At 65.8% G+C, this 57,550-nt stretch carries 49 protein-coding genes and 1 pseudogene (1 of these 50 only partly in view); 17 read left to right on the top strand and 33 right to left on the bottom strand.

Features of this window, described 5'->3' with window-relative positions; genetic code table 11:
- Positions 1-392: the 5' portion of a FadR/GntR family transcriptional regulator gene (locus GUI70_RS01995; RefSeq protein ID WP_161880625.1), read on the bottom strand. The gene continues 388 nt to the left of window position 1, outside the view; 392 of the gene's 780 nt are visible here — the first part of the coding sequence; the start codon lies at positions 390-392; the stop codon falls past the left edge of the window.
- Between the two features lie 85 nt (positions 393-477).
- On the opposite strand from GUI70_RS01995, the gene GUI70_RS02000 reads away from it, so the two are divergent.
- From GUI70_RS02000 to GUI70_RS02010, 3 genes are read left to right on the top strand one after another with little or no spacing between them, the layout of a single operon-like run.
- The gene (locus GUI70_RS02000; RefSeq protein ID WP_161880626.1) at positions 478-1,749 is read left to right on the top strand and encodes an acyl-CoA dehydrogenase family protein; all 1,272 of its coding nucleotides are present in this window, start codon (positions 478-480) and stop codon (positions 1,747-1,749) included.
- Positions 1,739-2,536, top strand: a complete 798-nt coding sequence (locus GUI70_RS02005; RefSeq protein ID WP_161880627.1) for an SDR family NAD(P)-dependent oxidoreductase — start codon at positions 1,739-1,741, stop codon at positions 2,534-2,536. Before GUI70_RS02000 ends, GUI70_RS02005 begins: the two co-directional genes overlap by 11 nt.
- On the top strand, positions 2,533-3,594 hold the full coding sequence (locus GUI70_RS02010; RefSeq protein WP_161880628.1) for a phosphotransferase family protein: 1,062 nt from the start codon (positions 2,533-2,535) through the stop codon (positions 3,592-3,594). Before GUI70_RS02005 ends, GUI70_RS02010 begins: the two co-directional genes overlap by 4 nt.
- Positions 3,595-3,721: 127 nt before the next feature.
- On the opposite strand, the gene galK is transcribed toward GUI70_RS02010, so the two are convergent.
- The 7 genes from galK to GUI70_RS02045 form a co-directional block, all read right to left on the bottom strand.
- The gene (gene galK, locus GUI70_RS02015; protein ID WP_237724645.1) at positions 3,722-4,771 is read right to left on the bottom strand and encodes a galactokinase; all 1,050 of its coding nucleotides are present in this window, start codon (positions 4,769-4,771) and stop codon (positions 3,722-3,724) included.
- The gene (galT, locus tag GUI70_RS02020; RefSeq protein WP_161880629.1) at positions 4,768-5,901 is read right to left on the bottom strand and encodes a galactose-1-phosphate uridylyltransferase; all 1,134 of its coding nucleotides are present in this window, start codon (positions 5,899-5,901) and stop codon (positions 4,768-4,770) included. The genes galK and galT overlap by 4 nt, the downstream gene beginning before the upstream one ends.
- 28 nt (positions 5,902-5,929) lie before the next feature.
- Positions 5,930-7,909, bottom strand: a complete 1,980-nt coding sequence (locus GUI70_RS02025) for a beta-galactosidase (protein ID WP_161880630.1) — start codon at positions 7,907-7,909, stop codon at positions 5,930-5,932.
- Between the two features lie 123 nt (positions 7,910-8,032).
- Positions 8,033-8,941: a carbohydrate ABC transporter permease gene (locus GUI70_RS02030; RefSeq protein ID WP_161880631.1), complete on the bottom strand. Its 909-nt coding sequence runs from the start codon at positions 8,939-8,941 to the stop codon at positions 8,033-8,035.
- Positions 8,938-9,795, bottom strand: a complete 858-nt coding sequence (locus GUI70_RS02035; RefSeq protein WP_161880632.1) for a carbohydrate ABC transporter permease — start codon at positions 9,793-9,795, stop codon at positions 8,938-8,940. The genes GUI70_RS02030 and GUI70_RS02035 overlap by 4 nt, the downstream gene beginning before the upstream one ends.
- 186 nt (positions 9,796-9,981) lie before the next feature.
- The gene (locus tag GUI70_RS02040) at positions 9,982-11,307 is read right to left on the bottom strand and encodes an extracellular solute-binding protein (RefSeq protein ID WP_161880633.1); all 1,326 of its coding nucleotides are present in this window, start codon (positions 11,305-11,307) and stop codon (positions 9,982-9,984) included.
- A gap of 340 nt (positions 11,308-11,647) precedes the next feature.
- On the bottom strand, positions 11,648-12,661 hold the full coding sequence (locus GUI70_RS02045) for a LacI family DNA-binding transcriptional regulator (RefSeq protein WP_161880634.1): 1,014 nt from the start codon (positions 12,659-12,661) through the stop codon (positions 11,648-11,650).
- Positions 12,662-12,874: 213 nt separating this feature from the next.
- Here GUI70_RS02045 and galE point away from each other — a divergent pair, with 213 nt between their 5' ends.
- Positions 12,875-13,867, top strand: coding sequence for a UDP-glucose 4-epimerase GalE (galE, locus tag GUI70_RS02050; RefSeq protein WP_161880635.1), 993 nt, complete (start codon positions 12,875-12,877; stop codon positions 13,865-13,867).
- Between the two features lie 365 nt (positions 13,868-14,232).
- Here the strand turns inward: galE and GUI70_RS02055 are convergent, their stop codons facing one another.
- On the bottom strand, positions 14,233-15,195 hold the full coding sequence (locus tag GUI70_RS02055) for an ArsR/SmtB family transcription factor (RefSeq protein ID WP_161880636.1): 963 nt from the start codon (positions 15,193-15,195) through the stop codon (positions 14,233-14,235).
- Positions 15,196-15,571: 376 nt separating this feature from the next.
- Here GUI70_RS02055 and GUI70_RS02060 point away from each other — a divergent pair, with 376 nt between their 5' ends.
- From GUI70_RS02060 to GUI70_RS02085, 6 genes are all read left to right on the top strand, one after another.
- Positions 15,572-16,540, top strand: a complete 969-nt coding sequence (locus GUI70_RS02060) for an ABC transporter substrate-binding protein (RefSeq protein ID WP_161880637.1) — start codon at positions 15,572-15,574, stop codon at positions 16,538-16,540.
- A 245-nt stretch (positions 16,541-16,785) separates the two neighbouring features.
- A complete protein-coding gene (locus tag GUI70_RS02065; protein ID WP_161880846.1) occupies positions 16,786-18,318 on the top strand; it encodes a sugar ABC transporter ATP-binding protein in 1,533 nt (510 codons plus the stop codon).
- The gene (locus GUI70_RS02070; RefSeq protein ID WP_161880638.1) at positions 18,315-19,325 is read left to right on the top strand and encodes an ABC transporter permease; all 1,011 of its coding nucleotides are present in this window, start codon (positions 18,315-18,317) and stop codon (positions 19,323-19,325) included. The genes GUI70_RS02065 and GUI70_RS02070 overlap by 4 nt, the downstream gene beginning before the upstream one ends.
- A gap of 1 nt (position 19,326) precedes the next feature.
- Entirely contained in the window at positions 19,327-20,328 is a 1,002-nt protein-coding gene (locus GUI70_RS02075) for an ABC transporter permease (protein WP_161880639.1), read from the top strand.
- A 78-nt stretch (positions 20,329-20,406) separates the two neighbouring features.
- Positions 20,407-21,264 carry a phytanoyl-CoA dioxygenase family protein gene (locus tag GUI70_RS02080; RefSeq protein ID WP_161880640.1) on the top strand — a complete coding sequence of 286 codons (858 nt, stop codon included), beginning with the start codon at positions 20,407-20,409 and terminating at the stop codon, positions 21,262-21,264.
- Complete coding sequence (locus GUI70_RS02085) at positions 21,257-21,535, top strand: hypothetical protein (protein ID WP_161880641.1); 279 nt, start codon at positions 21,257-21,259, stop codon at positions 21,533-21,535. The genes GUI70_RS02080 and GUI70_RS02085 overlap by 8 nt, the downstream gene beginning before the upstream one ends.
- A gap of 54 nt (positions 21,536-21,589) precedes the next feature.
- Here GUI70_RS02085 and GUI70_RS02090 read toward each other — a convergent pair whose 3' ends face one another.
- The 6 genes from GUI70_RS02090 to GUI70_RS02115 form a co-directional block, all read right to left on the bottom strand.
- Positions 21,590-23,140, bottom strand: a complete 1,551-nt coding sequence (locus GUI70_RS02090) for a S8 family peptidase (protein ID WP_161880642.1) — start codon at positions 23,138-23,140, stop codon at positions 21,590-21,592.
- A 127-nt stretch (positions 23,141-23,267) separates the two neighbouring features.
- Positions 23,268-24,161 carry a DUF4384 domain-containing protein gene (locus GUI70_RS23925; RefSeq protein ID WP_202630372.1) on the bottom strand — a complete coding sequence of 298 codons (894 nt, stop codon included), beginning with the start codon at positions 24,159-24,161 and terminating at the stop codon, positions 23,268-23,270.
- A 149-nt stretch (positions 24,162-24,310) separates the two neighbouring features.
- The gene (locus tag GUI70_RS02100) at positions 24,311-25,189 is read right to left on the bottom strand and encodes a carbohydrate ABC transporter permease (protein ID WP_161880643.1); all 879 of its coding nucleotides are present in this window, start codon (positions 25,187-25,189) and stop codon (positions 24,311-24,313) included.
- Positions 25,189-26,112 (bottom strand): carbohydrate ABC transporter permease, encoded by a 924-nt coding sequence (locus GUI70_RS02105; RefSeq protein ID WP_161880644.1) that lies wholly within the window; start codon positions 26,110-26,112, stop codon positions 25,189-25,191. The genes GUI70_RS02100 and GUI70_RS02105 overlap by 1 nt, the downstream gene beginning before the upstream one ends.
- A 207-nt stretch (positions 26,113-26,319) precedes the next feature.
- Positions 26,320-27,570: an extracellular solute-binding protein gene (locus tag GUI70_RS02110; protein ID WP_161880645.1), complete on the bottom strand. Its 1,251-nt coding sequence runs from the start codon at positions 27,568-27,570 to the stop codon at positions 26,320-26,322.
- Between the two features lie 100 nt (positions 27,571-27,670).
- Positions 27,671-29,113: an argininosuccinate lyase gene (locus tag GUI70_RS02115; RefSeq protein WP_161880646.1), complete on the bottom strand. Its 1,443-nt coding sequence runs from the start codon at positions 29,111-29,113 to the stop codon at positions 27,671-27,673.
- A 97-nt stretch (positions 29,114-29,210) separates the two neighbouring features.
- Here GUI70_RS02115 and GUI70_RS02120 point away from each other — a divergent pair, with 97 nt between their 5' ends.
- Entirely contained in the window at positions 29,211-30,284 is a 1,074-nt protein-coding gene (locus GUI70_RS02120; protein ID WP_161880647.1) for an NAD(P)-dependent alcohol dehydrogenase, read from the top strand.
- A 39-nt stretch (positions 30,285-30,323) separates the two neighbouring features.
- Here the strand turns inward: GUI70_RS02120 and GUI70_RS02125 are convergent, their stop codons facing one another.
- The 11 genes and pseudogenes from GUI70_RS02125 to GUI70_RS02175 form a co-directional block, all read right to left on the bottom strand.
- Positions 30,324-30,548, bottom strand: a complete 225-nt coding sequence (locus GUI70_RS02125; RefSeq protein WP_161880648.1) for a hypothetical protein — start codon at positions 30,546-30,548, stop codon at positions 30,324-30,326.
- Positions 30,549-31,730, bottom strand: a complete 1,182-nt coding sequence (locus GUI70_RS02130; RefSeq protein WP_161880649.1) for an acyl-CoA dehydrogenase family protein — start codon at positions 31,728-31,730, stop codon at positions 30,549-30,551. It abuts the gene before it with no gap.
- Positions 31,727-32,908 carry a thiolase family protein gene (locus GUI70_RS02135; protein WP_161880650.1) on the bottom strand — a complete coding sequence of 394 codons (1,182 nt, stop codon included), beginning with the start codon at positions 32,906-32,908 and terminating at the stop codon, positions 31,727-31,729. The genes GUI70_RS02130 and GUI70_RS02135 overlap by 4 nt, the downstream gene beginning before the upstream one ends.
- A 169-nt stretch (positions 32,909-33,077) precedes the next feature.
- Positions 33,078-33,698, bottom strand: coding sequence for an NADPH-dependent F420 reductase (locus GUI70_RS02140; protein ID WP_161880651.1), 621 nt, complete (start codon positions 33,696-33,698; stop codon positions 33,078-33,080).
- Positions 33,699-33,769: 71 nt separating this feature from the next.
- Complete coding sequence (locus GUI70_RS02145; protein WP_161880652.1) at positions 33,770-34,531, bottom strand: 3-hydroxyacyl-CoA dehydrogenase; 762 nt, start codon at positions 34,529-34,531, stop codon at positions 33,770-33,772.
- Positions 34,532-34,624: 93 nt separating this feature from the next.
- Entirely contained in the window at positions 34,625-35,647 is a 1,023-nt protein-coding gene (locus tag GUI70_RS02150) for a serine hydrolase domain-containing protein (RefSeq protein ID WP_161880653.1), read from the bottom strand.
- Positions 35,644-38,283, bottom strand: coding sequence for a sensor histidine kinase (locus GUI70_RS02155; protein ID WP_161880654.1), 2,640 nt, complete (start codon positions 38,281-38,283; stop codon positions 35,644-35,646). Before GUI70_RS02155 ends, GUI70_RS02150 begins: the two co-directional genes overlap by 4 nt.
- Before the next feature lie 19 nt (positions 38,284-38,302).
- Positions 38,303-39,514: a sugar efflux transporter gene (locus tag GUI70_RS02160; protein ID WP_237724646.1), complete on the bottom strand. Its 1,212-nt coding sequence runs from the start codon at positions 39,512-39,514 to the stop codon at positions 38,303-38,305.
- Positions 39,515-39,589: 75 nt separating this feature from the next.
- Positions 39,590-40,588, bottom strand: coding sequence for an aldo/keto reductase (locus tag GUI70_RS02165; protein ID WP_161880656.1), 999 nt, complete (start codon positions 40,586-40,588; stop codon positions 39,590-39,592).
- Positions 40,589-40,678: 90 nt separating this feature from the next.
- Positions 40,679-42,220, bottom strand: a pseudogene (locus tag GUI70_RS02170) (FAD-dependent monooxygenase); the annotation flags it as partial.
- Positions 42,181-42,828, bottom strand: coding sequence for a TetR/AcrR family transcriptional regulator (locus tag GUI70_RS02175; protein WP_161880658.1), 648 nt, complete (start codon positions 42,826-42,828; stop codon positions 42,181-42,183). The pseudogene GUI70_RS02170 and the gene GUI70_RS02175, both read right to left, overlap by 40 nt.
- A 114-nt stretch (positions 42,829-42,942) precedes the next feature.
- Here GUI70_RS02175 and GUI70_RS02180 point away from each other — a divergent pair, with 114 nt between their 5' ends.
- Positions 42,943-43,428, top strand: coding sequence for a universal stress protein (locus GUI70_RS02180; RefSeq protein WP_161880659.1), 486 nt, complete (start codon positions 42,943-42,945; stop codon positions 43,426-43,428).
- Positions 43,429-43,443: 15 nt separating this feature from the next.
- Here the strand turns inward: GUI70_RS02180 and GUI70_RS02185 are convergent, their stop codons facing one another.
- A complete protein-coding gene (locus GUI70_RS02185) occupies positions 43,444-44,154 on the bottom strand; it encodes an IclR family transcriptional regulator (protein ID WP_161880660.1) in 711 nt (236 codons plus the stop codon).
- Between the two features lie 73 nt (positions 44,155-44,227).
- Here GUI70_RS02185 and hutU point away from each other — a divergent pair, with 73 nt between their 5' ends.
- Genes hutU through hutH form a run of 5 tightly spaced genes read left to right on the top strand, consistent with a single transcriptional unit; the run spans position 44,228 to position 50,099 of the window.
- Positions 44,228-45,895, top strand: coding sequence for a urocanate hydratase (gene hutU / locus GUI70_RS02190; protein ID WP_161880661.1), 1,668 nt, complete (start codon positions 44,228-44,230; stop codon positions 45,893-45,895).
- On the top strand, positions 45,892-46,515 hold the full coding sequence (locus GUI70_RS02195) for a hypothetical protein (protein WP_161880662.1): 624 nt from the start codon (positions 45,892-45,894) through the stop codon (positions 46,513-46,515). The genes hutU and GUI70_RS02195 overlap by 4 nt, the downstream gene beginning before the upstream one ends.
- Positions 46,512-47,414: an arginase family protein gene (locus GUI70_RS02200; RefSeq protein ID WP_161880663.1), complete on the top strand. Its 903-nt coding sequence runs from the start codon at positions 46,512-46,514 to the stop codon at positions 47,412-47,414. Before GUI70_RS02195 ends, GUI70_RS02200 begins: the two co-directional genes overlap by 4 nt.
- A complete protein-coding gene (gene hutI, locus GUI70_RS02205; RefSeq protein WP_161880664.1) occupies positions 47,407-48,618 on the top strand; it encodes an imidazolonepropionase in 1,212 nt (403 codons plus the stop codon). Before GUI70_RS02200 ends, hutI begins: the two co-directional genes overlap by 8 nt.
- Positions 48,615-50,099: a histidine ammonia-lyase gene (gene hutH / locus GUI70_RS02210; RefSeq protein WP_161880665.1), complete on the top strand. Its 1,485-nt coding sequence runs from the start codon at positions 48,615-48,617 to the stop codon at positions 50,097-50,099. The genes hutI and hutH overlap by 4 nt, the downstream gene beginning before the upstream one ends.
- A gap of 25 nt (positions 50,100-50,124) precedes the next feature.
- Here the strand turns inward: hutH and GUI70_RS02215 are convergent, their stop codons facing one another.
- The 6 genes from GUI70_RS02215 to GUI70_RS02240 all read right to left on the bottom strand — a co-directional run bounded on the left by GUI70_RS02215 (position 50,125) and on the right by GUI70_RS02240 (position 57,541).
- Positions 50,125-50,772 carry a methyltransferase domain-containing protein gene (locus GUI70_RS02215; RefSeq protein WP_161880666.1) on the bottom strand — a complete coding sequence of 216 codons (648 nt, stop codon included), beginning with the start codon at positions 50,770-50,772 and terminating at the stop codon, positions 50,125-50,127.
- Positions 50,773-50,921: 149 nt separating this feature from the next.
- A complete protein-coding gene (locus tag GUI70_RS02220) occupies positions 50,922-52,733 on the bottom strand; it encodes an efflux RND transporter periplasmic adaptor subunit (RefSeq protein ID WP_161880667.1) in 1,812 nt (603 codons plus the stop codon).
- A 63-nt stretch (positions 52,734-52,796) separates the two neighbouring features.
- Positions 52,797-54,383 carry a DHA2 family efflux MFS transporter permease subunit gene (locus tag GUI70_RS02225; protein WP_161880668.1) on the bottom strand — a complete coding sequence of 529 codons (1,587 nt, stop codon included), beginning with the start codon at positions 54,381-54,383 and terminating at the stop codon, positions 52,797-52,799.
- A gap of 61 nt (positions 54,384-54,444) precedes the next feature.
- Entirely contained in the window at positions 54,445-55,482 is a 1,038-nt protein-coding gene (locus GUI70_RS02230) for a TolC family protein (protein ID WP_161880669.1), read from the bottom strand.
- 34 nt (positions 55,483-55,516) lie between these two features.
- Positions 55,517-56,947, bottom strand: coding sequence for a TolC family protein (locus GUI70_RS02235; protein ID WP_161880670.1), 1,431 nt, complete (start codon positions 56,945-56,947; stop codon positions 55,517-55,519).
- Positions 56,948-57,004: 57 nt separating this feature from the next.
- Positions 57,005-57,541, bottom strand: a complete 537-nt coding sequence (locus tag GUI70_RS02240; protein WP_161880671.1) for a MarR family winged helix-turn-helix transcriptional regulator — start codon at positions 57,539-57,541, stop codon at positions 57,005-57,007.
- Between the last annotated feature and the right edge of the window lie 9 nt (positions 57,542-57,550).

Here is a 57,550-nt window from a genome sequence, read left to right on the forward strand (position 1 = left end):
AGCGCCGAGCGCAGTTCCATGATTTGCAGCGCCGTTACCTGCCCGGTGTACATGGCGTGGCGCATCAAGGCACTCACCGGCAGCGAGTCGATGCGGCTGACTTTGGGGGTCTTGCCGTTGGAAATGTCGATGACCCCGGTGGCCGCCAGCGTCCGGTAGGCCTCGCGCACCACGCTGCGGCTGACGTTCAGCTCGCGGCTCAGGCTCATCTCGCTGGGCACCGGGTCGCCGGGCTTGAGGCGCTCGTGCCGGATGAACTCCATCAGGTGTCGGCTGACCTGAAAGGCGCGGGTGTCGGTGGCAGTGGATTCGGTCTGGGGGGGCATCGGGTCCTCTGGTGGTGTGGCGCTGGAGGGAGCAGGGCAATCGGCGCTCACTCCCTCTTCGCTCACTTGCACCAGCCTATCAGACAGGTTAGGGTTGGGAGCGAACCCCCGTACCCGCTCACCTCGTCTTGCGCCGCCCAGGAGGGCCAACATGACCGGCACACTCGATCAGACCGCTGTGTTCAGCACCACGCCACGCATGCTTGACTTGCAGACCCGCCTGCGCGCCTTCATGGACGAGTACATTTACCCCAACGAAACCGAGTTCGCCCGGCAGGTCAACGCGGGCAACCGCTGGGAGCATGTGCAGCTCATCGAAGACCTCAAGCCGAGAGCGCGTGAGGCCGGACTCTGGAACCTTTTCTTGCCGCGCGAAAGCGATCCCGACGGCCAGTTCGGCGCGGGCCTGAGCAACCTCGAGTACGCGCCGCTGTGCGAGATCATGGGCCGGGTCTGGTGGGCCCCCGAGATCTTCAATTGCAATGCGCCCGACACCGGCAACATGGAAGTGCTGACCCGGTACGGCACACCTGAACAGCAGCAGATGTGGCTCAGGCCGCTGCTGGAAGGCGAGATTCGCTCCTGCTTCGCCATGACCGAGCCGGATGTGGCGAGTTCTGATGCCACCAACATCGAGTCGAGCATCACCCGTGACGGCGACGAGTACGTGCTGAACGGGCGCAAGTGGTGGACCTCGGGCGCGGGCGATCCGCGCTGCAAGGTTGCCATCTTCATGGGCAAGACCGACCCGCACGCCGAGCGCCACCTTCAGCAGTCGATGATTCTGGTGCCATTAGATGCCCAGGGCGTGACCATCAAGCGGATGCTGACGGTTTTCGGCTACGACGACGCGCCGCACGGCCACGCCGAGGTCATCTTCGAGAACGTGCGGGTGCCGGTCACCAGCATGCTGCTCGGCGAGGGGCGCGGCTTCGAGATCGCCCAGGGAAGATTGGGGCCGGGCCGAATTCACCACTGCATGCGCCTGATCGGGCAGGCCGAGCGGGCGCTGGAACTGATGGTGGCGCGCGCGGCGGCGCGGGTGGCCTTCGGGAAGGCGCTGGCCGCCCACCAGCACGTCCACGAGCTGATCGCCGAGAGCCGCATCGAGATCGATCAGGCCCGGCTGCTGACCTTGCAAGCCGCCCACATGATGGATACGGTGGGCAACAAGGCCGCCCGCTCGCAGATTGCCGCCATCAAGGTGGTCGCGCCGAATGTGGCGCTCAGGGTCATCGATAGGGCCATGCAGGTGTTCGGCGGCGCGGGTGTCAGTGGCGATACTCCCCTGGCGCAGATGTACGCTCAGGCCCGCACTCTGCGGCTGGCCGATGGTCCCGATATCGTGCACCTGGAAACGGTGGCGAAGATGGAACTCAAGCGCCAGGGTGTGGACACCCGGAGGAAAGCGAATGGAGCTTAAAGGAAAAACCGTCGTTGTGACCGGCAGCGCTTCCGGCATCGGCAAGGCCCTGACCGAGCGCTTTGTCAAGGAAGGCGCGCGGGTCGTCGCCTCAGACCGCAACGCTGAGGCGGGCCAGCGCGAGGCTGATGCTGCCGGCGCCAGATTCGTGACCGCCGATGTCAGCCACGAGAGCGGCGTGCAGAAGTTGATCGAGGACGTCTGGGCCAACGAGGGCGAGATCGATCTGTTCTGCTCGAATGCGGGCATCGCCATCGGCGCGGGGCCGGAATCGCCCGACAGCCAGTGGCGGCTTATCGAGAACGTCAACGTGATGAGCCACGTCTGGGCCGCCCGCCACCTGCTGCCGAGAATGCTCGAACGCGGCGAGGGCTATCTGCTCAACACCGCCTCGGCGGCGGGCCTGCTGACCGAACTGCACTCCGCGCCCTACGCCGTGACCAAGCACGCGGCGCTGGCGTTTGCCGAGTGGCTGGCCATCACTTACGGCGACCGGGGTATCAAGGTGTCGTGCCTGTGTCCGGAGGGTGTCTGGACCCCGATGATTCAGAACGCTCCGCTCCTTCAGCAGACTGCGGTGACCACCGACGTGCTGGTGGAGGCCGTATTGGAAGCGTTGCAACAGGAAAAATTCCTGATTACGACCCACCCCACCACCCTCCAGAGCTTCCAGAACAAGGCACAGGACTACGACAACTGGATCGGCAAGATGCGGCGGCTGCGCGGCAAGGCCATGAACTTGCTGCAAGGAGCCAATCTCAGCGGCGCGGGAGAGAAGCGGGCGTGAGCGGCCCTGCTCCGGAGACGGCCCGCATCCGGCCCGGCGAGGAGCTGAATCTGGCGGCGCTGGGCGAGGTGCTGCGCCCGCTGCTGGGCGACGTCGAGCTGGCCGTCGAGCAGTTTCCCGGCGGCCACAGCAACCTGACGTATCTGGTAAAGGCCGCAGAACGCCAGTACGTGCTGCGCCGCGCCCCGCTGGGGCCGGTCGCGCCCAAAGCGCATGACATGGTGCGCGAGTTTCACCTGCTCGAAAAAATCCATCCGGTTTTCGGTGAAGCGCCGCGCCCGGTCTTTTTGTGCGAGGACGCCGCCGTGCTGGGCGCTCCCTTTTTCCTGATGGAGCGTCGGCGCGGGGTGATTATCCGCACCAGCCTGCCGCCGGAGTTCGCTGCCCTACCGGACGCGCCCCGGCGGGCCTCGGAAGCGTTGGTGGACACGCTGGCCCGGCTGCATACCGTGGACATCCAGCACAGCGGCTTGAGCGCGCTGGGCAAACCCGAGGGCTTTAACCGCCGTCAGGTGGAAGGCTGGGCTGGAAGGTGGCAGCGTGCCGAGACGCACCCCAATCCCACGTCCGAGCGCGTTACCGGCTGGCTGCTGGCGAATGTGCCGCCGGAAAGTGCCCACACCGTCGTCCATAACGATTTCAAGCTCGACAACCTGATGCTGGCCGAGCATGACCCCGGTCAGGTGGTGGCGCTGCTCGACTGGGAAATGACCGCTATCGGCGATCCGCTGGTGGATCTGGGCCTGACGCTGGCCTACTGGACGCAGCGCGGCTTCCCGCAGCATCAGCGCACGCCGATCGGCGAACCCGCCGCCGACCAGGGCTTTTTGACCCGCGCCGAATTTCTGGAACGCTACGCCGCCCAGACCGGGCGTGACCTCTCGGGGCTGGTCTGGTACGAGGTGCTGGGGGTGTTCAAGCTGGCCGTCATCCTGCAGCAGATCTACGCCCGCTACCACGCCGGGCAGACCCGCGACGAGCGCTTTGCCCGGCTGGGCGAGCAGGCGCAGGCGCTGATTGAGGAGGCGGCCCGGCAGATCGGGGCCGCAGGCGGCTAGCGTACGGCCAGGACACTCGAAAACGAGCCCAGCCATGCCGAAGGGCCGAAGCGCAAAGGGAACTGGAGTTTCCCTGGACGCTTCGGCCTTTCTGTCTTGCCCTTTCACGCAGTGTGGCAGGCTGCCTTCAGGGCACCACCTGGACGCCGCGCTCGCCGGTCTGCTCGCGGTAATCGAACAGCACGTCGCTCGTCAGGGCCGCCGCGCCCTCCTTGATCAGCGCGACCACCGCGCCGCCAAAGCCCGCCCCGGTCATCCGTGCACCGTAGACCTGCGGCTGGGCTTGCAGCAGCGCCACCAGCACGTCCACCTGCGGATGAGACACCTCGTAATCGTCGCGCAGACTGGCGTGCGAGGCGTTCATCAGCTGGCCGAACTCGGCGGCGTCCGCGCCGAGGGCCTGCAAGACGCGGGCGTTCTCGCTGACCACGTGCCGGGCGCGGCGCTGAAGCACCTCCGGCAACCCGCTCAGCTCGGCCACGCTCACCACGTCGCGCAGCTGTGCCACGCCCAGCAGGCGGCTGGCTTCCTCGACCTGGGCGCGGCGCTCGTTGTAGCCGGATTCAGCCAATCTGCGCGGCACGCCCGAGTCCAGCACCAGCACTTCCGAGTTGGGCGGCAGTGGCACGGCCCGGCGCTCCAGGCTTCGGGTGTCGATCAGCAGCAGGGTCTTGGTGTCGGCCAGGCTGGAGGCCATCTGGTCCATCACGCCGCACATCACGCCGACGAATTCGTGCTCGACCTGCACGCCCCTCAGCGCCAGCGCCACGTCGTCCAGCGCCAGACCGTACAGCTCGCGCAGCGCCCGCAGGGTCGCCACCTCTAAGGCCGCGCTGCTGCTCAGGCCGCCGCTGGGCACCGTGCTGGAAACGAAGGCGTTGAGGCCCTCCTTGACGCCGCTCAGCTCGAAGCAGCCGGTCAGGTACGGCGCGAAGCTCTCGCCGGTTTCACCTACCGCCACCTGGAGGCTGTGGTCGAGGTTGGCGCTCCGGAGCTGGTGCTGATCGGTGCCGTTGCGCCCCAGGCTGACGGTGGCCCGCTGCGGGATGGCGATCGGCAGCACGAAGCCGCCCTGGTAATCGGTATGCTCACCCAGCAGATTGACCCGCCCCGGCGCAGAGGCCACCACTTCCGGCTCGCTGCCGAACACCGAGGCGTAAGTTTCGGGCGCTCTCACGGCTGCTCCACCGCCATGCTGACGGCCCGCAGGCCCTCGGCGGCCTTCTCGGGGAAATTGTCGTTGGCAAACTCGCCGCCGCCCTGCTCGGTTCCGGCCAGGTACTTGAGCTTGCCGGGTGCCCTGAGATACGGGTAGAGCTCGATGTGCAGCGGAAATTCGGGGTAGTCGCCGTCCAGCGGGGCCTGGTGCAGCGTCAGCAGGTACGGCATCCGCACCCCAAACAGGGCGTCAAGCCGCATCAAGGCGTCCTTGAGGACGCGGGCGAAGGCGCTCGTCTCGTCGGCACTCAAATCGGAGAGTTTGCCGGCAGCCCGCGTGGGCAGCACCCAGGTCTCGTAGGTGTAGCGGGCAAACGGCGGCACCACGCTGAGGGCCGCGCCCCCGTCCAGAATGACCCGCAGCCCAGCTTCCCGCTCAGCGGCCACGAAGTCCGGCAGCCAGGGGCGGTCCATATCATTCAGGTACGCCTGGGCGCTCTCCAGCATCCGCGCCTGCACCGGCGGAATGTGGTCGTAGGCGTAGAGTTGGCCGTGCGGGTGATGCAGGGTGACGCCGACTTCCACCCCCCGGTTCTCGAAGGCCAGCACGCTTTTGATGACGCCGCCCGCTTCCAGCCGGGTGGTGCGGTCGGCCCAGACGTTCAGCAGCAGCTCGATTTGCTCGGCGGGCAGCCCGCCCAGCGTGCCGGAAGCGTCCTGGCTGAACACCACCACCTCGCACTTGCCGGTGCCGGGGCGGGTGTCGGTGCCGGGCACGGCCTGCGGTTGCGGAGCCGACAAACTCAGGCTAGGAAAGCGGTTGTCGAACACCGCCATGTCGTAGTGGCCGCGCGGCAACTCGGTGGGGTGGGCCGGGTCAGAGGTGGGAGCCAGCGGGTTGTACTCCGGCGGCGGCAAGAAGGTGCGGTTCAGGCGGTGCGCGGCGTACATCACCCACTCGGCGCGCAAAGGGTGCCAGCGCATTTCTGGGCGGGCATCCACCGGCTCGTCGCTGGGGCTGGGCACGTCGGAACTCAGCTCAATCGGAGCGAGGCCATACAAGGTCAGGGCGCGGCCATCGGGCTTGGTGAAGTCCTGGGCAAAATAGGGGAGGGTGCCGGGAGAATCGCTCGTGGAGGAATTGGTCATGGGTACCTTTTGAGTGTACACGCCTGAATCACTGGTTCAGCACCTGAAAGCTGACCGGCGCGAGCGTTTGCCCCTGCCATTTGACGGCCTGCGGATTCCAGTTTTGCAGCAGGGTGCGCCCGGCGCGGCGGCTGAGGCGCACGCCTTCCGGCAGCGAGTCCACCTGAATCCCGGCATTCATCAGCAGTTCGCTCAGCACCGTGCCGATCAGTTCCTGCTGGTGAGCGCCGATGACCGTCACGTTGCCTCTGCGGATTACCGCCGCCTGGCCGTCCTGCGGGCCGCCCACATAGGAGGCGACGGCCTTCGCGCCTTCCAGCCGGTAACTCTCGGCCCAGCCGGTGGCCGCGAAGGTGCTCTCACCGTACCTGACGTTCTGGATCAGGCCGGGGCGCAGCGAGTCGTATTGCAGCAGCTTCGCGCCGATCAACTCGCTCAGGGGGCCGAACTGCCCCTCGGCCCAGGTCTCGCCGCCAGGCGTGCGAAAGGCGGTCCGCGGGCCGAAGACCAGCTTGGTACCGCCCTCCGAGAGCGCCGCGAACTTCTGCGCCCAGGCCTTCGTCACCAGCGTCAACGCGGGGGCGACCACCACCGCGTAGCCGCTCAGGTCGGCGTCGGGGTGCAGGATGTCCACGTCCAGCCCCAGTGAGCGCAGGGCCATGTAGTACGTCACCGTCTGCGTCCAGTAGCTCATCGAGGAGCTGTGCTTCTGGGCGTCGTAGATCCACAAGCTCTCGTAATCGTGTAGCAGGGCGACGCTGGCCCTGACCTCCCCGAGCGGAAACAGCGCCAGATTGAGCGCCTCCACCTCGGCGTGACCCCGGTCCGGCGTCTCGTCGTGGCGCAGCAGGCCCGAGTGCATGACCTCCTGGGCCATGGTCGCCGCCCGCCAGCGGAAATAGCTCACCACGTCGATGCCGTGCGCCCAGGCCTGCGCAGTCCAGAGTTGCACCGCGCCGCGTGCTGGCAGCGGATTGAAGGGTGCCCAGTTGACCTGCCCGCACTGCTGCTCCATGACCCAGGGGCCGCTGGGCGTGCCTTCACCCTGCCGCCCCAGACTGCCCTGACCCCTCAGCAGCCCCCGGTAGAGGTCGTGGTTGAAGCCGATCAGGTCCGGGTGGCCGGTGCGGGCGAAGTGGGTTTTCACGTCGTCTCCCTGACCGCTGGGCGCGAAGAATTCCAGCATGCCGGTGGGGTAGTTGTCCCATGAGACGAAGTCCAGGCCTTTGGCCACCTCGTAATGGTCGAAACTGCTCTCGAAGATCATGAAATTGTGGGTGATGAAGCGCCCCGGCGACAGCTCGCGCAGAATGGCGACCTGTTCGGCCTGAAACGAGGCGATCAGCGACGAGCAGAAACGGTAGTAGTCCAGCACGTGCGACGGATTCGGCTCGATGACCGTCAGGATGGGCGGCTTGACCTGCGCCCAGTCGGTGTACTCCATGCTCCAGAAGACGTTGCCCCAGGCCAGATTGAGCGCGTCCAGCGTGCCGTATCGGCTCTCCAGCCAGCCGGGAAAGGCCGCTGCACTGGCCCCGCCATAACTGCGCCCCGTATCGCCCTGGGCCCACTCGTTGTCGGTCTGCCAGCCGACCACCGCCGCGTGCTGGCCGTAGCGCTCGGCCATCGCCCGCGTGATGCGCTGGGAATGCTCGCGGTAAATCGGCGAGGCGAAATCGTAATGCCGCCGCGATCCGAACTCGCGCACCCGGCCCTGATCGTCGTAGGGCAGGATTTCGGGATGGGCGCGAATCAGCCAGGCGGGCGGCGTGGGGGTGGGCGTACACAGCACCACCTTCATGCCGCCCGCCGCGTAGGCGTCAACCGCTTCGTCCAGCCACGCCCACTCGAATTCGCCGGGGCGCGGCTCCATCCGGCTCCAGGCGAACTCGGCCAGCCGCACATAGGTCAGGCCCAGTTCGCGCTGCTGCTTGGCATATACGGCGGGGCGGTCTGACGGAACGTGCTCGGGGTAATCGCAGGTGGCCAGCTGAAGATAATCGGTCATGAAGTCCTTGTGGGGTGGAGGCTGGAGGATGCAGAGGCATGAGAGAAGCGCCAGTGGTTGCCCCTCCTCCCTTCCCGAAGAGGGGAGTGAAGAGGAAGGGCCGGGAAGGAGCGCGAAACGGTTTTAGCCCTTGACTGCTCCGCTGGCCAGCCCACCCTGCCAGTAGCGGCCCAGGCTCAGGAAGGCGATGATCAGCGGCAGGATGCTGATGAGTGCGCCCAGCACGATCACCGTGTAGATCGGGTCCTGGCCGCTGCTGACACTGGTCTGGTTCCAGACCGACAGACCCAGCGTCAGCGGAAAGAGGGTGTCTTTGTTGACCACGACCAGCGGCAAGAAAAAGTTGTTCCAAGCGCCGACAAACGAGAACAGTGCCACCGTGACCAGGCCACCGCTGACCAGCGGCAACCCGAGTTGCCAGAAAATTTTGCTCTCCGACGCGCCGTCCACGCGGGCGGCGTCCATCAGCTCCGTCGGGAAACCGGCGTCCCAGAACAGGCGCATCAAGTACAGGCCGAACGGGTTGACCAGTCCTGGTAGGATGACGGCCCAATAGGTGTTGATCAGGCCGATGTTTTGCATCAGCAGGAAAATGGGCAGCGCCAGCGCCGTGCTCGGCACCATGATGGTGGCCAGGATCGCGTTGAACAGGGAATCGCGGCCCCGAAAGTTGAACTTGGAAAAAGCGTAACCACCCATCGCCGCAAAGAGCATACTGCCCACCGCAGAGGCTCCGGCGTAGATGATGGAATTGATCAGCCAGCGGACAAAAATACCGTCGTCGCGGGTAAACAGCGTCCGGAGATTGTCGACGAAATGGCTGGGCGAGGAAAACCACAGCCCGAAAGTGGAATACAGCTGGCTGTTGTCTTTGGTCATGGTGGTGATGACCCACCACAGCGGCAGCAGGCTGTAGACGCAAAACAGCAGCAGCAAAGCGAATTGCAGCAGCGAAAAGCCCTCACGGCGGGGCTTTTGCCGGGTCGGCGCGGTGCTGATTTTGGCTTCCTGAAATCCTTGCGTAGCGGTCATGCTTCTCCCCGGACGTTTCTCAGGAAAAAGCCGCTGAGAATAAAGGTAAACAGCGCCATCACGATGGCTAGCGCCGCACCGTAGCCAAAGTTGCCGTCACGGGCCACCGCCAGATAAAGGTAGGTATTGGGCGTGATGTTGTCGGGCACGTACCCGAGAGGCCGCAACACGAACGGCTCGGAGAAGATCTGCATGGTGCCGATCACCGAGAAGATGCCCGTGAGGGTCAGCGCCGGGCGCAGCAGCGGCAACTTCACATAGCGGGTCACGTTCCAGTTGCTCGCGCCGTCGATGCGGGCGGCCTCGTAGATGTCCGGCGGCACGTTTTGCAGCGCGGCGTAGAGGGTGATCATGTTGTAGCCGGTCCAGGTCCAGGTGACGATATTGCCGATACTGAAAAGCAAAATCCCACTGCTGAGAAAATCGGTTTTGAGGCCGGTGATCTGATTTAAGGGCGAGAGGTTCTTGGAATAGAGGTAGCCCCACAACAGGCCTGCAATCACGCCCGGCACGGTGTAGGGCAGGTAAAAGGCGGTGCGGAAAAAGCGCTGCGCGAAGCCGTTTTTCACGCTGTCGAGAATCAGCGCCAGGGTGGTGGCGACCAGGAGCATCAGCGGGACCTGAATCACCAGAAACAGCAGGATGTTGAGCAGCGAGTGCAGAAAATCGGAGTCCTGAAAGGCCCGCACATAGTTGGTCAGCCCGCCGAAGACGTTCTTGGCCGGGCCGAACCCGCTGCGCTTCTTGATAAAGAGGCTCAGGTACAGGGCGTAACCCACCGGGGTGATGAAAAAGGCCGTGAACGCCAGCAGAAAGGGGGTCAGAAAAAACCAGGGCGTCGCTCGATTGCGCATCAATGCACCTCCTTTTATCGGCGCTGCAAATGAAACGGGAGGGATGCAACGTTCGCGCCCCTCCTGCTTTCGGCTCCTGACGAACCGCGCGCTGGTCGATTCGTCAGGCTGCTGTGTCGTGGAGTTGTGTGCTTGCTTCACTTCCGGCGGCGCTGGCGGTGGTGATCTGCCAGCAGCCGGGCGACCTTATTTGACCGTGAAACCGTTTTGCTTGGCGTAGGCCAGCGACTCGGCCTGCCAGGCGTCGAGTGCCTGATTCGGGGTGAACTGGCCCTTGAGCATCTTGTCGATCTGCTTGCTGAAGTTGTCGTTCACGAACGGGAACCAGGGTGCCCACTGGAAGTTCACGTTCACGCCACGCGAAGCCTGGGCGTAGACCGAGCTGATGTTCTGGCCGCCGAAGAACTTGCTGGGGTTCTTGCTGGTCACGGCCAGCGCAGGCAGGGCCAGACCGGCGTCGGAAGCCGGGAAGAGGCCGCCGTTGTTCCAGTCGGCGGTGACGGCCGAGGAGGAGAGGTTGAGCCACAGGGCGAACAGGGTGGCCGCCTCGGGGTTCTTGCTCTGGGTGGTCACAACGTTGCTGCTGCCACCCCAGTTGCCGCTCTTGACGCTGCTGCCCGCCGTCCACTGCGGCAGCGGAGCCGCACGCCACATGCCCGCCGACTTGGTGCCGAGGCTGCCCGCGTAGCCGCCGGGTCCCCAGGCCGCTTCCATGTTGGTGGCAAGCTTGCCCGCGCCTGCCGCGTTCCAGTAATCGGCGCTGAAGCCTGCCAGCGTGCCGACCTGGCCCTTCTTGATCAGATCGTTCCAGTAATTGAGCACCTTCTTGGCGCTGGCGTTGTTGAGGGTCTGCGTCCAGCCGTCGCCCTGACGCTGAAAGAACTGCCCGCCGTCGGCCCAGGCCAGCGCCATGAACCAGGGCGCGAAGGTGGAGTAGAAGTTGCCGAACTTGACGCTCCCGCCGCTCTTGGTCTTGACGGTGGCCGCCGCCTTGGCATAGTCGGCCCAGGTCTTGGGCACGGCGATGTTGTACTTCTTGAGCAGATCGTCGCGGTAGACCATGGCAAACGGGCCGGTGTCCTGCGGAATGGCGTAGACCGCCTGCCCGTCGGGGCTGACCTGCCCCCAGGTCCAGGGCACGAAGTACTTCTTGTAGTCGCCCGCGCCGTACTTGCTCAAATCGGCCAGCCCGCCGGTATCAGCAAAGGCAGGCAGGAAGCCGTACTCGACTTGCGCCACGTCGGGCGCGCCGCTTCCGGCCTTAATGGCGGTTTGGAGCTTGGTGTAGGTGGCCGGGCCGCCGCCGAGGTTGAGGATCTTGATCTTGATGTTGGGGTACTGCTTGGTGAAGGCGGCGACTGTCTTGTCGAGGCCCGGGACCCAGGACCAGACTTCGAGTGTCACCGGGCCGCTGGGGGCCTTGGGAAACGCGGGGTCGGCGGCGTGAGCGGTGCTGGCGGCCAGGGCCAGCGAAAGCAGCAGGGCAGCGGATTTGAGCGCAGTTTTCTTCATGGGTCCTCCTGGGGACGTAGGAACTTCGGAGTAGGCAGAGCAGAAACGACGCAGCGTCCCTTTCCCACTTCTGTTTAGAGGGAGCTGGTTCGAGAGGAGAGGGCTTCAAAGAGGAGTAGACCTTCTCGAAAACACGGCTTGTTCAAAAAGTACTTGTCTCAAAAAGTGCTCAGAAAACCGCCGCCCACCAAGCCGCATAAGGTGCCTGGCCAGTGACGCTTTGAATGTCGGTTATCTAGGTCATCAATCTAAGTTGGATGCCGAGATTTGTCAACAGCAACCGGTTGCTGAGAAGGAAAATTGTATCCAGCTCACCACTCTGATCAGCCGTAGAAGCGGCTCAGGAGGAGGCCGACCTGCCGCTCGACGCGCGCACGACCAGACTCGGGTCGAGCACCTGCTGCACCTGTTCGCCGTCAATGCTACGAATTGCCGCGTCGACGATCAGGTTCGCCAGTGCTTCGTAGCGGTGGCTCACGGTGGTCAACGCCGGGTAGAACGTCGAGGCCAGCGGTGTGTCGTCAAATCCAACCACCGAGAGGTCGCGCGGAATACTCAGCCCCGCACCCACCGCGACGTGGGCCGCACCCACCGCCACCGGATCGTTGATGCCGATAATGGCGCTGGGCCACTCATGGCGCGGCAGGTTCAGCACAGTCCGCATCGCGTCAGCACCGGCCTGAAGGGTGTAGATGCCGTCAAGGGTCAGGCCTGGCGGCGCACCGGCGGCGGCGAGTTCCTGCGCGAAGGCCTCGCGCTTCTGAATGGTGGCCCGCACATGAGGCACGCCGCCCAGGAAGGCGATGCGGCGGTGGCCCAGTGCGAGCAGGTGCCGGACACTGGCGCGAACGCCCTCGACCTCATCGACCTGCACGGTGGACAGCTCCAGGCCGTCGAGGTGACCGTTGACCAGCACCAGTGGGGTGCGCCGCTGGATACGCTTGGTGTCGGCCAGCAACTCGGCGGTGGGGCGGACCTCGTTGATGCGCCCGCCGGTCAGAATGATGGCGTCCACCTGCCGCTCCGACATGATTCTCAAGTTCCGCGCTTCGAGTTTGAGTTCGTCGAGGGTGTTGCCCAGCAGCAGGGTGTAGCCGTCTTCCAGCGCCCGGCGCTCGACAGCCATGAACAGCGTGGCGTAAAACGGATTGGAGATGTCCGGCAGGATGCAGCCGAGCATGCGACTTTGCTGAAAATAGAGTCCGCGTGCCAGCTGGTTCGGCTGAAATCCGGTGGTGGTGATTGCCTGGCGCACCCGCTCGGTCATCAGCGGATCGACTTTCTTGCCGTTGACCACCCTGGACACTGTGGACGCTGAGACGCCCGCCAACTGAGCGACGTCGTAGATGGTCACGGCCTTTTCCCGCTTGCTCACCCGCACCGCCGGGCCTTACAGGACGTAGCGAACACATACATGGGCCGCACGCTAGCGTATTGGGCACGGTGACGCAGGACCGCGCCGCCGGGGCCGGCCCGGCAGATGGTAAAATCTCGGGCCGAGCAGTCAAGAATAACGCCGAGGAGCTGGGTGGACGTCCGTTCCGCGCAAACGCAAACAAGGAGAAGGATGCAGCTGATGGTGGTGGGAGGCGCGGGCTATATCGGCTCGCATACGGTGCGGCAACTACGGGCCGCCGGACACACGGTGACGGTGCTGGACAATCTGTCGAGCGGCCACAGAGAAGCCCTGCCGGAAGGCGTGGAACTGATCGTGGCCGATCTGCTCGACCCGGCAGCCCTCAAGGCGGCGCTGCTGAGCGCCAGGCCCGACGCGGTCATTCACTTCGCGGCGCTGATCGAGGTGGGTGAGAGCATGCGCTCGCCGGGCCGCTACTACCAGAACAACGTCACCGGCAGCCTGAATCTGTTTCAGGCCATCGTGGAGACGCGCAAGATTCCGGTGGTGTTCAGCTCGACGGCCGCCGTCTACGGTGACGCCGAGAGCGTGCCGATTCCCGAGGACGCCCCCAAGCGCCCAACCAGCACCTACGGCCACAGCAAATGGATGGTCGAGCAGATTCTGCACGATTTCGGGGTGGCCCACGGTCTGCCTTACACCGTGCTGCGCTACTTCAACGTCTGCGGCGCCGCGCCCGACCACACCATCGGCGAGGACCACCCCAACAAGACCCACCTGATCGAGCTGGCGCTGCTCACCGCGCTCGGCCAGCGCGAAAAGATGTTCGTGCACGGCACCGACTACCCCACCCCTGACGGCACCTGCGTGCGCGACTACGTGCATGTCCTCGATCTGGCCGACGCGCATGTGCTGGCGATTGAAGCGCTCGTGGGCGGCGGCGCGAGCGGGCAAGCCTACAACGTGGGCCTGGGCCACGGCTTCTCGGTGCGGCAGGTGCTCGACGCGGTGGACGCGGTGGTGGGCAAGCCGCTGATACGTGAGGAAGGGCCGCGCCGCCCAGGGGATCCGCCCTCGCTGGTGGCTGATCCGACAAGAATTAATACCGAGTTGGGCTTCGACCCCAAGTTCACTGACCTTGAGGGCATCGTCAAGACCGCCTGGGATTGGCACCGTACCCACCCGCACGGCTTCGAAAGCTGAGCGAGCATCCAAAAAACCAGCCGCTGGGAATGGCCCTGTGAGGAGTCGCCCGGCGGCGTTATGATCTCGGCATCTATGTCAGCTCACGGCAGCGTTACGGTCCGTGCGGCGCACTTTCCGCCTTCGCCGCGCCTACCCTGGCCGCCAGCCGCCCCACGCTCAGGCCCTACACGATGATCGAGAAAACCATATCAAACCACTAGATACAGCTGACCTAAACGAAAAGAAGGAGCATACTTTTGAGCAGTCTCCTCCAATTCGGCGTATGACCGCCAGTGCCGATCCGGCCCATTTTCTGCCGTCAGCATACCGGAAAAAACCCGGCCCACGTTCCCCCGAGTGCCACCCCGCCGCTTTGCGGGACCCTATTTGATGATGTAGGGCCGCTCGCCTTCCCGGAACTCGTACCACAGCCGCATCACGATGTCCTGCTCGATGTTGCCGAACTTGCGGCCGTACAGGTTGACGCCACCCTGGTACCGGGCGTCGCTCTTGACGCCCACCTTCATTTGAATCTGTGGCTGCCCGGTGAGGTTGAGCGCCGAAATGGGCAGGCTGCTGACCTGTTTACCGTCGATGAAGCTGCCTTCGCGGTTGATCTTGAAGCGCTTGAGGACCCCGAACTGGCTGTGGTTGATCGGCCACCACAGCGGCGTGAGTTTGCCCCGGCTGCCGCCGAAATCTGCCGGACTGGTCCAGGTTCCGATTTCGGTGTTGTTGAGCCAGACCGTGATATCCGAGGGCCAGTCGAGATCGTGTTCCGGCGCTTCGGAGCACAGCTCAAACGAGACTTCGAGTTCCGACGCCTCGGCTCCGTGCGGCAAGTTGTTGGGAAAATCGTAGCCGAGCGTGCCGTGCCGAAACCAGATGATCTGGGCAAATACGTGTTCGGGTTCGTAGAACGATCTGGGGTCATCCACCAGCCCGATCAGCTTGGCCTCGGTGGCCAGCCCGCAAGTCGGCACCACGTCCGAGTGGCGGTAATTGCCAATCGGCATCGAGATCTCCACGACGTTCGGCTGGGCGCTGACGGCTGCGCCGGGCAACTGGATCAGGATCTCCTCATAGCGTTTGCTGATCAGCTTTTGCCGTCCGCGCGTGCCGGGCATGTACTGCACATCGAGCAGTCCGGCGGCCTCCAGCAGCTTGAGATTGAAATTGACCGTCGAGTGGGGCAGTTGCATGGCCGCCGTCAATTCGCTGACGTTCATCGGGCTGTGCGAGAGCAGACTCAGCATCGACATTCGCGTTTCGCTGTCCACCGCGCGAATGACAACCAACGCGCGCTCTCCCTCCGCGATCAGGGTTCTACTTCCTGCAATCGGCATGCTGAGTGCTCCTCGGGCCTTGGTTGCTGACCCCCTGTTGGCATTGGCACCAAATCTACAAGTTTAGTGGTGGTAATGCAAGGCGTCCTCGGAACAAGCCATCTCGCCAACTCTGAAGGCCCCTGAAGCCGCTGTCAAGCCGCTGGAGTCGGCGGTTCCCGGCTGCGCTGCACACCCGCTGCCCACCTCGTATCAGTGCCGTGGTAATATTTCAGTCAAGAAAAATTGACATTTAAGGGCCGATTTGGTAGCTTTGCCTCGCTCAGCAACAACCCATTCAAAACCATCTCTGTTGCGGCAGAACTGCGGCGTTGTCCCGGCGATCTCTGGAGCTTTTCGGCTCCGCGCCGTGACCCCACCGCCCACGGGAGACTCCATGAAACGACCTGCGAACTTCGGCATGCTGGCCCTGGCTCTCGTCACCGGCACGGTGCTCGCCCAGAGCATGTTGCCCAAACTGGCCGTCAAGGCGACTTACCGGGTCGGCTTTGCTCAGACCGAGAGTAACAACCCCTGGCGCATCGCCCAGACCAAAAGCATGCAGGACGAGGCCAAGAAGCTCGGCTACCAGCTGGTCTACACCGACGCGGCAGGCTCGACGGCCAAACAGGTCGCCGACGTGCGCAGCATGATTGCCCAGAAAGTGGACGCCATCTTCCTCTCGCCGCGCGAGGACAAGCCGCTGGCCCCGGTGGTCGCCGAGGCCCGCAAGGCCGGCATCCCGGTGATCTTGCTCGACCGCAACATCGACCCGGCGCTCTCCAAAGCGGGCACCGACTACGTCACCTTCGTCGGCTCGGACTTCATCAAGGAAGGCCAGCGGGTCGGCGACTGGCTGGTGAAGAATGCGGGCGGCAAGACGAACATCATCGAGCTGGAAGGCACCGTGGGAGCCAGCCCCGCCAACGACCGCAAGAAGGGCTTCGACGACGTGATGGCCAAGAACCCGAAGTTCAAGATCGTGGCCTCGCAGAGCGGCGATTTCGCCCGTGACACGGGTCGCCAGGTGGCCCAGACCCTGTTGCAAGCCCACCCCGAAGCCAACGTGATCTACGCCCACAACGACGAGATGGCCATCGGTGCGGTCTCGGCCATTCAGGCGGCGGGCAAGGTGCCGGGCAAGGACATCCTGGTGCTGTCGATCGACGGCGGCAAGGAAGCGGTGCAGATGGTCGTGGACGGCAAGATCAACTACGTCGTGGAGTGCAACCCGCGCTTCGGCCCCGAGGCCTTCAAGACCCTCAAGAGCTACGCGGCGGGCAAGAAGTTCCCGGCCAAGATCATCAACGCCGACCGTGACTACACCCCGCAATCTGCCAAGGCGGGCCTGGCCAGCGCGTACTGAGCCCGCCTTCCCACGCTGAATGAAGTGTCCTGCCGCGTCACGCTTCCCCGCGTGGCGCGGTTTTGCTGCCGATGTCGGCCCCTCGCGTTGATGCGCCGGGTGCACAATGACGGCACCGTAGAACAGCGAGAAGAGCACCGCGCCGCCCTGACGTTTCCCGTTTTCAACCCTGACCCTTCAAGGAGAAGCGCTTGACCGCCCCCACTTCTGCACCCCCGGCTCCATCCGGCCCCCTGCTGCTCGACATGCAACACATCCAGAAAGCCTTCGCAGGCGTCACGGCGCTGGACAACGCTTCACTCGGCGTGGCTGCGGGCGAGGTTCACGCCCTGATCGGTCAGAACGGTGCAGGCAAGAGCACCATGATCAAGGTGCTGACCGGCGCGTACCGGCGTGACGGCGGCAGCATCACCTTCGCGGGTCAGCCGGTGGACTTTGCCTCACCGCTCGCGGCCCAGCGCGGCGGCATCGCCACCATCTACCAGGAAGTCAATCTGGTGCCTCTGCGCACAGTGGCCGAAAATATCTTCCTGGGCCGTGAACCCAGGAAGTGGGGCCTGATCCAGTGGCCCGCCATGAATGCCGAGGCCGCGCGGCTGCTCACCGAACTCGGTATTCAGCTCGACGTGAAAGAACCGCTGGGGAGTTTCAGCACCGCCATTCAGCAGATGGTGGCGCTGGCCCGCGCGGTGTCGATCAATGCCCGGCTGGTCATCATGGACGAGCCGACCAGCAGCCTCAACGAGCGCGAGGTCGAGACGCTGTTCGGGGTGATCCGGGGCCTGAAGGCCAGGGGCGTCTCAGTGATCTTCGTCTCGCACCGCCTGGACGAGCTGTACGCGGTGTGTGACCGCATCACGGTGATGCGCGACGGGCGCACCGTGTATGCCGGAGATATGCAGGGCATCAGCCGCCTGCAACTCGTTGAGCAGATGCTGGGCCGCGAGATCAAGAATGCGGGCGCACAGACCGGCTTCGTGAAGCACAAGGGCAGCGCTGGCGCAAAGCCGCTGCTCGGCGTCGGCGGGGTAGTGCGCGGCACCCGGCTTCAGGGCGCGTCGGTAGAGGTCGGCGAGGGCGAGGTGGTGGGCCTGGCGGGCCTGCTGGGATCGGGCCGCAGCGAACTGGCCCGTGTCATCTTCGGGGCCGATCAGCCGGACGCGGGCGAGCTGCGCTTTGGCGGGCAGCCGGTGCAGTTTCGCTCGCCGAGCGACGCCATCAAAGCGGGCCTGGGCTTTTGCAGCGAGGACCGCAAAGCTGAGGGCATCGTACCCGAACTCAGCGTGCGCGAGAACCTCACCCTGGCGCTGCTGCCGCGCCTGTCCAGGGCGGGCGTCGTCGACAACCGCCAGCAGGCTGAGATCGTCGAGCGCTTCGTCGCGAGCCTCGGGATCAAGACGTCCAACCCCGATCAGCCGATCCGCGAGCTGTCGGGCGGCAACCAGCAAAAAGTCCTGCTGGCCCGCTGGCTGGCCATGAACCCGAAGCTGCTGATTCTGGACGAACCCACGCGCGGCATCGACGTGGGAGCCAAGGCCGAGATTCAGCGCCTGATCGGTGAGCTGGCCCAGGAAGGACTCGGCGTGCTGATGATTTCCAGCGAACTCGAAGAACTGATCGAGGGCTGCCAGCACGTGACGGTGCTGCACGACGGCAAGACGGTGGCGAATCTGGCGGGCGACGAGATCAGCGAGGCCCAGCTGCTGCATGCCATGGCGCAGGGCCTGGAGCCGGAAGACATGCCCCGCCCGCCGACCCCGCCGCAGGTGCGGGCATGAGCGGCGAAATCAATACCGCCGCCCGCCCGGCCCGCTCGGGCAGTGGCGGTCAGGGGCTGCTGGCCGACTTGAAACAGGTGCTGCCCAGCATCCTGATTTTGCTGGCCCTGCTGATCTTCAACGCCTTTTTCACCCCGTACTTCCTGAGTGTGCAGACCCTCAACGTCAATTTGACGCAGGTGGCGACCATCATCATCGTGGCGATGGGCATGACCCTGGTCATCGCCACCGGCGGCGTGGACCTCTCGGTCGGCTCGCTGATGGCCATCAGCGGCGTGCTGGCCCCCCTGATCTTCCTGAACCCGGCCTTCGCTAGCCTTCAGGGGCTGGGCATCGCGCTGGCCTTCGTGGTGCCGGTGCTGGTGGCCGGGGCCTTCGGGGTGCTCAACGGGCTGTTCGTGACCCGGCTCAAATTGCAGCCCATCGTGGCGACACTGGTGCTCTACATCGCCGGGCGCGGTATTGCCCAGGTCATCACCAACGGGCAGCTCCAGAGCTTTACTACGCCTGCATTCACCTACATCGGGCTGGGCCGACCCTTCGGCGTGCCGTTTCAAGTCATCCTGATGCTGATCATCGTGGCGCTCACCTACTGGGTGGTCAAGCGCACGGTCTTTGGCCGCTACGTGCTGGCCGTTGGCGGTAACGAAACGGCAGCAGGCCTGTCAGGCGTGCCAGTCTCGCGCGTCAAGCTGGCGGTCTATGCCATCAGCGGACTGCTGGCGGGTATCGCCGGGCTAATCGTTATCGCCATCAATTCCAGCAGTGATGCCAACCAGGTCGGGCAGGGCATGGAACTCGACGCTATCGCAGCGGTGGCCGTGGGCGGCACGCTGCTCTCGGGCGGGCGGGCGCAGGTGCTGGGCACTTTGTTTGGCGCGCTGATCATCCAGCTCATCCGCTTTACCCTGCTCGCCAAGGGCGTGCCCGACGCCGCCGCGCTGGTGGTCAAGGCCGCCATCATCGTCATCGCCGTGGCGCTCCAGCAGCGCCGCCGGAGGGAATAAGATGCTGTCTACCAATGCCAAGGCCGATCGCGCCAAGCGCACCCGGTTGCTGAGTACCTTGAGTCAGTACGGCGTGCTGGCCGCCCTGATCCTGCTGATCGTCTTTGGGGCGCTGCGCTACACCGGCTTTATGAGTGAGTACAACTTCTCGACGTTTCTGCGCTACAACGCCATGTTCGGCCTGATCTCGCTGGGTATGTGCTTTGTCATCATGACCGGCGGCATCGACCTCTCGGTGGGCAGCGTGGTCGCCATGTCAAGTGTGGTGGCCGCGCTGCTCAGCCCGTACGGGGCCTTCACGGCGCTCCTCGGCGCGGTGCTAGCCGGGGCGCTGGTCGGCCTGCTCAACGGCTGGATCATCGCCCGGCTGGGCATCCAGCCGTTCATCACGACGCTGGCGACCCTGTTGGGGGCGCGTGGGTTGGCGCTGCTGCTGGCCCGCAACCAGGGCGGCGTGGGCGTGGACACCAGTAACACGGTCTTCACCTGGTTCGGGCAGGGCGATCTGCTGCGGCTGCCGGTGCCGGGCGTCATGATGATCGTCGCCTTCGTTCTCGGGGCAGTGGCCCTGCGCGCCACGCCGTTTGGCCGCCACGCGCTGGCCATCGGCGGCGGCGAGGACGCCAGCAAGCTGATGGGCCTAAACGTGGGCCGCATCAAGCTGGGCGTGTACGTGCTGTCGGGTGCGCTGGCGGGCCTGGCGGGATTGATTCTGGCCTCACAGCTCGGCGCGGGGCAGCCCACCGAGGGCCTCGGCTGGGAACTCTCGGCCATCGCCAGCGTGGTCGTCGGCGGCACGCTGCTGACCGGCGGCACCGGCAGCGTCTGGTCCACATTGGTCGGGGCGATGCTGCTGGGCCTCATTTTCAATATCCTCAATTTCGAGAACGGCAAGGGCATCATCTCGCTCTCGCCGTACTGGCAAAGCGTGATTCGCGGCGGATTTCTGCTTTTGGTGGTGGTGCTGCAAAGTCGGCTGGCCCGGCAAAAGGGCCGAAGCTAGCCCTCTTGCCGAGGTGTAAACTGAACGTCTCCGCAACTGAGTTTTTCCCGTCTCTCCCTTTTCACCAGAGGTGAAGGTATGACCACACTCGATCAGTCTCCAGCGACCGCCTCCAACGCCGCGCCCCAGTACGACACTGCCAGCATCATGGGGGCCATCTACGGCGACGGTATCACCGGCCTCAAGGGGGCCTTTTCAAGAGAATGGGTGGCGGCACTCGGCGAGGATCTAGCCGGACTGTACAAAGACGCCCTGGCCCGGCCCGGCGGCGCGGTGGGGCGCGGCACCAACCGCCACTACGTCGAGATTCACCCGGAAGACATTCGCGGCTTCGTCGAGCTGGTGAGCCACCCCTGGGTGCAGGCGGTCTGCGCGGCGGTGCTGGGGCCAAATTATCAGTTCGTCGAGATCGGCTTCGACGTGCCCAACCCCGGCGCGCGCGACCAGCCCTGGCACCGCGATTTTCCAGCCACCGATCAGACGCTGGTGGAGCGCCGCCTCAACTCACTGGCCTTCAACCTGACCACTGTGGACGTGGAACCCGACATGGGGCCGTTCGATATCGCGCCCGGTACCCAGTGGGACGACCCCAGCGAGTACGACCACGGCATGTTTCCGCCGACCTCGCTCTACGAACGCTACCAGGCCCGCTCACAGCTCAAGATGCCGCGCATGGGTGACGTCTCGGTGCGCTCGGCGCTGACCATTCACCGGGGCACCGCAAACCACTCCGACAAACCGCGTCCGGTCCTGGTGCTGGGCGTCGACGCGCCGGGTGCGGGCAACCACGAGAAGCACGACTTCCAGGTGACCCGCCGCTTCTACGACTCGCTGCCGCCGGAGCTGCGCGAGCATCTGCTGTGCCGTCTGGTCGATCAGCTTGAGCCGATCATGCAGGGGCACACCATCGAGGGGCTGATGATGGGCGATGCCTGATCCGCGTGCCTTGACGGCCCATTTTGGCGGCGCGGCTTACCCCGGCCAGATCGCCGCGCTGGAGGGCAACCGGGGTCAGCTGCGGGTGCGGCTGGAGGCTCCCGGCGAGGCAGTCTGGCCCGCCGTGCAGGACGAGGGCGAACTGGAAATGCACGACGGCGCGCGCTTCCGGGTGGGGGTACTGGATGTGCTGGGCGCGGAAGACGGCGGGCAGGAACTCCGGCTCAAGCTGCTGGGGAAAGGCGGTTCATCTCCAGCGGGTCAGCCGTAGGGGCAAAGCAGGCGGCGAAGCCGGTGAATCACCGCCTGCAATGGCTGAACACGTTTACTTGTCTTTGCCATTCTTGGGCGGCTTGGGCCGCTTCGGCGGCTTCGGCTTGGGACCATTGGGCTTTTTATCCTTGCCGTCAGTGGGAGGCGTCGGGGTGGGGGCGACAACCGGCGGCTTGGGCGTGGGCGTGGGGCTGGCGACTGGCGGTGTGGGCTTCGGCGTCGGTACGGGCGTGACTGGAACGGGAACTGGCGTGGGTACGACCGGCGCAGGCGTGGCTGGTGCAGGGACCGCTTGAAGCCCCAGGCGGGTCAACGCGCCCGGCAGATTGATCAGGCCGTAGCCACTGTTGTTGTTGCGGCTGCCCTTGTTCGAGGCGCTCTGAAACAGAGCACTCTTGAGGGCCACAATACCCAGACTGGGTTTGGCGCTCAGCAGCACCGCGACCGCCCCCGCCGCGATGGGGGCCGCTTGTGAGGTGCCGGAACGTGAGCCGTACCCTTGGCCCGGATAGCTCGACGTGATGTTCTCGCCGGGAGCCATGATGTCGGGCTTGATGAAGGTACCGCTGTAGGCACCCGTCCAGGTGACCGGGCCCCGACTGCTGAAAGCGGATACGGCACCCGCCTGATTGACTGACCCCACCCCGATCACGTCGGGGATGTTGCCGGGACTGCCGGTGCTGCCCGCCGCCGGGCCAAAATTGCCGATGGCGAACACCGGAATCACTCCGGCCTGAAGCATATTCTGAACTGGTTTCACGAATTCTTGATAAGTGCCGGGCAGTCCCAGACTCATGCTGACGACGTTGGCGCCGTCGTTGGTGTCGGGATTGCCGTCAGGATCGATGACCCACTGCATTCCGGCAATCACCTGGGCAAACGTGCCCTGCGACTTCGGCAAGACCAGCGCGCTGATCAGCTTGGCTGCTGGAGCCACCCCCACGCTCTTGCCGACCAGCAGGCCAGCAGTGTGGGTGCCGTGCTGCTCGGAATCGTGTGGGGCGCTGCTCACACGCTCGCCGTCCGCGCCAAATTCGGCGAACGCCAGGAGTTTTCCGGCCAGCTCAGGGTTGTTCGGATCAATGCCGGTATCGAGGTGTCCAATCCGGATGCCCTGGCCGCGAAACCCGGCAGCCCAGGCCTGCGGTGCGCCAATGGCCTGAAGGTGCCAGGGCGTGCCCGCAGGCGCGGCGGCGACACTCAGGGCGCTGGCACGCGGCACCGTGACCTGAAAGTTTTCGAAGACTTCCTCGACCATCGGAAGCTTGGCCAGCGCCTGGGCCTGGGCAGGCGTCATCTTGAGGTACACCGAGTGGTCGAGCCACAGCTCCGCGCCCTTGCCCTTGGTTTTGAGCAGCTTGTTGAGGAGGGCGTTGGCCGAGCCGAGTTTGCCCAGCACGTCCTTGAGCTGCTTACGCAGTTCTTTGGCGCTTTTCCCGCCCGGCGGGGTGTCGAACTTGAAGCGCACCAGCACGCCGATGGTGGCCGCGTCATGGCGGTTGGCTTTTTCCTGGAGCTTGGGCGAGAGATGCCCGGCCTGCGCCGAGTTCAGGGTCAGGGCACTGAGGCTCAGGGCAAGAAATAAGGCGGCATGTCTTTGCATCCTCTGACTGTAGCGGCCCGAAGCTGACGGTCGCTCACAGATGCCTGATGAAGTCTTGTGGCTCGGAGGAGTTACCAAAAACGGGGAATCCCTTATGGAGGATTCCCCGTCGACAGCAATCAGTTGTTCAGTTTGCGCTGACCACGCTGACTTCAATCTTGCCTGCCGTGTTCTTGATGGTCAGGGTGGTTTTGGTGCTGCCCTGTGAGAAATGGGCCACTGCCGAGTCGCGCTTGAGGGTCTGGTCGTCTTGCGTGTACCCGGCCTTGATCAGCTCGGCGCTGTAGTACTTGAGCAGCTCGTCAACCTGGGCGTTCGAGCGGAAAACGTAGCCCTTACCGTTGTCGACCTTGGTGGGGCGGGCGTACTTGGCGTCGGTGTAGGGCCGGATGGTGATGGTGGTCGTGGTGGTGGTCGTGGTCATGGCGGGTGCGGGAGCCTGCACCACCGGCTTGGGCGTCACGTTGAGCAGCGCCACATCGGTCGACCAGCTCTTGTCCGGCACCGGGTTGACGACGATCGACAGCGCCTGCGCCAGATTCTGCTGCCCCTTGACCGACACGGTGGCGAGCTTCTGATCGCTCTTGAAGCTCGACAGGCTGCCGAGATCGAGCTTGGTGGTGCTCGCCAGCGCCAGCACCTTGCTGATGCCGACCGGCCCGGCGATGTTGTAGACGAACTTGTCACCCTTGTCGGGGAAGGTCTTGACGCTGCCCGCCTTGATGAAGTTGTCGCCGCTGGTGTAGTTGTTCGGCAAAATCTGATCGATGCTGCCGTCCGAGGACACGCTGAAGAGATAGACGTAAGCGTCCTGATCGACGCTGGTGTAAACCCGAATGGCGTCACTGATGGCGTAGTCGGGCGTTTTTTTGCCAGTGGCGTCGCGGTCGATCCAGACCTTGACCTGCACATCGCTGGGCACCGGGTTGACGATGATGCTCTGGGCACTGATGGTGGGCGCAGCGTAGACGCTGCCCGTGGCAGCCAACGTCAAGCTGAGCGGAAGCATGAACTTTTTCATGAGAGGAGTTTAGGGTCTGGGACTGACCTCAAGCTGAATGGAGGTGAAGATTCACTTGAGAAAAGGCGGGCAACCTCCAGCGTGCAGTCCTGAGAGAAAAAAGGGCCGCTCGACCACAATGGGTGGTGGCCAGAGCTTCCGGTCCCAGTTCAGCCCTTGAGACCCGTCAGCACGATGCCCTCGATGATCTGCTTCTGGAAGAAGGCGAAGACCAGCAGCACTGGAATCACCGCCAGGCTCGACGCCGCCATGATCAGCCCCCACTGGGTTCCGGCCTCGCCGTTAAAGAGTGCCGTGCCCACCGGCAGGGTGCGGAACTCGGGCTTTTGAATGACGATCAGCGGCCATAAAAAGGCGTTCCAGTTGCCCAGAAAGCTGAAGATGGCCAGGCTCGCCAGCGCCGGGCGCACCAGCGGCAGCGCCACCCGCCAGAAGATGCCGAACTCGCTCATGCCGTCGATGCGTGCTGCCTCGATCAGGTCATTGGGCAGCGCCTCGAAGAACTGCCGCATCAAGAAGACACCGAAGGCGCTCATCAGGCCCGGAAACATGATCGAGAGGTAGGCTCCCGGCGTGGAATTGAGCAGATGAATGTCGGTGACGCCCACGAACCAGGGAATGATCAGCATCTCGGTGGGAATCATCAGGGTCGAGAGAATCAGGATAAATACGATGTTCTTGCCGGGAAAGTCGAATTTGGCGAGCGTGTAGCCCACCAGCGAGTCGAAAAACAGCACGCTGAGGGTGGTCACGCCCGCGACCAGCAAACTGTTGCCGAACCAGGTCAGGAATTTGGTCTGGGTGATGACCTGGGTGTAGTTGGCGACGGTCGGCGACTCGGGGAAAAAGCCCAGGTTGAACAGTTCCTGAAAGCTCTTGAGGCTGGTCAGCAGCATCCAGGCGAACGGAAACAGGGTCACGACTGCGCCGATGGCCAGTACCAGATACGCCAGCAGCGTCTTGATATCGCGGCGCGGCGGTGTGGGGGTGTGGGCAGTGGTCAGATCGGTCTGCTGGGTCACGGTCATCAGTAATCCACCCGCCGGGTCAGAAACCTGAGTTGCAGTAAAGTAATCACCAGAATAATCACGAACAGGACCACCGTGATGGCCGAGGCGTAGCCCATCTGAAACCGGCCGAACGCCATCTGGTAAATGTAGAGCGCAACCGTCATGGTGCTGCCCAGCGGCCCGCCTTGATCGGTGAAGTTGAGGTTCACGACCTGGGTAAAGAGTTGCAGGTAACTGATGGTGCCGGTGACGACGCTGAAGACGATAGTGGGGTTGAGCAGTGGCAGCGTGATTTTCCAGAACGCGGCGCTGCCCGAGGCCCCGTCGATCTCGGCGGCCTCATAGAAGGTGCGCGGAATAGCCGAGAGGCCCGCCAGAAACAGCACGACCTGGAATCCCAGGTTCTGCCACACGACCAGCGCGGTGGTGGTCGCCAGCGCCTGGCCCGGCGAGGTCAGGAACGGTTGCGGCGGGAGATGCAGCCAGATCAGGAAGGTGTTGACCGGTCCGAACTGCGGGCTGAACAGCCACTGCCATACCCAGGCGGCGGCCACGATGGGGGTCACATACGGCGCGAAGTACAGCGCCCGGAACAGCCCTTGCAGCGCCCGAATCTTGCCCAGCAGCAGCGCCACGCCCAGTCCCAGCACGATCTGTGCCGGAACGCCGATCAGGGTATAGAGCGCCGTGTTGACCAGGGCCTTGCCGAAAATGGCGTCCTGGACGAGGCGGCTGTAATTCTTGCCGCCCACGTAGGGCTGCACTTCCTTGAGGATGTTCCAGTCGTACAGGCTCAGCCGCAGCGCCACCAGCGTCGGCAGAAAGCGCACGATCAGGAAAAAAAGCAGCGGCAGCAGCAAGAAGGTGTAGGCGGTGATGGTCTGGCGGCGCTTGAGGCTGCCGGGGCGGCGCAGCGGGACGGACGCGGGCGAGGCAGTCACACAGAACCTGTTTCCGTGAAGTCGGCGGTCGGCTGAGTGGGGACGCGGGAGGTGATGGTTCTTCTTCTCATTCCGGCCTCAATAAACGCCTTCACAACCTGACCTGTGTCCTTTTGGAAGGGCGAGGCAAAGCTGTGAAAGCGTGTCGGGTGAATGGCAAACGAACCCAAGCCGGTCAGTTGGCCGCGAGATCAGCAGGAAAGTGGCTTATTTCTTGTAATAATCGTCCAGAACCTTCTGCTCGCTGGTCGCCGCCGCTTTCACGGCGTTGGCGGGCGAGTTGCCCTGGAGCAGCACGGTGTTGATGGCGTCCACCCAGGCCTTGCGCTGCCCGGCCTCGTCCACGAACACCGTCGAGGAGGCGTAGGGCAAGCTGGCCACGAACGGTCCGAACACCGGGTCCTTGCGCAGCGCCGGGTCAGCGGCCAGTTTACGGCTGGCCGGAATCTCGCCCACATTCTGCAACCAGTAGCGCTGCGTCTCGGCGCTGGTCAGGAACTTCATGAACTTGACCGAGGCGGCCAGCTTGTCACCCTTGGCGTTCTTGGTGATGCCGTTGACCCAGTAGGAGCCGAAGTTGTCCTTTTCCTTGGCATTGCTGGTCAGCACCGGCAACTGGGCCACACCCCAGTCGAACTTGGCTCCGCTCTTGATTGTGCCCACCGCGAACGAGCCGTCGATGATCATGCCGACCTTGCCCGCGATAAAGGCGTCGCGGTAGCTGTTGTTGCCGGGGAAGAAGTTCGGCACGCCCAGCTTGTACTTGGTCTGCAAGTCGGTGTAAAAGGCCATGGCCTTGGCTCCAGCGTCGGAGTTGTAGGTGACCGTCTTGCCGTCCTTGCTGTACGGCTGGCCGCCGAACTGCCGCACCAGCACCTCGCGCAACACGTGGTAGTCCTGGCCGTCGGGCTGGATGCCGAAGCCCAGTGTGGTGTATCTCGGCGGCGCGCCCTGCACGATCTTTCCGGCGTCGGCGATGAACTCGTCCCAGGTCTTGGGCGGCGTTTTGATGCCGGCGGCCTTGAACAGGTCCTTGTTGTAGAAGACGGCCAGGGTGCGCACGGCGGTGGGCAGGGCATAGTACTTGCCGTTCATCTTGGCGGTCTTGACCATCGGCGCGTAGGTCGCGTCGGTCAGCACGGTGGGGAAGTCCTTGGTGGGCAGCGGCTGCAAGTATCCGGCGTCGACGTACTGCGGCAGCCAGCCGTAATACAGGTTCACCACGTCCGGTCCCTGTCCGGCGGGCACGCTGGAGGCGACCTTCTGGCTATAGGCGTCGTAGGGAAAATTCTCCTGCTTGACGGTGATGTCGGGGTTGGCGGCCTCGAACTTCTTGATAAGTTCGTTGATGGCCGTGACCTTGCTGGCGTAATCGTACTGCCAGTAGGTGATGGTGACCGGCGCAGCGGCTGCAGAAGCAATTGAGAGGCCAAGGGCCAGCGTGAGCAGTTTCTTCATGGCATTCCTCCAGGGTGCAGCGGGCGGGTCAGTCAGGCGGCGCCTGTCCCGCGTGAAGTTGAGATGAGACGAAGCATAGAGAATGTTCGGCCCTGCTGTCTCAGACTGAATTACCTTTGGTGGGTTCAGCGCTCTCTGAGGAGCGGCCTTCCAGTGCGGCGCGGGCGGCGGCGAAGCGGGCACTGGCCCCGTCGTGGCGCTGGCTGTCAGCCTCAAGGCGCTGGCGGGCAAAGGTCAGGTGGCCGCTGATGGTCTCGGGCGCAGGCCCTCCGTAGGTCGTGCGCCGCGCCACGAAATTGGCCGGGTCGAGCGCCGCGCGCCACACCGCTTCCGGAAGCGCCACACCCACCGCCTCAAGGTCGGTCTGCTGCACTTGGCTGAGACTGCGCCCCTCACCGTGCAGCCGTGAGAGTAGCGCCTTGACGGCGGCGTGCGCTTCCCGGAAGCCGCCCTGACCACTCCTTGCCAGCGCGTCGGCCAGTTCGGTGACGGCCGCCTCGCCGCCGCTGGCCTCCTCGCGCCACTGCTGGCGGTTGATGGTGGGCGAGAGCAGCGTCACGGTCAGCAAATCCACCGCCTCGCCGAATTCCTGCCACATGGTGTGCAGTGGCGGCTGCATATCGGGACCGGGGTCGTTGATGTCGCCGAACGGCACGTTGTGGGCGCTCAGGACGATGCTGCCCGCTGCGCCGATAGCCTTGCTGAGCTTGGTACGGGCGTGCTCCAGCGCCACCGGGTTGCGCTTTTGCGGCATCACGCTCGATCCCTGCACCAGACCGTCGGCCAGGCTGAGCAGCCCCCGCGAGGCCCAGAACAGCAAGTCGTGGACGGCCCGCGACAGGGTGGTGGCCGCCGTCGTCACCGCTCCGGCCACCTCGACCTGCCAATCGCTGGTCGAGACGGCGTCGTAGGTGTTCTCGATGGGCCGCCCGAAGGCCAGCAGCTCGGCGGTCAGGGCGCGGTCGATCGGAAAGCTGGTGCCGCCCAGGGCGACCGCACCCATCGGGGAGAGATTGAGCCGGTCCAGCGCCGAGAAGAGCCGCTCCACGTCGCGCGACAGCACATTTTCCAGGCCGCACAGATAATGTGCCAGGGTGGTCGGCTGGGCGGGCTGGTGGTGGGTGTAGGCCACGATCAGGGTCTCTTTCTCGCGTCCGGCCAGATCGAGCAGGGTCAGGCGCAGCGTCATCAGCCTCAGAATGGCCCGCATCAGCCGCGCGCGGGCGCTCAGGCGGTAGATGGTCATGTCGAGGTCGTTGCGCGACAGGGCGGTGCGGAGTGCTCCCGCCGCCTGCTTGTCGCGCTCCGAGAGCTGCCGGTCCAGGGTAAAGAACACATCCTCGATGCTGGGATCGTAGGCCGGAAACGGGCGTTGCCGCAGCTCGCGCAGCAGTTCGAGCGCCCGGCCCGCGCCCGCCACACCCTGCACCTCCAGCATCCAGGCGTGGGCGCTCAGCGCATCGAACAGGTGCGGCAGCAGGTGGGCGCGGGCGTACTCGTAGTCGGGCCGCAGCACCGCTTCGAGGTAGGTGTCATGCCACACCGAGCAGCTCCGAGAAGACCATACGCGCCAGTCTAGCGCTGCTGGCGGCGCAGCGGTCCGAACGAAGTCCGGGTGCGGGTGCTCTAGAGTGGCCCGCATGACTGCTCCCGAACCGTCCGCCGTCCGCACCGTCAATGCCTACGCCGCCCAGAGCGCCAGCACCCCGCTCGCGCCGCACCCGATCACCCGCCGGGCGGTGGGGCCGCACGACATTCAGATCGACATTCTCTACTCGGGTGTGTGCCACTCCGACGTGCACCAGGCCCGCAGCGAGTGGGGGCCGAGCATTTATCCGCTGGTGCCGGGCCACGAGATCGTGGGGCGGGTGACGGCGGTGGGCGAGGCGGTCGGCAAGTTCAAGGTGGGTGACCTGGCCGGGGTGGGTTGTCTGGTCGACAGTTGCCAGCACTGCGACGCCTGCGCTGAGGGCGACGAGCAGTACTGCGAGAACGGCGCGACCCCCACCTACAATGGCCGCGAGCGCGAGTCCCGCGAGCCGACGTATGGGGGGTACTCCACCGAGATCGTGGTCAAGGAGAGCTTCGCCGTGCGCGTGCCGGAGAATCTCGACCTCAAGGCGGTGGCCCCGCTGCTGTGCGCGGGCATCACCATGTACTCGCCGCTGCGCCACTGGAAGATCGGCAGCGACCACAAGGTCGCCGTGGTGGGCCTGGGCGGGCTGGGCCACATGGGCATCAAGCTGGCGCGCGCGCTGGGTGCGGACGTGACGGTCTTCACGACGTCTCAGGGCAAGGCCGCCGACGCCCTGGCACTCGGGGCGCACCAGGTGGTCATCAGCAGCGATCAGGCCGCCATGAAAGCGGTGCGCAACAGCTACGACTTCATTCTCAGCACGGTGCCCTCGGCGCACGACCTGGCACCGTACCTCAAGACCCTGCGCCGCGACGGCCAGCTCGTCATCGTGGGCGCGCTGGAACCGGTGGGCGTCAACGGTATGCAGCTCGTCTCGCACCGCCGCAGCGTGGCTGGCAGCAACATCGGCGGCATCGCCGAGACCCAGGAAATGCTGGATTTCTGCGGCGAGCACGGCATCGTGGCCGACGTGGAGATGATTGAGATGCAGGATATCAACACGGCCTACGAGCGGATGCTCAAAAACGACGTGAAGTACCGCTTCGTGATCGATATGGCGTCGCTGAAAAATCAGTGATGGACGGAGCCGGGGCCGTGCTCTTCGATGTGCCGGAACTCAGGCCTTGAAGTTCACGCCGCTCCCCACCGCCCGCAGCCGACTATCGAGGACGCGGGCAGCCTGGGGCGTGGCGAACAAGCTGTAGATGTCCACGCAGCAGCCGCAGCCGGCGTTGCTGAGCACGTCCACGTCCAGCCCATTTTCTCCGGCCCACGCTCGAAAAATCTCGGCTTCCTGCGGCTGGTCGGCATTCAGGATCACCTCAAGCTCGACGCCCGACATTCACCTGGCCCGTTCGCGGAACACCGCCCGCGAGATCACCAGTTTCTGGATCTCGGTGGTGCCCTCATACAGCTCGGTGACTTTGGCGTCGCGGTAGAGCCGTTCCACCGGAAAGTCGCGGCTGTAGCCGTTGCCGCCGAACACCTGAATGGCGTCGCGGGTCACGTCCACCGCCGTGTCGGAGGCCAGCAGCTTGGCCATGCTGGCCTCCTTGCCGAATGCCTGGCCTTGGTCCTTGAGCCAGGCGGCCTTGAGCGCCACCAGCCGGGCGGCCTCGATGCGGGCGGCCATCTCGGCGATCTTGAAGCTGACGCCCTGAAATTCCGAGATCTTCTTGCCGAACTGCTCGCGCTCCAGGGCGTAGTCGGTGGCGGCCTCGAAAGCGGCGCGGGCGATGCCGATGGCCTGCATGGCAATGCCGATGCGCCCGGCGTCGAGGCTGCCCAGCGCGATCTTGAGGCCCATGCCTTCCTCGCCCACCAATTGATCTCGGCCCACCCGCACGCCGTCAAACTGCACCGTGCCGCTGTGGGCCGCGTGCAGGCCCAGCTTCTCCTCGGGTTTGCCGAACGAGAGGCCCGGCGCGTCCTTGTCGACCACGAAGCAGCTCACACCGCTGGCCCCCGCGCCGCCCGTGCGGGCCATGACGAGGTAGGTCTGCGCCTGGCCCAGACTGGTGATCCAGGCTTTGGCTCCGTTCAAGGTCCAGCCGCCTTCGTCCGGCTCGGCCCGCAGCTTCAGCGCCGCCGCATCCGACCCGGCCCCCGATTCGGTGAGGCAAAATGCGCCGATGTGCTGCCCCGTCGCCAGCGAGCGCAGGTACTTTTCCTTCTGGGCGATGCTGCCGTACCCCAGCAGCATCTGGGTGGGCAGGCCGTTTTGCACACTGACGATGACGCCCACACTGGCGTCTGCCGCCGAGATTTCCTCCAGGCACAGGGCGTAGGTCAGGCTGTCGAGACCCGAGCCGCCCCACGCCTCCGGCACGGTGGCCCCCAGCAGGCCCAACTCGGCCAGCCCACGCAGTTGTGGCCAGGGAAACGCGCCGTTGCGGTCGTACTCGGCGGCCAGGGGCGCGATCTGCTCGCGGCAGTAGGCCCGCACGTGCTCGATGATGAGGCGCTGGTCGTCGTCGGGCTGGAAACCGAAGCCGCTCTGAGCGCTGGTCTGAGTGCTGCTCACAGCCGCCGCACGGCCAGCGCCAGCCCGTTGCCGCCGCCCATGCACAAGGTCGCCACGCCGAGTTCCTTGTTCTGCTGCGCCAGGGCGTAGAGCAGCGTCACCAAAATCCTGGCCCCCGATGCGCCGATGGGGTGGCCCAGCGCCACCGCGCCGCCGTTGACGTTGACCCTTGCCGCGTCCAACCCGAGTTCCTGACTGACGGCCAGACTCTGCACACTGAAGGCCTCGTTGAGTTCCCAGAGGTCAATGTCACCCGCCTGCATCTTCAACTTCTCCAGCAGCTTGCGGGTGGCTGGAACCGGGGTCATCATCAGCCATTCGGGAGCCATGCCGCTGGTCGTGTAGTCCAGAATCTCAGCCAGGGGCTTGAGGCCCTGCGCGGCGGCGGCGTCCTCGCCCATGATCAGCAAGCTGGCCGCGCCGTCGTTGAGGCCCGGCGCGTTGCCCGCCGTGACGGTGCCGCCGTCTTTCTTGAAGGCAGGCTTGAGCTTGCCCAGACTCTCGCGGGTGGAGTCGGCACGCGGGCCTTCATCCTGGCTGACCACCGTGTCACCTTTGCGCCCGTGAACCGTCACCGGCACGATCTCGTCGTCGAAGCGCCCGGCCTGCTGAGCCGCCACCGCCTTGGCGTGGCTGCCCGCCGCGTACTCATCCTGGGCTCCGCGCCCGATGCCGTACTTGTCGGCCACCCGTTCACCGGTCATGCCCATGCCCTCGTCGTTGATTGAGCACCACAAGCCGTCCTGGGTGTTGGCGTCCACCACCGTCTGGTTGCCCGCGCGGTAGCCTTTGCGCGCTCCGGGCAGCAGATACGGCGAGTTGCTCATGCTCTCCATGCCGCCCGCCAGCACCGCTTGCTGGTCACCCGCCCGAATGCTCTGGGCCGCCAGGATCACCGCCTTGAGGCCCGAGCCGCAGACTTTGTTGATGGTCAGCGCGCCGACCTCGTTGCTCAGACCCGCCCGGAGCGCCGCCTGCCGCGCCGGATTCTGGCCGCTGCCTGCCTGCACGACCTGGCCCATGATGACCTCCTCGATGAGGGCGGCGTCAATTCCGGCCCGCGCCAAGGTGGCCTTCAGGGTGGTCGCGCCGAGGTCGATGGCGCTGACCTCTTGCAAAGCGCCGATGAATCTGCCGGTGGGCACGCGGGATGCGGAAACGATGACGGCTTTGGACATGAAGACTCCTTGAGTTTGAGAGGCTGGGGTGAATACCGTTCAGGGTAGGCAAAAGAGAGGGTGGGGAGTGTGAGAGTGTGCGGGAAAGTCGGCGCGGCGAGTCGGGGAGAGGTTGCAAAATGGCCCCGCCCCATCAAGGGGAAGGGCCAGCGCCAGTTGGTTTTTGAGGTTACTGCTTCTCCAGAATCTCCCGTGCCTGCTCGGCGTTCACCTCAGCTCCGTAAATCGGCGTGCCGGGCTGCTGGTTCTTGCTGTGCTCCAGATCGCCGTTGTCCACTGACGCGAAGCCGATCGCTTCAATCAAGGTCTGAACCACCGCCTTGGCCTCGGCGTCGTCCGAGGCGATCGGAATGGCCCGGCGCTCGCTGAGCGGCTTGCTGGTGTCGCCCAGCGTTTCCAGGTGGGCCGCTTGAATGGCGTTGAAGGCCTTGACCACCCGCGCCCCCGGCAGATGGCGGGCCATGAAGGCGCTCTCTGACAGACCGCCCAGATCAATTTCTCCGTCGCGCTGGGGGTAATAGTTGGCCGTGTCGATCACGATCTTGTTTTTGAGTTGCACCGCAGGCAAGTCGGCGTAATTTCCGAACGGCACCGTTTCGATGACCAGTTCGCCGAAGCGGGCCGCGTCCTCGTTGCTGAACGCCTTGACGCCGTGCCCGAGTTGCGCTGCGAGGTCGCGCAGCGTGTCGGGGCCGCGTGAATTGCTGATGCCGACGTCGTGGCCTGCCTCGGCCAGCAGCCGGGCGAGTGCTTTGCCGATGTGTCCTGCACCGAGAATGCCTATTTTCATACGTCGATTATAAAAGCACTTTGGAAAAGAAAGCGAGCTATACAGCCATACGCTCGCTTAAATTTTCTTAATCACCGCGCTCCCATTCGCACCGCGCCGTCCAGCCGAATCGTCTCGCCGTTGAGCATCCGGTTCTCGAAAATGTGTCGGGCGAGGGCAGCGTAATCCTCGGGCGTGCCGAGGCGGGCCGGGAACGGCACCTGCGCCGCCAGCGAATCCTGCACCTCCTGCGGCATGGCGCTGAGCATCGGCGTGCCGAAAATGCCCGGCGCAATCGTCACCACCCGGATGCCGAAGCGCGAGAGGTCGCGGGCCATCGGCAGGGTCAGCCCCACGATGCCGCCCTTGCTGGCGCTGTAGGCGACCTGCCCGACCTGGCCTTCATAGGCGGCCACCGACGCCGTGTTGATGATCACGCCGCGCTCGCCGTCCTCGCCCGGCTCGTTGCGCTGCATCATTTCCGCGCCCAGCCGGGCCACGTTGAAGGTGCCGATCAGATTGACCCGGATCACCCTCTCGAACAGGTCCAGTGGATGCGCCCCGCGCTTGCCGACGGTGGTGGCGGCGGGCGCGATTCCGGCGCAGTTGACGACGCCGTGCAGCGAACCGAACTGCTCCTGCACATTGCCGAGGGCCGATTGCACCTCGCTCTCGCTGCTCACATCGGTCTTGAGGAAGAGGCCGCCGAGTTCTTCGGCCAGCGCCTGCCCCGCTTCCACGTTGAGGTCCAGCATGACGGGCCGCCCGCCCGCACCCGCGACCATCCGCGCCGTGCCTGCACCGAGGCCCGAGGCCGCGCCGGTAATCAGAATCGTCTTGTCCTTGAGGTTCATGGTGGGCTCCCTGGTGCGCCTGAATCGAGCGCCTGAGTTGAATAGACAGGCCGTTATAGCGCGGCCTGCTCCAGCCGTTGAGCGGGTGTGCGGCTATTTCGCCATCAAGGGATGCACCGCGTCGTGAAATTCGCGCCTCAGCGCCACGATCTCGCTCGCCGTGCCGTGCCGCGTCGGATGCACCCGGTTGGTCAGCAGAGTGATGGCGTATCCACGTTCCGGCTCGGTCCAGACGCTGGTGCCGGTGAAGCCGGTGTGGCCGTACCCTCCTGGGCTGGCAAGACTCCCGCCAAAGCCGTCCGGCGTCCAGAGCTGCCAGCCCAGCCCGCGCCGCACGTCCGCGTCGGCGGCGAACTCCTGCCGGGCCAGTCTCAGCACTTCCGGCGGCAGCAGCGTCTCGTTCAGATACTGCTCGACCAGATCGGTCACCGCGGCCAGCGTGCCGAAGGCCCCGGCGTGCCCACTGACGCCCTGCATCGCCCAGGCGTTCTCGTCGTGAACCTCGCCCTGTAAGGTTCGGCCACGCCAGGGGTCGGTCTCGGTGGCGACGCTGGGGCCAGCCGGGTTGAAGGTCAGGGCGCTTCTCTTTGCCGCCAGTTGGTCCAGGCGTTGCCCGCGCAGACGCTCCACGACAGCTCCCAGCACCATGAAACCCAGATCCGAGTAGAGCGGCCCCGGTTCTCCGGTCCACACTCCCGCTTCCTGCAACACCCGCTGAATGAGGGTCGAGCGGTCTGCCGGATACAGGTACAGCGGTGTCCAGGCCCGCAGGCCCGCCGCGTGGCTCAGCAGCGCCCGCACCGTCTGGGTTTTCAGGCCGCTGCTCTGCATCCAGCCCGCTTCCGGCAGCACGTCGCCCACCCTCGTCTCTAGGCCCAGTCTGCCCTCACTGAGCAGCGCCAGCACTTCCGGCAGCGTCACCAGCACCTTGGTCAGGCTGGCGAGGTCGAACTGATGCGCCGGGGTCAGGGCCTCGCCGCTCAGCCGGTTGGCGACGCCGCACCGGAACTCGGCCCGCTCGCCTTGCCGCGTGACGACGCTGGCGGCAACGGCGGGAATACGGCAAGCGTCCAGCAGCGCGAAGGCAGGCGCGAGGCGGGTCTGCAGGGCGCTCACCGGGTCTCCTGCGGCGCGTCCGGCAGGGTGAAGTAAAAGGTGGTGCCCTGGCCCGGCTGCGAGTCCAGCCAGATCTCGCCGCCGTGTCGCTCCACGATCTTGCGGGTAATCGCCAGCCCGATGCCGCTGCCCTCGTATTCCTCGCGGCTGTGCAGGCGCTGGAAGATGGTGAAGATGCGCTCGAAGAAGGCCGGAGCGATACCAATACCGTTGTCACTCAGTGAAAATCGCCAGTGGGAACCGTCGCGCTCCGCGCTGAGGCGCACCTCGGGAGCGCGGCCCGACGCAGTGAATTTGAGGGCGTTGCCAATCAGGTTTTGAAACAGCTGGCGCAACTGGGTGGTGTCGCCCCAGACGCACGGCAGCGCCAAGACGCTGACGCTGGCCCCGGTGCGGTTCAACTGGTCTTGCAAATCACTCAGCACCGCCGCCACGACGTCCCCGGTGGGCACCACCTGCATCGGCTGGGCGCTGGTCGCCACCCGCGAAAAGGTCAGCAGGTCTTGCAGCAGGCGGCTCATCCGGGCCGTGCCGTCCGAGATCATGCCCAGGTACACGTCGGCCTTGGGATCGAGCTGGCCCCGGTATTTGCCGACCAGCAGTTGCGCGAAGCTGGTCACGGTGCGCAGCGGTTCTTGCAAATCGTGGCTGGCGACGTAGGCGAATTGTTCGAGTTCGCTGTTGGACCGCTCCAGCTCGGCAGAGCGTGCCCGCAGCGCCAGCACGCTCCGCGCGCCCTCCTTGGCCAGGCTGAGGCTGCCCACCACCGCTTCGAGGCTGCTGCGGTCGGCAGGTGTCCAGGTGCGGTGGCCAAACAGCGCCACCACGAATACTCCCACCGGCTGTCCGGCCACCAGCACCGGCAGGGCGGCGGTGGCCCCGATCTTGTCGGTCAGCTCCTCGAGGTTGTCGGTGCTGCGGTCATACTGCGCCTGGTAATACGGCTGCCGGGTCTGCCAGGGAACCAGCAGGTTAAGGGTCGTCTCGTAGGGCAGGCCCGCGTCGATGGCCGCCTGCAGGGCTGGGGCGTTGAGGCTGCCGATCTGCGAGATGAGCCGCCACAGCGCGCCCTGGGGCCGGTAATACAGTGCGCAGCCCTGCGGCAGCAGCGAGAGCGCCACTTCCTGCGCCCGGTGAACGAGCGTCACTTCCTCAGCCTGCAAGGTCAGGTCGCGGGTCAGCGAGGCGAAGGCTTCGAGCGCCTGGGTGCGGGCCAGCAGTTCGGTGCGCTGGCGGCGCAGTTCCTCGGTGGCGGCGGCACGCTCCAAGGCCAGATTGAGGCTGCGCCCCACCGCGCGCACGATGGCCCGGTCACGGGCCTGCCAGGTGCCGCTGATCTTGAGCCAGACGCTCAGAAAGGCCCGGATCTCGCCGCCGATCAGGATCGGATACACCCCGGTGGTGCGAAACGGCTCGTTTGATCCCGGAACCTGGGAAAACCAGTCGTCCACGAAATCGGCCTCGCCGCTCTTCAGCGCCGCCGCGAACAGGGGGGTGTCCAGGGGCAGCCCGGCCAGCACGATCTCGGCGAGTTCGATACTGATGTTGTGGGTGTAATACTCGATTTCCCAGCGCGGTTCCGGGGGGCCGGTCTGGGCCTCGGCCCGGCGCTCGTGGAGACTGCAGGTGCAGCCGGGAAAGAAGGTTTCCAGCACGCTGAACGCCTGCTGCGCCAGCTCACCCAGGTCGCTGCTCAGGGCGCTGCCCTCGCTGAAACGCACGAAGGCGTCGAGCGCCTCGGTCCGCTCGGCCAGGACCCAGGCCTGGCTGGCGCGCTCCAATGCCAGGCCCAAGCTGCGTCCCACCGCCCGGAATACCCTCTGCTCACGCGCCGTCCACTGGTGACCTGCCTGGGTGCCGATGACCAGCAGGCCGGGCGGCGTGTCGGCCAGCCGGTACGGATAAAAAGCCACCGCGCCGTAATCGCGGGTTTCCTCGATCTGCTCGATTTGGGCATTCCAGTCCGAGACGAACAGCGGTGCTTCCAGGTCGCTGGCTCCGGCGAAACTCGGCGCGTCCAGCGGTACTCCGGCCCGGATGGCGGCCACCACCTCGGCGCTGATGTCGTTTGACCAGACGTGGGCTTTCCACAGCTTGTCCTCGCGCTCGTAGTAGGCCACGCTGACGTTGCCCAGGGTGGTTTGCAGCACCTGAACGGCCCGCCGCGCCAGCGCCGGGACGTCGCGGGTGGTGGCCGCGAGTGCCGTGAACTGGGTAAAGGCGTCGAGGGCCTCGTTGTGCTCCCAGACCTCAGTGCCCTCGCCCGGTTGCCCGGCGTGCGGTCCGTCCAGATCCAAGCGCTCCAGCGCGGCGCAGAGCTGAGGCACCAGACTATCCAGAAACAGTTGTTCGGAGCCGCTCAGCACCCTCGGCGCACCGAACGTCACCCGCAGCGCTCCCATGCTCCGGCGCGCTCGCAGCGCCAGGATCAGGGTCAGGGGACCCGTTTCAGCCAGATCGGCTTCCGGCAAAATCGCGGCCGAGGTGGCTCCCAGCCCGCTGTGCAGGGCGTCGGCAGTGGCCGCTTGCAGTTGGGTCAGGGTGTCGGCAGCGGCGAGAACCGGGCCGAGCCGGGCGAGCTTGCCGAGCAGTGCGGCGGGATCAAGCGGGAAATCAGGCGGGGCCGCGTCGGACATGAACACACGATACCGCGCTTCACGGGCCAGGCCGGCCGCTCTCAGACGGGACGCTTCGGCCCGCCTTGCCGCGCCGCACATACACCATCAGCCCGCAGGCGAGCACGGCCAGCCCCGCGCACAGTCCGAAGACGCTGTGGTAGCCGAAGAACTGCGCCCACACCCCGAACAGGGTGCCCGCTGCCACGCTGCCCGCGTTGCTGGTGTTGGCAAACAGGGTGGTGGCCGCGCCGACCCGGCCCGGCATCAGGTCCTGAAAGTAGGCCATGCCCTGCACCGACGCGACGGCAATGGCCGCCGCCCGGAACAGCTGCGCTGCGGCCAGCATCCACACGCTGCTCGACAGGGCCACCGTCAGCACGTAGGCGGCCATCAGGGCAAACCCCAGCACCATCATGCTGGCCGGCGACCAGCGGGCGGGGCGCAGCACGAAGCTGAGCATCAGCGGAATTTCGAGGAGTGCGCACAGCCCGATCACGAAGCCGACGTCCCGGCTGGTGCCGTTCAGCGTCTGGGTGATGTAGAGCGGCAAGGCCGAGGACCCCATCGATAAGGCGGCGGCGTAGAGCACGAAGGCCAGCGCGATGAGGCGCAGCTGGCGGGCCGACACCGGATTGGTGTGCGGCAGGCTGTGGGGCGTCTGGGGCGGAGGCGCTCCCGCGAGTGCTTTCTTGCGGCCCAGCGGCGAGTCGAGCAACACCGGCAGCGCCGAGAGGCCGAACAGGAGCGCCGTGAACGCGAATAGCCCCCCGAACGAGTACGCGCCCAGCAGCGCCGAGCCGAGCAGCGGCCCCGCCACCCAGGCCAGAGAGAACACCGAGCGCAGGGTGGCCAGGCCCTGCTGAATCGCCAGCGCCCCGGCAGGCGCGATCTGAATACGGGCGTAGGCGAACAGCTGCGGAAAGCTGGCCGACCCGGTGCCCAGCAGCAGGCCGCCGACCAGCAGCAGCACGGCATAATTGGTGGTCTGGGTCAGCAGCAGGTAAGCGCAGGCCGCACTGGCCAGCCCCAGCAGCAGCGCCGGACGCCGACTCGGCAACTTGTCCGACCACCGCCCGATGAAGGTGCTGATGACGATACTGAACACCGAGACACAGGTCAGGAACAGGCCCAGCCGCAGCGGATTCATGTGGGCGACCTGCACCGCGAACAGCGGCAGGTACGGCCCGGAAAACGAACTGGCCAGCCCCAGCGCAAAGGCCGAGGCAAACAGACGCGGCGCGTTGGGCACGGCCCTGAGGGTTCTGAACGACGACGCCTGCATCAGTCGGTCCGTTGGGCGCGGCTCATTCGCTGCGTGCCCCACTCACATCTGCCCACTCAAGATCTGCTCGATGCGCTCCAGTTCGCCCGAATCGAAGGCGGGCGCGTCCAGCGCCCCCAGCGCGTCAGTGATCTGGGCCGGGCGGCTCGCGCCGATCAGCGCCGAGGTGACCTCACTGTGGCGCAGCACCCAGGCCAGCGCCATCTGCGCCAGCGTCTGCCCACGTGCGCGCGCCAGGTCGCCCAGGCGACCGATCTGTTCAAGCTTGACGGGCGTGATCTGGTCGGGCTTGAGAAAGGTGCCGGGGGTGGCGGCCCGCGAGCCTTCCGGGATGCCGCGCAGGTACTTGTCGGTCAGCAGGCCCTGGGCCAGCGGGCTGAAGACGATTGCGCCGATACCTTCTTCGCGCAGCACCCCGAGCAACTCGGCCTCGATCCAGCGCTCGTACATGCTGTATTTGGGCTGGTGAATCAGGCAGGGCGTGCCCAGGCTGCGCAGCAGACCCGCCGCCTGCCGGGTCAGCGCCGCCGGGTAGTTGCTCAGGCCCACGTACAGGGCACGCCCGCTGCGCACGATGTGGTCGAGTGCGGCCATGGTTTCTTCCAGCGGCGTCTCCGGGTCGGGGCGGTGATGGTAGAAGATGTCCACGTAGTCGAGCTTCATGCGCCTGAGGCTCTGGTCCAGGCTGGAGAGCAGGTACTTGCGGCTGCCCCAGTCGCCGTAGGGGCCGGGCCACATGCCGTAGCCCGCCTTGCTGCTGATGATCAGCTCGTCGCGATAGGGCAAGAAGTCCTGCGCCAGCACCCGGCCAAAAGTTTCCTCGGCGCTGCCGGGCGGCGGGCCGTAGTTGTTGGCCAGATCGAAATGGGTGATGCCGCCGTCGAAGGCGGTTCTCAGCAGGGTGCGGGCGTTTTCGAGTCGGTCCACGCCGCCGAAATTGTGCCACAGTCCCAGCGAGATGGCCGGGAGCTTCAGGCCGCTGTGGCCGCAGCGCCGGTAGGAGAGGGTGTCGTAGCGGTCGGGGCGGGGTTGATAGGTCATGCCGTCTCCAGGCTGGGCGCGTCACGCCGAGGTATGACGCGCCCAGCACGGTGAATCTGGTTTTAGCCTAATCCTTTTCCCGCGCCCTGCCTACCGGTCGCCGGGCAGCCAGCGCTCCACATAGGTCGCCGCCGCCGGGCGGTTGAAGTGGGGCTGCGCCAGCCCGACATGGCCGTCCGGGCGCACCAGATAAACGGCGTCCTCGCACAGTCCGGCCCGCCGAGCCGCCGCGCCGTGAGCGAAGACATGCAGCGGCAGATTTTGCTGGCCGCACCAGGTCAGCAGTTCCGGTGAGGCTGCGCCGTAGACGTGGACCTGCCACTTCAGGCTTCCGAGCGCCGTGAAATTGCTGCCCGCTGCGTTCGGGACCCAGGGCAGCCGGTCCCCGCCCCGGACCGCTCCAGCCTGGCCCGCGCTCAGTGGGCTGTTCGGGTAGCGGATGCGCAGTTGCGAGAGGGTGAGAAACGCCAATCGGCGCACGGGCCTGGGGCGGGTCAGGACCCGGATCAGGTCAGGGATCAGCGTGGTGCGGATGAAGCGGGCCAGCGGCGAGGGGTTGACCACCCCGCTGAAGGCCCGGTCGGTGGTGCTGACCAGCGAGAGCGCAAAGGGCCGCCGCTCCGGGCCGTAGCTGGCGAGCGCGGCAGGGTGGCCCCGGAGGGCCTGCCCCAGCTTCCAGGCCAGATTCGCCGCGTCGCCGAGGCCGGTGTTCATGCCCTGCCCGCCCACCGGACTGTGAACGTGGGCCGCGTCGCCGAGCAAGAAGGCCCGCCCGACCTGAAACGTGTTGGCCACCCGGTGATGCACCCGGTAGGTGGAGAACCAGTGCACTTCTTTGACCTCGGCGACGCGCTGCTTCTCAATCTGCGGGCGCACCGTCTCGAAAGTAGCCGAATCGCCCGCTCCCGGCGGAAGTTGCCCCACGATGCGGCAGCGGTGCAGACCCGGCATCGGGAAGAACGCCAGGAACTGATCGTCGTCCAAGGACACGTTCACGTCGTTCGCCCGTCGCTCTCCGGAGGTGGTCACGTCGGCCACGTAGAAGCGCTGGGCGTAGGTGCCGCCCGACAGCTTGACGCCCAGCTGACGGCGCACCGTGCTGCTGGCTCCGTCGCAACCGGCCAGATAAGTGGCCCGCACCGTCTGCGTTTGCCCGGCGTGGGTCAGGGTCGCCGTGACGCCGCGTTCGTCTTGCCTGAAACTCGTCAGCTCGGTTTGCCAGCGTGGTGTGCAGCCGAGCGCTTTCAGGTGCGCGAGCAGCAGGGCCTCGTTCTGGTCCTGGGTCAGGATGTAGAGGTTGGGGTGAGGCGTTTGGCCCGCGCCGACGCCTTCCAGGTTGACGCTGGCGCGTAGCTGCCCCCCGGTCCAGATGCTCAGCTCGTGAAAGTCCCGGCCCCGCGCCCGGGCTTCCTCGCCCAGCCCGAGCTGATCGTAAAATTCCAGTGTGCGCGCCTGCACCGCGATGGCGCGGGTTTCCAAGGTGGGGCCGGGTTTGGGATCGACGATCTCGACCCGCACCCCCAACCTGGTCAGCCACAGGGCCAGCATCAGGCCGGTGGGGCCAGCGCCAGCGATCAGCACTTGCGTCTCGTTCATCCTCTGCTCCCTTTCGCCACAGTCAGCAAAAACAGATCCACCAGTTCGGTCAGCGTTTCCAGGCCCGGCGGCGCGGGCGGTCCACCGCCCAGTGGCTGGTCACTCAGCAGGCCGTCCAGCGCCACGAAGCTGATCACCGGCCCGACCAACATCCGGGCACTGAGGTTGAGGTTGGGCGCGTTGATGAGACCGGCGGTGTGGGCGGCGCTCAGCAGCGCTTCCACCCTGGCCAGCAGCCGCGCCGGAAAGGCCCGCCGCAGGGTGCCGCGCAGCTCGGGCAGATGCACCGCCTCGCCGATCAACAGCCGCAGGAGGGCCAGGGCGTCGGGCTGCATCATCTGCCGGGTAAAGCCCTGGGCCAGCCCGAGCAATTGGGCGCGGAGTTCGCTCAGCGTGGTGGGCGCGGGCCTCAGTTGAGCCAGCGTAAATCCAGCCAACTCCTCGGTTACCACTGCGCTGAGCAGTTCCACCTTGCTGGGAAAGTAGACGTAGAGCGTCTGCTTGCTGATCCCCGCCGCCTGCCGGATCGTTTCGGTGGAGGTGCGCTCGTACCCCTGCGCCAGAAAGAGCTGCCGTGCCGCCGCCATGATCTGCTGGCGCTTGATCTGGGCGCGGGGCGAATCTGTTGGAGAGGAATCGGTCATTTCAAACTGTACTGTACAGTTTGATTTTTCGAAATGCAATTGTTTGGTGCTCGTTCAGGTCAGGCCCAAGCTCCGGCTGACTCCCTGCCTGCGAAAGTGGCTTACACTCCAGCCATGCGAGATCATCCGTCGGCAGCGGAGTCGTCGTCGCCCTACCGTCGCATTCTGGTGGCGACGGGCGGCGCTCCGCACTCTGAGAAAGCCGTGGAGCGGGCCATCACTCTGGCCCAGCACTTTGAAGCGGTGCTGGACGTGGTGGTGGTGGTGCCCACCCAGCGCAGCGCGATGGCCAGCCTGGCTGCCAGCATTCCCGGCAGCGGCGCACTCGAAGAGCAGATCGTGCAAACGCTCTATGACGCCCGAGCGGCCCATCTGCGGGCCGTCATGACCCGTGCCGAGGCGGCTGGGCTGGATGTTCGCCCACACCTGCTCAGCGCCGCCCGACCCGCCGACGTGATTCTGAAAATGGCGGCCGAGCTGGAGACCGATCTGATCGTGCTGGGTCGGCGGCATACCACCGCACTCAGCGCCAATCTGGCGGGCAGCGTGGGTCTGAGTGTGAGCCGCGCCGCGCTGGTGGACGTGCTGATCACCCACTGAGGGAGGTGCAGTGTGCTACTGCGGCCCGGCAAACTCAAGGGCCGCTGTCTGTACCTTTGCCAGCAGCGCCCGCTCGCGTGCCAGAAAACGCTGGGTGGGCAACTGAATGCCGAACGCCGCCACCACCTCGCCTGCCCACCACAGCGGCACGCACGCTGAGCAGTGGCCTGCCACCCATTCCTCGATGGCCAGCGCGTGGCCGCCCTCGCGCACCCGGTTCAACTCGCCCGCCCACTCGTCGGGCGTGGTGATGGTGCTCTCGGTGAAGCGCTCGAATGCTGGCGTCGGCAACTCGGCGTAGGCGTACAGCACTTTCCCGGCGGCGGTGGCGTTGGCGGGGAGGGTCACGTCGGTCTGAACCTGGCGATGATCGGCGCTCGGATCGCCTAGGGCGCGGTTGATGCAGATGACCTGCGGCCCTTCCAGCACGCAGATGAAGCCGAGCGACTGGGTCGCGGCGGCGAGGCTGGCCAGGGCGCTTCTGGCTGGTCCGAACCAGGGCAGGGCCGCGCTGAGCTGAGCGCCGAACTCGGCGAGTTGCCAGCTCAGGCGGTAGTGCCCGCCGGGCGTGCGCCGCAGGAAGCCCGCTTCCGTCAGACCCGCGAGATGGGCGTGAAGGGTGGCACGCGGCCAGCCCAGATGCAGGGCCAGCGCCCGCACGCCCCACTCCGGCTGTGCAGCGCTGAAGGCCCGTAGGACCGTTCCGGCTTTACTGAGGGTCTGCACGCCTTGAGTCTAGCTGTCCCGCATGGCTGGACACAGCTCTTGAGCTGCCCAGCTCGCCAGCCGACACTGAGGCATGACCACCACCCAGATTCGCGCGCCGCGTGGGCCGCAGCGCACCGCCAAAGGCTGGATTCAGGAAGCCGCCAAGCGCATGCTGATGAACAACCTCGACCCCGAAGTGGCCGAGCACCCCGAAGACCTGATCGTCTACGGCGGGCGCGGCAAGGCGGCCCGCGACTGGAAGAGCTTTCACAAGATCGTGGAGGTGCTCGACCGCCTGGAGAATGACCAGACCTTGCTGGTGCAGTCCGGTAAGCCGGTGGCGGTGCTGCAAACCCACGCCCTCGCGCCCCGCGTGCTGATCGCCAATTCCAATCTGGTGCCGCACTGGGCCAACTGGGAAACCTTCGACAAGCTCGATCAGGCCGGGCTGATGATGTACGGCCAGATGACCGCCGGAAGCTGGATCTACATTGGCACGCAGGGCATCTTGCAGGGCACCTACGAAACGTTTGCCAGCGCTGCGAACAAGCACTTCGGCGGCACGCTCAAGGGCACCATCACCGTGACGGCGGGCCTCGGCGGCATGGGCGGAGCGCAGCCGCTGGCGGTCAAGCTGGCGGGTGGGGTCAGCATCAGTATCGAGGTGGACCCGACCCGCATTCAGAAGCGCCTGGATACCCGTTATTTAGATACGGTGGCCCCCAATCTGGACGCCGCCCTCAAGCTGGCGGGAGAGGCCAAGTCGGAAGGCAAGGCACTCAGCATCGGTCTGCTCGGCAACGCCGCCGAGGTGCTGCCGGAACTGGTGCGCCGCGGCTTCACACCCGACCTGGTGACCGACCAGACCAGTGCCCACGACCCGATGTGGGGTTATTTGCCGCCCGCGCAGGCCGATGAGGATCTGGGCGAACTCCGCCGCAGCCAGCCTGACGCCTACCTGGAGCGTGCCCGAGCGGGGATGGCTGACCACGTGCGGGCCATGCTGGAACTCCAGCAGCGCGGCGCGGTGGCCTTCGATTACGGCAACAACCTGCGCGAGCAGGCCCGCATTGCAGGCGTCGCCAATGCCTTCGACTACCCGGGCTTCGTGCCCGCCTTTATCCGCGACAGCTTCTGCGAGGGGCGTGGCCCGTTCCGCTGGGTGGCGCTCAGCGGCGACCCCGCCGATATTCACGCCACCGATCAGGCTTTGCTGGAACTCTTTCCGGACGATCGGCGGCTGCAATCCTGGCTGACCTACGCCGCCAGGGAAATCGCTTTTCAGGGCCTGCCCGCCCGCATCTGCTGGCTGGGCTACCGCGAGCGTGACAAGGCCGCCAAGCTGTTCAACGAAATGGTGGCTGACGGGCGACTCTCGGCCCCGATCGTGATTGGCCGCGACCACCTGGACGCCGGAAGTGTCGCCAGCCCCTACCGCGAAACCGAGGCGATGCTGGACGGCTCCGACGCCGTATCTGACTGGCCGCTGCTCAACTTCGCGGTGGGGGTGGCCTCCGGCGCGGGCTGGATGAGCTTTCACCACGGCGGCGGCGTGGGCATGGGCTACAGCCAGCACTCGGGCCTGGTCGCGGTGGCCGACGGCAGCGAGGAAGCGGCCTGGAGGCTCTCGCGCTGCCTGACCAACGATCCGGCGATGGGGGTCATCCGCCACGCCGACGCCGGGTATGAGCTGGCGCAGGACGTGGCGCGGGAACGCGGGCTGGATTTGCCGAGCCTGGGTATTGAGAATCACCCATGAAGCGTCAGATGGCGACAGTGCTCTTGGCGGCCTCGCTGGGTACGGTGCTGGCCCAGGGAAACCCTCAGCCTCCTGCGCCCATTCACCCTGTGACGTTCAAAAATGGTCACACGTACCAAGTCAAAGCGCCGCCTGCCACCAGAAATAGCGACGATTTCTGGGATCAGTGGAGCTTTGATGAGGCGTTTCCCTCGCCGGACGGCAAATTCATGGCAATCAGGTTTTTGCAGAGTAGCAAAGATCCGCGCCACAATCCGAAAGTGATCGACTTGGTCAGCCAAAGTGGGAGTCAGATCCGGCTCAAGGACAGCGATCTCCTTGATGTTTCCTGGTCACTGGACAGCAAATACCTGCTGGGCAAAGGCAGCTCGTCTGTGCGGGTCTGGAATACCAGTGGAATACTGAATTACAGGGATTTCAGCCAGGCCAGGCGATTGACTATCGTTGAACTCAAACCCAATCGGCAGGGCCTGTGCCTGGCGCTTCAGCCGTCTACCTACGCTGCCGATCAAGCCAAGCTCAGCACCACGGTTGCCCAGGTGGCGCTGCCGGGTTTGAAGATTGCGAGATCAAGTCAGCGGAGTGTGCCAGTCAGTCAGCAAACGGGGTTCTGTCCATGACCCACCTTCCTTTCGCCGGGATTTCCACCTTCGCCCGCGCTCCGCACCACGCCCCCGACACCGACTGGAAAGCTGACGTGGCCGTACTGGGGGTGCCCTATGACATCGCACTCGGCTTCCGCCCCGGCGCCCGCTTCGCGCCGCGTGCCATCCGGGAAGCCAGTCTGCGTTACGTGCCGCCGTTCACCGGGCTGGATGGCCGCACCCGGTTGCAAGGCGTGAGCTTCTTGGACGCCGGAGACGTGGTGCTGCCCAGCCTGGAACCCGAACTGATGCGTGAGCGCACCACCGGGGCCGCCCGCGCCGTGCGGGACCGCTGCCGCTTACCTGTCTTCCTAGGTGGCGACCACAGCGTCACCTTTCCGCTGCTAAGCGCTTACGACGACGTTCCCGATCTGCACGTTATTCAACTCGACGCCCATCTGGATTTCACCGACGTTCGCAACGACACCCGCTATTCCAATTCCAGCCCATTTCGCCGCGCCTGCGAAGCGCTGCCCAACCTGAGCCACATCACCACGCTGGGCCTGCGCGGCTTGAGATTCGATCCCGAAGCGGTGGCAGCAGCCCGGCAGCGCGGTCACACCCTCGTCGCCATGACCGAGCTGGAAGGTAGCCTCAACGCCGTGGTGGACGCCTTACCGGTGGGCAAGCCCATTTACCTGAGCGTGGACGTGGACGGCCTGGACCCTGCCGTGCTGCCCGGCACCAGCAGCCCCGAACCGGATGGGCTGAGCTACGCGCTGGCCCTGCGCCTGATCCGCGCTGTGACCGCCAGAAACACGCTGGTCGGGCTGGATGTTGTGGAACTGGCTCCCAACCTTGACCCGACAGGCCGCAGCGAATTGATCGCCGCCCGGCTGATCATGGAAACACTGTGCGGAGCGCTGGATGACTGAAGTTCTGTTCACCAACATCGCCCAGTTCGTCACCCCAAAAGCTGGCCCCCAGCGCGGCGCGGCCATGCGCGAGCTGGCCGTTATCCCCGACGCTGCGCTGCTTGTCTGTGACGGCCTGATCGCCTGGGTGGGTTCGGCCAAAGACGCGCCCCGTGCCGAACAGACCCATGACCTCGGCGGCGTGGCCGTGACCCCGGCGCTGATCGACCCGCACACGCACGCCGTCTGGGCTGGAGATCGCCTGGGCGACTTCGAGGCCCGGGTGGAAGGCGTGCCCTACGAAACCATCCTGGTGCGGGGCGGCGGCATTCGCAGCACCATGCGGGCCACCCGGCAGGCCAGCCTGGACGAACTCGTGGCACTGGCCCTGCCCCGCCTGCAAGCCCTGAGCGCTTCCGGCGCGGCGACCATCGAGATCAAGAGCGGCTACGGCCTGGACTTCGAAGCCGAGTTGCGAATGCTGGAAGCGGTCCGGGTGCTGCAAACGCAAACGGCTGCCGACCTGCGCCCGACGCTGCTGCTTCACGTTCCGCCCGAAGAGAACCGCGCCGGGTATGTTCAGGAGGTCTGCCACAGCTTGATTCCCCGCGTGGCCGAGGGGCAGCTGGCCGAAGCGGTGGATGTGTTCTGCGAAACCGAAGCCTTCAGCGTTCCCGAAACCCGCGCCATGCTGGAAGCGGCCCACCTGCACGGCCTGAAGCTCAAGCTGCATGCCGATCAGTTTCACGCCATCGGCGGCACCGAACTTGCCTGCGAACTCGCTGCGCTGAGCGTGGACCATCTGGAAGCCAGCGGTGAGGCGCAGATCAGGGTATTGGCCGCGAGTCCAACTGTCGCCACCGTCTTGCCGGGTGTGACGCTGCACCTGGGCCTCCCCGCCGCCCCCGCCCGTGCGCTGATCGACGCGGGCGCGTGCCTGGCGCTCGGCACGGACCTCAACCCCGGCAGCGCGCCTGTGTTCTCGATTCAGCTGTCCTTGGCCCTGGGAGTGCGCCTCAACCGGCTCACGCCCGCCGAAGCGCTCACCGCTGCCACCGTCAACGCCGCCGCCGCGCTAGGCCTGACCGACCGGGGAGCTTTGAGTGTGGGCCAGCGGGCCGACTTCCTGGCGCTGCATTCTGCCGACTGGCGTGACCTTGCCTACACTCTCGGCGCAAATCCCGTTCAAACCGTGTTCATTGCCGGACAGGAGCAATATTCATGATTTTAGACCGCAGCCTGACTCTGGACGACTTTCAGCGCGTTGTGCGCGGCTTTGAGGCGGTGGAACTCGCGCCCGACGCCCGTGAGCGCATCCGAAGAGCCCGCGCCGTCATCGAGCGCATCGTGGAAGGTGACAAGGCCGTCTACGGCGTCAACACCGGCTTCGGCAAATTCGCCACCATCGGCATTGACCGTGCTCAGCTCGGCCAGCTCCAGCGCAATCTGATCGTCTCGCACGCCATCGGGGTCGGTGCGCCGCTGCCAGGCGAAGTGGTGCGCGGGATGCTGCTGCTGCGCGCCCAGTCGCTGGCGCTGGGTCATTCCGGCGTGCGTGAGGAGGTCGTGGGGTTGCTGCTGGCCTTGCTCAACGCCGACGCCTTGCCCGTCATTCCCGCTCAGGGTTCGGTGGGCGCGTCGGGCGACCTCGCGCCGCTGGCCCACCTCGCCCTGGCGCTGATTGGGTTGGGTGAACTGGAGTACCGGGGTACGGTGCGTCCAGCGGCCGATGTCCTGGCTGAGCTGGGCCTGGTGCCCCTGGAACTTCAAGCCAAGGAAGGCTTGGCCCTGATCAACGGCACGCAATTGATGGGCAGTTTGCTGGCCCTCAGCGTGCTGGACGCCCGCACCTTGCTGAGCGCCGCCAACCGCGCCGCTGCCATGACGGTGGAGGGCATGCGCGGCAGCCACCAGCCGTTCCGCGACGACATCGTGCGGCTGCGGCCCCATCCCGGCGCGCTGGAAGTCGCCGCCGAACTGCGCTCATATTTGCAGGGCAGCGAGATCGCGCCCTCTCACGCCGACTGCGGACGGGTGCAGGACGCCTACAGCCTGCGGGCTGTGCCGCAGGTCCACGGGGCCACGCTGGACGTGCTGCACCATGCCGAGCGGGTGCTGGCGACCGAGTTCGCCTCCGTGACCGACAACCCGCTGATCTTGCCCGACACGAATGAGGTTATCAGCGGCGGCAACTTTCACGGGCAGCCGCTGGCGCTCACCGCCGACGCGCTGTGCGTGGCATTGGCTGAACTCGGCAGCATCTCCGAGCGCCGCTGCGAGCAGCTGCTCAACCCGGCGCTGTCGGGCCTTCCGGGATTCCTGACCCCGCACGGCGGCCTCAATTCGGGCCTGATGATCGCCCAGTATACCGCCGCCGCGCTGGTCAGCGAGAACAAGGTGCTGTGCCATCCGGCGAGTGTGGACAGCATTCCCACCAGTGCCAATCAGGAAGACCACGTGTCGATGGGCGCTCATGCCTGCCGCAAGCTGCGCGAGGTGATGGAAAATGTGTTCACCATCATCAGCATCGAACTGCTCTGCGGCGCTCAGTCGCTGGACTTTCAGCCGCTCAAACCCGGCGTGGGCGTTCAGGCGGCACACCGGGCCATTCGTTCGTTCGTGCCGATGCTAGAGGAAGACCGCTACTTCAAGCCCGAACTCGACGAATTGCGAACGCGGGTGCGGGAAGGCAGGCTGCTGAGCTGAGGGCGCACAGGCTGTGTCCCGCGCCTCAACCGCCCTTGAGCACCCGGCCCACCACCGCGAACAGCGGGTCGCCGCCGCGCTTGCCGCGCTGCGGGCTGCGGTCGAGCTGTTGAATGTCGCCCCAGTTGCCCGCCGAGCGCAAATACCCGGCCACCAGATTGAGCTGCCCGGCGCTGGTCAACTGATGCCAGATCGCCACCGCCTTGCTGGGAAAGCAGCGGTTCGAGAAGCTGATCACCACTGACCCGCCGCTCACGACTACCCGGCCTAGATCGCGCAGCACCGCCACCGGGTCGGTCAGGTAATCCACCGAGACAGTCAGGCCGGCCGCGTCGAACGAGTTGTCCTCAAAAGGAAGCTGCGGCGTGGTGTTGAGGTTCTGAACGATGTGGGCGTCGAGCCGAGGATTGCGCTCCAGTTCTGCGGCATTGAGGCCCAGCCCGACCACTTGGCGGTAGGTCACCTCCGGCGGCAGGTGGCTGATCCAGCTGCTCATCAGATCGAGAATGCGCCCGTCCGCTGGGAAGAACTCACGGTAGAGCTGGGTGACGGCGTCGATGGCTCCGTCGTCGATATGGGTCACGAAGCGCGGCTGGCGGTAGAACAGCTCGTCGGGGGTTTCGTCCTGCCGCCGGAACGCGGTGCGCGGCAAATCATCCAGGGAGTCGGCCATGCCTGATAGTGTCGCCCGCCTTGCCCCGGCGCGCTGTAGGCCGGGACGCAACGTTCGCCGCCTGCCGTCAGCCCAGCAGAAAGGGGAACGAACACCTGAGTGCCGTTCCCCCGCTTGGTCCTGCACGGACCTGTATCTGGTGGCCTGCTTTACTGCGCCGTCACCGGAGCGCCGTCCCACAGGGCGTTCACGTCGCTCTGCACGATTACTGCGCCGCTCGGCACGCCGGACGTCAGGGTGATCTCGTCTGTGCTTTCCGCTGCGCCGCTGCTGCCGCTCAAACCGGTCTGCACCGGCGTGCGCACCGCTTTGCCCGCCTTGACGACGTACACGTAGTTCTGCGCGCCGATGCGGGCAATCGCGCTGCTCGGCACGACCGGCGAATCGGCGCTGACCTCGGCGTTGATGGTGCCGGTGGCGACCATGCCTGCTCTGAGTTCGGTGTTGGCGGCATCAAGCCGGGCCTCAATCGGGTAGAAGTCGCCAGTCGCCACCGAGGTGGGATTGATGGCCGTGAGCTTGGCCGCATACTTACGGTTGGGGAAAGCGTCGAACTTAACCTGCACCGGCTGGCCGGTCTTGAGCAGATTGGCCTGCGCCGCCGGAATGGTCGCGACGATCTTGCGCGGGTCGCTCTGCACGATGGTCATCAGCGGGACGCCGGGAGCCGCCACCTCACCGACCTCCACGTTCCTGGCCGAGACCACGCCGTCGATCGGGCTGGTGATCACGGCCTTACCGATCATCAGTTTGAGGTTCTGCACCGTGGCCTGGGCCGCCTGCACCGCGCCGCCGCCCGCATTCTGGGCCGCGACCTGGGCGTTGGTGTACTGGGTCTGGGCATTCAGCAGGTCCTGCCTGGAGACGCCGCCGAGCTTGTAGACCGCCGACACCCGGTCGAGGGTGCTGGCCGCCAGTCTCAGGTTGGCCTGCGCCGAGTCGCCGCCGTTCTGAACCTGACTCAGCGTGGCCTGCGCTCCGGCGAGCTGGGCACGCAGGGTGCTGTCGTCAATGCGGGCCAGCACCTCGCCCTTGCTCACCTTGTCGCCGACCTGCGCCGCGACCTGGGTGACGTTGCCCGCGAGCTGCGCGGCGATGGTCACGTCGTTGCCGGAGGTCAGGGTGCCGACCACGCTGAGCTGCACCTTCAGCGGCGCGGGCGCGGCCTTTGTTGTCTTGACGCTGGTGGGCGTGCTGGGCGGGTCTTTCAGATCGATGGTGACGCTGGCGCTCGATCCGGGCAGCAGCTTGGAGCGGTCCACCTTGCTCAGATACACCGATACCGGGATGACCTGGGCCACTTTGGTGAAGTTGCCGTTGTCGGCTCCGCCGCTGGGCAGCAGCGAGAAGGTGCTGGCGGTGGCCTGCCCGATCTGCTGCACCCGGCCGTCGAGGGTCTGCCCCGGCAGGGCGTCGAGCGTCACATGCACCGGCTGGCCGAGCTTGACCTTGCCGATGTCGGCCTCCTTGACGTTGGCCGAAACGTAGGCGCTCGAATCGTCGGCGATGACTGCCAGCGACTGCCCGGTGTTGACCAGTTGCCCGATCAGCGCCGTGGACTGAATGACCTGCCCGCTGATCGGCGCGCGAATCAAGGAGCGCGAGGCGGTCAGCGGCGCGGTCTGCGAGAGTGCCCCGGCGTTGGCGGCGCTCGACTGGGCCACCGTGGAGGTATCGATCTGCCCGATGACCTGTCCCGCCGTGACAGTGCTGCCCACCGCCACGTTCCACTGCAACACCCGCCCCGGAATCTCCGGCACGATGTTGGCGGTGTTGGCGGCCACGCGGGCGTTGTCGGTGCTGACGTGGTTGGCGGCATTGCTGGCGTACCACCAGGCGATTGCGCCGCCGCCGAGGACCACCAGCAGCCCCACGGTGAGGCCCAGGGCGCGGCGACGCGGCGGCGTCGGCTTGGCGGCGACCTCTGGCGTTTTGATTTCGGGTGTTTGTGCGGCTGTCATGGTGTTCCCTCTCAAAAATGCTGAATGTGGGTGTGGAGTGGAGCAGTGGACTCTCTTACCGCTTCAGTCCATGGCCGCGTGGCCTGGTTCTGCCGCCACCTTGCCCTTCTTGAGGGCCAGGGCCGCCACCGCGCAGACCACCAGGGCCAGGGCGATGATGACCATCACGATGTCGAAGGTGTTGGTGAAGACGGTGGTGCCGATCTGGCGTTGCAGCAGGGCGCTGAAGGCTGCCTGGGCGTGGGCCAGGTCGAGGCCGCTGGCCTGAAGCCGAGCGATGGCCTGCTGAACGGCGTTTTGCTGCGGCACGTTGCCCTGCTGGAGCAGATTGGCATAGCCGCTTTGCTGGATGTGGTTGTAGTGGTCGAACAGTTGCACCATCAGCACCACGCCGAACGCGCCGCCGAGCCGGTTGACGACGTTGGTGATGGCGCTGGCTTGCCCCGCCTGCATCGGTGGGATTTCCGAGACGGCGGCTGACTGGGTGGGAATCATGGCCAGCCCCATGCCGACCGAGCGCACGCAGTTCCACCAGATAATCGAGAAGAAGGCTGTCTCGATGGTCAGTTGCCGGAAGAAATACATGCCCAGCGCGATGAATAAGAGTCCCACTGGTACCAGCACGCGCGGCCCGACCCGGTCGTAGAGTCGTCCGGCGAACGGCATCACCAATCCGGTCAGCAGCGCGGGCGGCAATTGCAGGTAGCCGGACTGAAAGGCCCCCAGCCCTCGAATGCTCTGCATGTAGACCGGCAGATAAAACAGCACCCCGAACAGCGAGATACTGATGACCATCAGCAGCAGGTTGGCAATCGCGAAGCTGCGGTACTTGAACAGGCGCAAGTTGAGCAGCGGATGCGGAATGTGCAGCTCCCACCAGATGAAAAAGGCCATGCTGACGGCGCTGACATACAGCAGCAAGACGATGCTTTCCGATCCCCAGCCCCACGAACTGCCTTCCGAGGTGGCGAGCAGCAGGGCGAACAATGAGGTGGCGATCGCCGCCGCGCCCCACCAGTCGAACGCCTGGGTGGGGGTGGGCGGCACGTTCGGCACGCCGCGCAGCGCCAGGAAAATGGCGATGACACCAACCGGAATATTGATGGTGAAAATCCAGCGCCAGTCGACGAACTCGACCAGGTAACCGCCCAGCGTGGGGCCGATAGCGGGAGCCAGGAGCACCGCCATACCGAAGATGCCGCCCGCCGCGCCGAGCTGATTGCGCGGCACCATCCGGATCATCATGGCCTGCACGGCAGGCATGATCAGGCCGCCGCCCACGGCCTGCACGATGCGGAAGGCAATCATGCTGTTGAGGTTCCACGAAAACGCGCACAGCGCCGAGCCGATGGTGAAGATGATCAGCGCGACCATGTACATGTTGCGGATGCCGAATTTGGCGCCCAGCCAGCCCGAGAGCGGCGTGACCACGCCCAGGGCCAGCGTGTAGGCGGTCGACACCCATTCGATGCCCGCCTGATCGACTCCGAACACATTGATCATGTCGGGCAGCGCCACGTTCACGATGCTGGTGTCGAGCACGGCCATGAACGCGCCGATCACCAGAATCAGCAGCGGAGCCTGCCAGCGGACGAGTTGCCCGCTGGCGATGGACGGTTGTTGGGCAGGCGCAGGGGCGGCAGCGGTCATAGCGTTCTCCAGTCAGCGTGAAGCCGGTGAACTCGGGGGCGGCGGTCAGCGGCCACAGGGGCTAGCGGCCACTTGCGGCCCCGCCGACGCCGCCGGGTCCGGCCAGCAGGGCGTAGTAGGCGCTCAGGGCCGCGTCGTCGGCCTGCTCCTTGGCGAGCGCGGCCTGCTGCTGGGCGATCTGGCTTTGCAGCAAGCTGAGCTGTGAGATCAGGCCCTTGGCGAAGCGGTCCTGGTCGGCGTTGAGCTGCCTGTCGGCGTTGGCCAGCGCGGCCTGCTTGACGGCGCGGTTTTTCCCGGCCTGCAGGTAGCTGTTGTAAAGCCCCTGGGTCTGAATCCTGAAGCCGCGCTCGGCGGTGGCCGCACCGGACTGGACCTGTTGAAGCTGGGTTTTGAGGGTATTGATCTGCGAGGCCGACACCGCCAGGGGGTCGAGCAAATTGACTTGCAGTTGCAGCGCTGCCGTCCCCTGCTGGGCCTGAATCAGCGTCGGGTTGCGGCCCAGGACGTCTTCCACGGTGTTCGCGCCCACCGAAGCGGGCATGGCGCTCACCGGAACCGGGGCCACCGCCGTGAAGTTGCCGACCAGGCTGCGCAGATTGGCGGTGGCGAGCGCCAGGCCGTCCTGAGCGACCTGGGCGGCCTGTTGGGCGGCCTGCACCTGGTTCTGGGCCACCTGCGCGCTGATCTGGGTGCCGCCGCCCTTCTCATACTGGGTCTGGGCCACCTGCGCGCCCTTCTGAGCCAAATCGAGTGCGGCGCGGGTGAGCTTCACGGCGTCCTGCGCTTCCAGAACCTGGGTGTAGGCGGTCACGATCTGGCTGTCAGCCTGGGCATCGGCGGCTTTCACGTTGGCCACCGCCAGATCGTAGGCCTGCTGGGCCTTGAGCAGCGTCACCTTGGTTGCCAGCGGATCGACCTTGGCCTTGGCGTAGTCGCCCTGGGCGGTCACCAGGCTGGCGCGGGCGGCGGTCACGCTGGGCTGGGCGGCACTCTGGGCCAGCGCGCTATTCAGCGTCAGGCTGGCGGCCTGGGCCTGAGCGGCACCCAGCAGGGAAAGGGCGAAGGTGAGCGGCAGCAGGGCAGGGAAGGTTCGTTTCATAGCGTGACCTCGTGGGATGAAGGGGAAGGGCAGATCAGGGGCGGGCCGCGCCGTCGAGCGGCAGGGCGAAGAAGGCGTAGAACTTCAGGGCGGCGTCGGTTTCATTGAGTTGCGCCTGACCGAGCGCGACCTGGGCCTGGTAAGCCGCCGCGCTGGCCTGGGCGACGTCCAGCGGCGCGCTGAGGCCGAGGTCCTGGCGGGCAGCGGCGTTTTGCTGCTGTTGCTGGGCTAGGCTGAGCGCTTGCTGGGCCAACGTCCGCTGCCGCTGTGCCTGAGCGTAGGCGGCGTTCAGTCCGGCCAGTTGCAACTCGGCCTGGCGGCGGGCCGTCTCCAGCCCGGCCTGGGCCTGATCCAGCGCGTTCTGGGCCAGGCCCGGCGCGCTGAAGCTGCTGGCCGAGGCGTCGAAATTGACCCCCAGACTGAACTGGTCGCGCACCCGGTTCAGCGGCGGCATGCGCGGCGCATAGCTGAAATTCACGGCGGGCGAGAGGTTGTGCGAATCCACTGAGACGCCTACCCCGGCGGTGTCGGAGATGGAGTGGGTGTAACTGGCCTGCACATTTGGCAGGGCGTCCCAGCTCACCTGCGCCTGTACGATCTGGGCTCGGCGCACGCCGAACCGGGCCTGCTGCACGCTGGCGGGAGTGCCGCTGGCAGGCGGCGTCACGGCGGGCAGACTGGGCGCGTTCCCACTGCCGATCAAATCCTGCAGCGCGGCGCGGGCCACCGTCAGGTTGTCCTGGGCCTGCGCCGCGCCGCTCTGGGCCTGCCCCAGCACCAGTTGCGCCTGGGCCAGGTCGATGTCCGTCGCGCCGCCGCCCGCGACCCGGTTCTGGGCGGTTTGCAGCGCCAGCTGCGCGGCGACCTGGGCCTGACCCGCCAGGGTGAGGGCAATCTGGCTGAGCTGCACCCGCTCAGCTGCCAGCACCGCCTGAGCCTCCAGGGCGCTCAGCGCCGAGGCGTAGCCGAGCCGGGCCTGCTCGGTGGCGAGCGCGGCCTGCTGCTGGCGGGCTGCCGTGTCGCCCACCGGCAGCGGCGTGGCCCGCACGGTCAGGTTCAGGGTGCTGGTCACGCCGCCAATCGGTGCGCAGGGGCTGGTCAGCAGGGCCAGCGGCGACGTGGCACACACGGCGGGCGTGGGGTCCACGTTGGCCAGATCAATGAGGTTGCCCGACGCCGAGGCACTGACCGGAAATGCTGTGCTGTCTTGCTGGGTCTGGGCCGCCTGCACCGCCAGCCGCGCCTGCACCAGGCTGGGATAATTTTGCAGCGCGCCGAAGAGTTGGCCGAATGTGGCGACTGGCAGTGCGGGCGTGGTCGCTGCCGTCTGGACAGGGTCGGTCTGGGCTGGGGCCGGTTCGGGGGACGTCGGCGCGGCCTGCTGAGCCCGCGCCGCACCGAGCAGCGCCGCCGTCAGCAGCAGGCCGTGCCAGGAAAGACTCTGGAAAGAACGTCGCTGGAACAAGGACAACCTCCAAAAAAGCAAACATCCGGTGGAGCGGGAACGAAGGTGAGGGTCGGTTCAGGGAAGCGGTGTGCCGGAGTCGTCATGCACTGCCGCGCTCCAGATTGCAAAGAGGCGCTGGCCGAGGTGCAGCAGTTGGCCGCGCTCCTCGATGCTGAGCTGGCCGAGCAGGTCGCCCAGGTGGCGGCGAAACGCGGCGTCGAAGATATCGAAGACGGTCTGGCCCAGTGGCGTCACGCTGACCAGCACCATCCGGCGGTCGTGCTGATCGGGCCGCCGGGTCAGCAGTCCGCGCTGCACCAGTTGCTCGACGGTGCGGCTGGCGCTGCTCAGCGGAATGCCGAGGCGCTCGCTGACCTCGCTCATCCGCACGCCCGCCTCCGCGGAGCCGAGCAGCCGGTAAGCGCGGTGAAACTGCCTGAGCAGGCCGATCTGTTCCTCGCCGTCTGCCAGTTTCATTCCGGCAGCCTGAAGCTGCTGGTGCATCCGGCGGCTCCACTGCGGCGTGATGTCCTGCAAGTTCAGCTTGATGCGCCCGAACTCGTCCATCAGGGTGAGCAGCACCTCGAGCTGCATCGGTTCTGCGGTGGACATCACCTCCGG

It is taken from the genome of Deinococcus alpinitundrae (genome assembly GCF_009982895.1).
Taxonomy (GTDB): Bacteria; Deinococcota; Deinococci; order Deinococcales; family Deinococcaceae; genus Deinococcus; species Deinococcus alpinitundrae.

Coding starts and splice junctions, on each gene's coding strand:
- GUI70_RS02035 (WP_161880632.1), bottom strand. CDS start 9,795: ATGCGCAATCGAGCGACGCCCTGGTTTTTTCTGACCCCCTTTCTGCTG.
- GUI70_RS02000 (WP_161880626.1), top strand. CDS start 478: ATGACCGGCACACTCGATCAGACCGCTGTGTTCAGCACCACGCCACGC.
- GUI70_RS02240 (WP_161880671.1), bottom strand. CDS start 57,541: ATGTCCACCGCAGAACCGATGCAGCTCGAGGTGCTGCTCACCCTGATG.
- GUI70_RS02100 (WP_161880643.1), bottom strand. CDS start 25,189: ATGACCGTGACCCAGCAGACCGATCTGACCACTGCCCACACCCCCACA.
- GUI70_RS02055 (WP_161880636.1), bottom strand. CDS start 15,195: ATGCCGATTGCAGGAAGTAGAACCCTGATCGCGGAGGGAGAGCGCGCG.
- GUI70_RS02135 (WP_161880650.1), bottom strand. CDS start 32,908: ATGTCCAAAGCCGTCATCGTTTCCGCATCCCGCGTGCCCACCGGCAGA.
- GUI70_RS02225 (WP_161880668.1), bottom strand. CDS start 54,383: ATGACCGCTGCCGCCCCTGCGCCTGCCCAACAACCGTCCATCGCCAGC.
- GUI70_RS02025 (WP_161880630.1), bottom strand. CDS start 7,909: ATGACCGATTATCTTCAGCTGGCCACCTGCGATTACCCCGAGCACGTT.
- hutI (WP_161880664.1), top strand. CDS start 47,407: ATGACTGAAGTTCTGTTCACCAACATCGCCCAGTTCGTCACCCCAAAA.
- GUI70_RS02030 (WP_161880631.1), bottom strand. CDS start 8,941: ATGACCGCTACGCAAGGATTTCAGGAAGCCAAAATCAGCACCGCGCCG.
- GUI70_RS02075 (WP_161880639.1), top strand. CDS start 19,327: ATGCTGTCTACCAATGCCAAGGCCGATCGCGCCAAGCGCACCCGGTTG.
- GUI70_RS02090 (WP_161880642.1), bottom strand. CDS start 23,140: ATGCAAAGACATGCCGCCTTATTTCTTGCCCTGAGCCTCAGTGCCCTG.
- hutU (WP_161880661.1), top strand. CDS start 44,228: ATGACCACCACCCAGATTCGCGCGCCGCGTGGGCCGCAGCGCACCGCC.
- GUI70_RS02065 (WP_161880846.1), top strand. CDS start 16,786: ATGCAACACATCCAGAAAGCCTTCGCAGGCGTCACGGCGCTGGACAAC.
- GUI70_RS02140 (WP_161880651.1), bottom strand. CDS start 33,698: ATGAAAATAGGCATTCTCGGTGCAGGACACATCGGCAAAGCACTCGCC.
- GUI70_RS02165 (WP_161880656.1), bottom strand. CDS start 40,588: ATGACCTATCAACCCCGCCCCGACCGCTACGACACCCTCTCCTACCGG.
- GUI70_RS02070 (WP_161880638.1), top strand. CDS start 18,315: ATGAGCGGCGAAATCAATACCGCCGCCCGCCCGGCCCGCTCGGGCAGT.
- GUI70_RS02155 (WP_161880654.1), bottom strand. CDS start 38,283: ATGTCCGACGCGGCCCCGCCTGATTTCCCGCTTGATCCCGCCGCACTG.
- GUI70_RS02180 (WP_161880659.1), top strand. CDS start 42,943: ATGCGAGATCATCCGTCGGCAGCGGAGTCGTCGTCGCCCTACCGTCGC.
- galE (WP_161880635.1), top strand. CDS start 12,875: ATGCAGCTGATGGTGGTGGGAGGCGCGGGCTATATCGGCTCGCATACG.
- GUI70_RS02085 (WP_161880641.1), top strand. CDS start 21,257: ATGCCTGATCCGCGTGCCTTGACGGCCCATTTTGGCGGCGCGGCTTAC.
- GUI70_RS02145 (WP_161880652.1), bottom strand. CDS start 34,531: ATGAACCTCAAGGACAAGACGATTCTGATTACCGGCGCGGCCTCGGGC.
- GUI70_RS02200 (WP_161880663.1), top strand. CDS start 46,512: ATGACCCACCTTCCTTTCGCCGGGATTTCCACCTTCGCCCGCGCTCCG.
- GUI70_RS02110 (WP_161880645.1), bottom strand. CDS start 27,570: ATGAAGAAACTGCTCACGCTGGCCCTTGGCCTCTCAATTGCTTCTGCA.
- GUI70_RS23925 (WP_202630372.1), bottom strand. CDS start 24,161: ATGAAAAAGTTCATGCTTCCGCTCAGCTTGACGTTGGCTGCCACGGGC.
- GUI70_RS02005 (WP_161880627.1), top strand. CDS start 1,739: ATGGAGCTTAAAGGAAAAACCGTCGTTGTGACCGGCAGCGCTTCCGGC.
- GUI70_RS02195 (WP_161880662.1), top strand. CDS start 45,892: ATGAAGCGTCAGATGGCGACAGTGCTCTTGGCGGCCTCGCTGGGTACG.
- hutH (WP_161880665.1), top strand. CDS start 48,615: ATGATTTTAGACCGCAGCCTGACTCTGGACGACTTTCAGCGCGTTGTG.
- GUI70_RS02120 (WP_161880647.1), top strand. CDS start 29,211: ATGACTGCTCCCGAACCGTCCGCCGTCCGCACCGTCAATGCCTACGCC.
- GUI70_RS02215 (WP_161880666.1), bottom strand. CDS start 50,772: ATGGCCGACTCCCTGGATGATTTGCCGCGCACCGCGTTCCGGCGGCAG.
- GUI70_RS02125 (WP_161880648.1), bottom strand. CDS start 30,548: ATGTCGGGCGTCGAGCTTGAGGTGATCCTGAATGCCGACCAGCCGCAG.
- GUI70_RS02230 (WP_161880669.1), bottom strand. CDS start 55,482: ATGAAACGAACCTTCCCTGCCCTGCTGCCGCTCACCTTCGCCCTTTCC.
- GUI70_RS02040 (WP_161880633.1), bottom strand. CDS start 11,307: ATGAAGAAAACTGCGCTCAAATCCGCTGCCCTGCTGCTTTCGCTGGCC.
- GUI70_RS02175 (WP_161880658.1), bottom strand. CDS start 42,828: ATGACCGATTCCTCTCCAACAGATTCGCCCCGCGCCCAGATCAAGCGC.
- galT (WP_161880629.1), bottom strand. CDS start 5,901: ATGACCAATTCCTCCACGAGCGATTCTCCCGGCACCCTCCCCTATTTT.
- GUI70_RS02080 (WP_161880640.1), top strand. CDS start 20,407: ATGACCACACTCGATCAGTCTCCAGCGACCGCCTCCAACGCCGCGCCC.
- GUI70_RS02220 (WP_161880667.1), bottom strand. CDS start 52,733: ATGACAGCCGCACAAACACCCGAAATCAAAACGCCAGAGGTCGCCGCC.
- GUI70_RS02060 (WP_161880637.1), top strand. CDS start 15,572: ATGAAACGACCTGCGAACTTCGGCATGCTGGCCCTGGCTCTCGTCACC.